This window comes from Albidovulum aestuarii, assembly GCF_029961185.1.
Lineage (GTDB): Bacteria > Pseudomonadota > Alphaproteobacteria > Rhodobacterales > Rhodobacteraceae > Albidovulum > Albidovulum aestuarii.
In genome coordinates, this window is record NZ_JASBQQ010000002.1 from 278,907 (window position 1) to 332,063 (window position 53,157).

Sequence of the window (53,157 nt, forward strand, 5' to 3'; positions counted from 1 at the left end):
GGCATGGGGCGGGCAGATGAACATGTTCTGCGCCAGCCGTTCGACGATGCGGATATGATCTTCGGGTACGACCATCCAGCCGATCCGCCAGCCGGTCATCGAGAAATACTTGGAAAATGAATTGATGACATAGACGTCATCGGAGATTTCCAGAGCTGAGACCGCGCGACCCTCATAATGCAGGCCGTGATAGATCTCGTCGGAGACGAAGCTGATCCCTTTGGCCTGCGCCGCGCCGATCAGGGCCGCCAGCGCGTCACGGTCAAGCATCGTGCCCGATGGATTTGCGGGCGAGGCGACGATCAAACCGGCGGTATCGGCCGGAATGTCACCGGGCCGTGGCTGATAGCGGTCCGCAGCGCGTGTCGGAATGCCGACGGGCGTCAGGGAAAGTGCGCGCAGGATCTGGCGGTAGGAGGGATAGCCCGGCTCACCCAAAGCCACACGATCGCCCGCGTCGAAAAGGGCGGTGAAGGCAAGAAGGAAGGCCGCGGACGAGCCCGCCGTGACCACGATCCTGCCGGGATCGAGCGTGACCCCGTACCAGTTCTGGTAGAGTCGGGCGATGCCCCTGCGCAATTCTGGTAGGCCCAGCGCCACGGTATAGCCCAGCGCATCGCATTCCATTGCCTGCGCGAGTGCCTTTCGGGCCCCGGCCGGTGCGGGTGTCGAGGGTTGGCCAACCTCCATGTGGATGATGTGGCGGCCCGAGGCCTCGGCCGCCCGCGCGGCTTCCATAACGTCCATCACAATGAAGGGATCGACCACCCCACGGCTTGAACTGCGCATCTTTCCCTCTCTATCCTGCGGGCGACGTGGGGTTCTTCCCAGTCCGGCGATGCGAGGTCAATGGCTGTTCCGGCGGCCAGGCTTGTGGCAGGCCGGTTTCTGTGATCTTCGCCCCGCAACCATTCCCGCGCGCCTTCGCGCCGCCAGACAGGACAGATATATGAAACTCGCCCCCCTCGCCCTTGCCGCACTGCTGGCCACGCCTGCCGCCGCCTTTGACATCTCGGCGATGTCAGAGGCAGAGCGCGAGGCGTTCCGGGCCGAGATCCGCGCCTATCTTCTGGACAATCCCGAAGTGCTGACCGAAGCAATCGAGGTCTTGCAAACCCGTCAGGCTGAAGAGGCCGCCATGCAGGACCTGAACCTCGTCAAGGCGAATGCCGATGACATCTTCGGGGACGGACACTCCTATGTCGGCGGCAATCCCGACGGCGACATCACGGTCGTCGAGTTCATCGATTACCGCTGCGGTTATTGCCGCAAAGCCCATGCCGAGGTAGCGCAGCTGATCCAGTCGGATGGCGATATCCGCTATATCGTCAAGGAGTTCCCGATCCTCGGTGAACAATCGGTGATCGCGGCGCGATTTGCCATCGCCACGCTTCAGGTCGCCGGCAGCGAGGCCTATGAAAAGGTCAATGCCGGGTTTTACGAAAGCTTCCGCGGTGACGTCAGCATCGAAACGCTGACCGCCTTTGCCGACAGCTTCGATATCGACGCCGAGCCGATCATCGCCCATATGGATGCACCGGAAGTGACGAAAGTGATCGAGGAAAACCATCTTCTGGCGCAGCGTCTGCAAATCTCGGGAACCCCGACTTTCGTCATGGGCGACCAGATGCTGCGTGGCTACGCGCCGCTCAACGAGATGCAGGCGATCGTCGCCGGGGAGCGCAGCTGAGATCTGCGCTGCCCTTCATCCCTTTTTAACCTTGTTGCGCGAGTGTGCCGGTATGGGAGTAGACCGGCCAACAACCCTACCAAGCGTTCCCGACCGGCAGTGGCTGGACCAGATTTTTTCCGCCCGCATTGTCGGACGTGGCGGTGTGGTCAGGCGAAGTATCCGGGATGTCGAATTTCGCATCGGCCGCAAGACGCTTGAACTGGAAGTCAGGCGTCGCGGGTATCATCTGGTGGAATGCGGCGGACAGTTCGTGATCTTTTGCGATCGGGGTGAAATCAGGCTTATTTGCTGAGCTTAGCGGCGGGAAGAATTTTGAAGCAAAATTCTTCCCCTTTTGAAAATCCTTCTTGAAGGATTTCACGCTGGTCGGAAAACCCTTGTCCAAGTGTTTTCCCCGCCGCTCGACATGACACAGATCATGGTCCAGTTTCAGCAAGACTGCTTGAACTGTCGCGCCAAAAAACCGGAGATGGTCATGACAGCACCGCTTGACGGCCTCACGGTCCTAGACCTCACCCATGTGCTCGCGGGCCCCTTCGCCTCAGCGACGCTCGGCGATCTCGGCGCCCATGTGATCAAGGTCGAACGGCCCGGCACAGGCGACGACACCCGCGCCTTTCCCCCTTTCAAGGGCGAGGAAAGCGCCTATTTTGCAGGCCTCAACCATGGCAAGCTGTCGATCGCGCTTGACCTTAAGGACGACGCCGACCGGGCGATCTTCGAGCGTCTGCTCGCACGCGCTGATATCCTCCTTGAGAATTACCGCCCCGGCACGATGGAGAAGCTCGGCTATGGTTGGAATACGCTGGAAAGAAAATACCCGCGCCTGATCTACGGCGCAGTGTCCGGCTTCGGCCATACCGGTCCCGAGGCCGGAAAGCCCGCCTATGACATGGTTGTTCAGGCGCGCGGCGGGGTCATGTCGATTACTGGCGAGGAAGGCGGCCCCCCGGTCAGGGTCGGCGCGTCGATCGGCGATATCGTCGCGGGCATGTATCTGGTTCAGGGCGTGCTGGCCGCCTTGTTGCGACGCGACCGCGATGGCAGAGGCGCGAAGATCGATATTTCGATGCTCGACGCCCAGCTTGCGATCATGGAGCACGCCGTCGCCATCACCTCAGTCACCGACCGACCTCCCGGTCCCACCGGCGCGCGGCATCCGACGATCACGCCTTTCTCCACCTATCGCGCCGCCGACGGGTTCTTTGTCATCGCCGCCGGCAACGACGCTTTGTTCGGAAAGCTCTGCGCTGCGCTCGGGCTCGGCGACCTGCCCGCCGATCCGCGATTTGCAACCAATGCGGCGCGCTGCGAAAATGTCCACCTTCTCAAACGGATGATCGAAGCTGTTACACTGGGTAAACCCCGCGCCCACTGGATCGCTGCGCTGGAGACGGCGGGCGTGCCGACGGGGCTGTTGCAGCACATGGGTGAGGTTTTGACCGATCCCCAACTGCTGGCCCGCCACATGGTGACAGAGGTGCCAGCCCGGCCGGGCGGAAACGCCTTCACGGCGGCGGGCAATCCGATCAAGATGACCGGTCTTGCTGATCCCGCCCCGCGCAGCCCGGCACCGGCCCTTGATGGCGACCGTGCGGCGGTGCTCGCCTGGCTGGAGAAAGGCTGACCCTCAGGCTGGCGCAAGATGGATCGGACGGCGCAGCGGCCAGAGAAACATCGCGAGGAATACGAGGTTTCCGAGGATGTTCAGCGGTGCTCCGGCGGCCAGAGATCCGGTGCTGTCGATCAAGAACCACATAGCGACCGAGCCGAGGATCAGCCGTCGGGAAAGTTCCGGCGCCCGGTCCATCCCCTCACCCGTAAGACCCCAGAGCATCCAACCCCAGCCCGCCATCACGCCGCCGGCAATGGCCGCGATCAGGCGGGTTTCTCCGGCGTCGCCGGTTTCGGCCCCATCGAGCGGCCAGAGCAAGAGGTCGGCAAGAAAGATCACCGCCTGCCCGGTCGTGGGATGGGCACCGAGGGCGGTGAGCAATCCGAAACCGATTACAGTTGCCGAGGCAAAGCGCAGCCAGCGTCGGGTCCGTTCCTGTGTCATGCCGTTCTCCTTTCACCTTTCACCCGATCTGGCATCCCGGACGGCATCGGAACAATTACCCCGGAGGTAAGTGTTTTCGCCGCGAAGCCCGGTTAGACATGCAGCATGAAAGGGGAGAGGGATGCGGGATTTCTCGGATGAAATGCGGCTCTGGCGGAAGAAGCGCCATCTGAGCCAGCTTGACCTCGCGCTGGCCGCTGACGTGTCGGCGCGGCACGTCTCCTTCCTCGAAAGCCGAAGGGCAAAACCGTCGAAAGCGATGGTCCTGAAACTGGCCGAGGCGCTGGGTGTGCCGCGCGCCGAACGCAATACGCTGCTGACAGCCGCAGGCTTTGCGCCGCACTACCCCGATCTGCCGCCCGACCATGCCAGCCTTGCACCGCTCCGCGCCGCGATGGAACGGACAATCGCGCGGCACGATCCCTTTCCGGCCGTCATCATGGACCGTCTCTGGCGGCTGATCGCGCTGAACCGGACGGCGAGCGTGCTATTTGCCCCGCTCGGGCTCGGGCCCGGCGGCAGCCTGCTCGACGCCCTGCCGCAGGCGGCAGCCTTCATCGAGAACTGGGCCGAGGTCGGCTGGCACACGATGCAACGGCTTTGCGCGGAAAGCGCGCGGGCGGGCGGACTTTCGGCCCTCGACCGGGCTGCCGAGGCCCTGTCCCGCGACCCGGTGGTGGCCGGATGGACCCCGCCTGTCCGCATGCCCGCCGTCCTGCCGACGATCTACCGGGCTGGAGGATTGAGGCTGTCGCTCTTTTCCACCTACGCCCAGTTCGGCACCGCTGAAGAGGTGACCCTGGCCGATATGAAGATCGAAATGATGTTTCCCGCAGATGCAGAAACCGAGGCGGTTCTGACAGCGCTCGACGCCGGGTGACCCCGGCGCCCGCGTTCTATTTCATCGCAACGGCCGCGTCGGTGGTGAAGATCATGTCCTCGCCGCCGGCACCCTGATGGCAGGCGATGCAGCCCGCATCCATGCCCTTGCCGACAAGCCCCGCCAACGACACGCCCTTGGGGTTCTTGTCGAGCGACCCGTCGGGCAGATACTTCACCCAGAACCAGTTGCCCGTCTCGTCGTCATAGCCCGCCGCGCGCTGGAACATCACCGTGACGGCACCGAGATGACCGGACGGATCGCCCAGAACCTCGTCGACGCTGACGCCTTCGGGGCCGTAGTTGCGCTTGACGATCAGCGCGCCTTCGTGCCCGTCGACTGTTGCGTGGGTGTAGAAGGTCTCAAGCATCATGCCATGGGGGTCGGTGCCCTCATAGGGAAAGGACATGATCGCATTGTCGCCGACCAGCCGCTCGGCCTCCATCACCTCCCACAGGAGCGCGGCATAAGCCGCATCCGCCTCGCTGCCAAAGGGCGCATCCTGTGCCATTGCACCCGTCGTCGCCATAGCTGCCGCAGCGGCGGTCATCGCGAGATGTTTCATCTCCTACCTCCCATATCCGGTTTCAGCATGGGATCAGCCTAGCGGAAACCGGTGCCGGACCGGTTCAATCCTGATGACAATCGCCCACGCGGTCGTGACGCTTTTTGAACCGGCCTTGCGCGCTTTGGACGGTAGGGTGGGTTGAAACCCACCTTACGATAGGCGCCGCGCGCTGACCGTTCCGGCAATCCGATGATGACGAACCTCATTCCCGCCGCCCTTCTGCTTGCCCTGACCAGCGGTGCGGGTCTGGCCGAGACCTGCATCCGCAACGGCGACGCCACGCGGCTCTTTTTCTCGGCCGAAACCGATACCGCCCGTCGCACCGGCTGGCTTGAACCCGGTGCAGCGCTCTGCGCGGCGGGTGCGGGGCATGAACGGGTCTCGGTCTTCGAGGATGAGGATGCGCTGGAAGGGTGCACGCGTCTCGTGCCCGGCGGCGGAACCGAGTTGCTGCTGCGCTATGCCTCCTTCGACAATTGCCTCTGGCAATCGCATCTCGACTGACGACCCTCGCCGATGACGCAGGCAGACAAGAAAACGGCGCTGGCCGCCTTCCCCTTACCCTTCAAATCGCTAAAGTCCCCCGGACCTCAGGAGCGGACACAGTCATGAGCAGCGATCCCCTTGTCATCTTCACCCCATCCGGCAAGCGCGGCCGGTTCCCGGTGGGCACCCCGATCCTGACCGCAGCGCGGCAGTTGGGGGTCGATCTCGATTCCGTCTGCGGCGGGCGCGGTATCTGTTCGAAATGCCAGATCACGCCGGGTTACGGCGAGTTTTCCAAGCATGGTGTTACGGTCAGCGAAGATGCTCTTTCCGAGTGGAACGAGGTCGAGGCGCGGTATGACCGCATCCGCGGCCTGAAGCAGGGCCGCCGTCTTGGCTGCCAAGCCAAGGTGATGGGCGATGTCGTCATCGACGTGCCGCCGGAAAGCCAGGTGCACCGGCAGGTGATCCGCAAGTCGGCCACCCAGCGCGACATCGTCATGGACCCGGCGACCCATGCCTATTACGTCGAGGTGACGGAACCCGACATGCATTCGCCTTCAGGTGATTTCCAGCGGCTTTGCGACGCGCTGCGCGACCAGTGGCAGATCGAAGGGCTGGAGGCAGAGACGGGGCTTCTGGGCAAGCTGCAACCCGCCCTGCGCAAAGGCGAATGGAAGGTCACGGTGGCGATACACCGCGACCACCGCGACAAGCCCCGCATCATCGATATCTGGCCGGGCTTTTACGAAGGCCGCCTTTACGGACTTGCCATCGACCTCGGCTCCACCACGATCGCCGCGCATCTCTGCGATCTGCGCAATGGCAACGTGCTTGCCTCCTCGGGCCTCATGAACCCGCAGATTCGCTTCGGCGAGGATCTGATGAGCCGGGTGAGCTATGCGATGATGAACCCCGGCGGCGATAGGGAAATGACCGAGGCCGTCCGCACCGCGATCAACGGACTGGCGCAATCCATCGCCACCGAGGCGGAGATCGATCCCGGCCAGATCGTCGAGACGGTCTTTGTCTGCAACCCGGTCATGCACCACCTTCTGATGGGCATTGACCCGGTTGAACTCGGTCAGGCGCCCTTCGCACTGGCCACATCCGACAGCCTTTCGCTGGCCGCGCGCGATCTTGACCTCAATGCGATCCATCCTCAGGCGCGGGTCTATATCCTGCCCTGCATTGCCGGACATGTCGGCGCCGACTGCGCCGCCGTCGCGCTGTCGGAGGAACCAAACAAGTCCGAGGATATGGTTCTGATCGTTGACGTGGGCACCAATGCCGAGATCCTCCTGGGCAACAAGGACCGCGTTCTGGCCTGTTCCTCACCCACTGGCCCTGCCTTCGAAGGCGCTCAGATCAGCGCCGGTCAGCGCGCGGCCCCCGGCGCGATCGAGCGGGTGGAGATCGACCCCGAGACCAAGGAACCCCGGTTCCGCGTTATCGGCTGCGACCTCTGGTCCGATGACGAAGGCTTCGCGGCCGCTACCGCCCAGACCGGCATCACCGGTATCTGCGGGTCGGGAATCATCGAGGTTGTGGCCGAGATGCGGATGGCGGGCATTCTCGATGCGAGCGGGCTGATCGGATCGGCAGAGCAGGTCGGCACCAACCGCTGCACCGCGACGGGCCGGACCCATGCCTATGTGCTCTATGATGGCACAACGGGCGGCGGACCGCTGATCACGGTAACGCAGGGCGATATCCGGGCGATTCAGCTGGCAAAGTCGGCGCTTTATGCCGGCGCGCGCCTCTTGATGGACGAACTGGAAATCGACAAGGTCGATCGCGTCGTGCTGGCGGGCGCGTTCGGCGCCCATATCTCACCGAAACATGCCATGGTTCTTGGCATGATCCCGGATGTGCCTTTGGACAAGGTGTTCTCGGCGGGCAATGCCGCGGGCACCGGCGCGCGCATAGCGCTCTGCAATATCGGCGCGCGGGCGACGATCGAGGATGAGGTCAACCGCATCTACAAGGTCGAAACGGCGATCGAACCGCGCTTTCAGGAGCATTTCGTCGCCGCCAACGCGATCCCTCATGCGACGGCGTCCTTCCCTGAACTGTCAGCCGTCGTCACGCTGCCCGACGTCAGTTTCAACACTGCAGGATCGGGTGCCGAAGGCGGCCGACGGCGGCGGCGGGGATAGGCCGGAAGCCAACTTTCCCGTGGGTCGGACATACTGAACCTGCTCACGGGAAGTGCATAAACATCTTGAAGAGTCCGGCGCTACCCTACCGGCAGCACCTGCCGTTTGACCATCGTGCGCAGCGCGAAGGAGGAGCGGGTGGACCGGATGCCGGGCACCCGCATCAGTTTCTCCTCCAGAAACCGGTCGAAATCGGCAAGGTCGGCTGCGACGACCCGCATCAGGATATCGCGCGAGCCGGTCATCAGGTGGCATTCCATAACGCGGTCAAAGCCCCGTACCGCCCGCTCGAAGGCGTCGATGGCGTCTTTCGCCTGCCGCTCAAGCTCCACCCAGATAAAGATCGACACCGGCAGGCCGACACGGCCCTGATCGATCCGGACCGAATACCCCTCGATCACGCCATCGGCCTCGAGCCGCGACAGGCGACGGGCGCAGGGGGTCTGCGACAAGCCAATCTCTGCGGCGAGATCGGTGACGGAAAGACGCCCGTCGCGCTGAAGCGCGGTAAGCATGCGCCGGTCGGTGGTATCCATGGTGACTACACCTATGTTTTTTTATTTTTTTAGAGAATATCACTCAAATTGCCAATCTCAACGTCAAAGATTGGCGAAAGCCCGCTGTCAAAGGGTGCTATTTTCACTCCAAAGCATTCACGGAGCCTATGATGCAGATCACCCAAGTCGCCACGAAAGAGCATGAAGAGGTTTATCGGGTCGAGGACCGGGACTCCGGGCTGCGCGGTTTCATTGCCATTCATTCGACCACGCTTGGCCCGGCTGCGGGCGGGCTCAGGATGCGGGTCTATCGCAGCGAGGACGAGGCGCTAAACGACGTTCTGCGCCTGAGCCGGGGCATGACCTTCAAGAATGCCGCCGCCGGTCTGCCGCTTGGCGGTGGCAAGGCGGTGATCATTGGCGACCCATCAAAGGGCAAGACGCCGGATCTGCTGCGGGCCATGGGGCGCGCGGTCGAGACACTGGCCGGTCGATACTGGACGGCCGAGGATATGGGAATGACGACCGCGGATATGGCGGTTCTGGCCGAGGAAACCGCCTATGTCGCGGGTCTGGCCGGTGGGGCCTATGCAAGTGGCGACCCCTCACCGGTGACTGCGCGGGGCGTTTTCAACGCCGTGCGGCGTGCGGCGAAACACCGGCTTGGCAAAGACAGTCTTGATGGGCTGACCGTTGCCGTACAGGGCCTTGGCAACGTGGGGCGCCATCTCTGCGCCCTGATGCATGGCGACGGCGCACGGCTGATCGTGACCGATATCGACGCAACCCGCGTCGCAGGCGCTGTCGCGGAATGGTCGGCCGAAGCCGTTGCCGAAGACGCGATATACCACGCAGGGGCCGATATCTTCGCCCCCTGCGCCATCGGCGGCATCCTGAATGCCGAAACCATTCCGGCGCTTCGCGTCGCCGTCGTCGCCGGCGGCGCCAACAACCAGCTGGCCACCGATGCGGATGCGGGTCGCCTCGCGGCAAGCGATATCCTTTACGCGCCTGATTTCGTCGCCAATGGCGGCGGCATCATCAATGTCGCGGCTGAAATCCTGAAAATCTCCGACCGCGAAAGCTGGGTCGCGGCCCGGCTTACGGCGCTCGACCGGACAATGGAGGCGATACTGTCCGCCGCAAAGGCGGAGGGGGTGAGCCCGCATCACGTCGCCGAGCGGATCGTGGCCGAGCATATGGCCCGTGCGGCGGCCTGACCCCTTGACGCCCGGCGCGGCCCGGCAGATTTTCGGGCCGTGCCGCGAAGGAGCATTCCGATGAAACTCTCGATTCCCGATATGAGCTGCGGTCACTGCAAGGCGTCGGTGGAACGCACGATCATCGACCTCGACAGCCATGCCGATGTGGTTGTTGACCTGACCGCCCGCACCGCCGAGGTCCGGACCACCGCCCCGGCCGAGGCCGTCCTGACCGTGCTGAAGGCCGAGGGCTATCCGGCGACGATCCTGCGCTGAGGGCCCGGCGATTGCGCCACGGGGGCTATTTGTGCATACTCTGCCCCGCTTGGTGGCGCCAAGACCGGGAAAACCGGCGGCGCAGGTGGGATGGGACGAAGGAATGAGGACAGCACTGATTGCAGCGGCGCTCTGCGCTTTTGCCCCGATGACAGCAACAGCGGGGCCGATCGACAGCGCCTGCCTGAAATCCAACCGGTCAACCAGCCCGATTATCTGTGACTGCATCCAGCGCGTCGCCAATATGACGCTGACCAGTTCCGACCAGCAACTGGCAGCAAAACTCCTGCGAGATCCCGAAAAGGTCCAGGACATCGCGTATTCGAACCGCGCCAGCCACCGTGAATTCTGGGTCCGCTACACGAACTTTGGCGCGGCGGCAGAGCAGGTCTGCGCGAACTGAGCGGTCAGGCCGACCGTGCCAGCGATGTGACAAGCCCATCGGCGGCCAGTTCGATCAGGTCCAAAGCCTGGTCGAAATCGCGTGTATAGTAGGGATCAGGCACCTCATCCGTGCCGCAGGCCGGCGCATTGTCGAGCATGAGGTGAAGCGGCGTGGCATTGCCCCCAGGCCGCAGAGCCGAAAGATCGGCGAGATTTACGCGGTCCATCGCCAGGATAAGGTCGAAATCATCAAAATCCGTCCGACGCACCTGCCGCGCCCTGAGCGGCGCAAGATCATAACCGCGCGCTGCGGCGGCCGCGATCATCGGCGGATAGGGCGGATCGCCGATATGCCAGCCGCCGGTTCCGGCGCTGTCCACACTGACCGCCAGCCCCGCCGCACTGGCCTTGGCGGCAAAAACCGCCTCGGCCGCCGGTGAGCGGCAGATATTGCCGAGACAGACAAAGAGAATGCGCTTCATGCTGGGCCTCCGCTCCCGGCCATGGCAGAAGGAGTGCACGATGTCAAAACCCGACCATATAGTCATCCTGACCGGCGCCGGCATCTCGGCCGAAAGCGGGCTTGGAACCTTCCGCGATGTCGGCGGGATCTGGTCGCGTTATGACTGGCGCGATCTGGCCACGCCCGAAGGTTTCGCCCGAGACCCGGATTTCGTCCTCGATTTCTACAACTGGCGGCGCGAAAAGGTGCGCGCGGTCCAACCCAACCCGGCGCATCTGGCGCTTGCACGGCTCGCCCGGGACTGGCAGGGGCCCGTCACGCTCGTCACGCAGAATGTCGACAACCTGCACGAACAGGCCGGAAGCCCCGAGGTGATCCACATGCACGGCACGCATCTGACCGCGCTCTGCGCCGCCTGCGGCCATCGCTGGCCTGCACCTGAGGTCATGCGGGCCACCGATCCCTGCCCCGAATGCGCACGCCCCCGGGCCCGGCCCGATGTGGTCTGGTTCGGGGAAACGCCCTATCATCTCGACCGGATCGGCGAGGCTCTGACCTGCGCCGGTCTTTTCGTCTCCATCGGCACATCCGGCACAGTCTACCCCGCCGCCGGATTCGCCGCGGCGGCCCGTGCCGCCGGGGCGCGGACGCTGGAGCTAAACCTCGAACCCTCGCAGAACGCGACGGTTTTCGACGAGGCGCGGCATGGCCGGGCGAGCGAGATCGTGCCTGAATGGGTGGCGGAAATGCTTACGGAAAGCTGATCACTTTCTGTCCGCAAATACTCTCGGGGGTGAATGCGCCCGGAACGGGCGCAGAGGGGGCAGACGCCCCCCTGCCCGCCCGCGTCAGGATGCGCCCGCCGCCTCACGCATCGCGGTGAGAAGAGCCGCGACCTCGGCTTCGGTGTTATAATGGCTGACCGACACGCGAATGCAGTCGTCATATCCGAGGGGGGCGAGGATATTGCCGCAATAATGGTCATTGCGACGGATATGGACGCGGATGCCCCGCTCCGCCAGAAACCTCACCAGATCGCCCGACGCCATATTCGCAAGGCGCAATGACACGACGCCTTCGCGTCCCGAAACCGCATCGCCGCCGATCAGCGTGACGCCCGGCAAAGCAACAAGCCCGGCAAGATTTCCGGTGCCGTGGATCATCGCCGTCATCAGGCGCGCCTCATGCCCGGCAATCGCCTTGCCCGCCGCCTCGATCCGGCTCCGCCGGTCGCCACTTGCAGTGAAATGACCGCCAAGCCAGTCGAGATAGGCCACGACATCGGAAAAGGTCGCGTAGCTGCCAGCATCGCGGGTCCCAAGTTCCCACGCATCTGCCGGGCCGCCGACAATCTGTTCCTTGACCAAAGCGGTCAGCCGGTCCGAGGCCCAGCCGACACCGTAGCCATGACGGGAAAAGACCTTGTAGGGCGATACAGCATAGCCATCTGCCAGAACCGCGCCGGTATCGACAGCGCCGTGACTTGCATGCTGGATGCCGTCGACGATGATGAAGCAATCCGGCGCAACCTCCCGGATCGCTGCGGCAATGCCCGCGACATCGACCGACATGCCCGTGACCGGCGAGGTATGAACGATGGTCGCGACCCTGAGGTCAGGCGTGAGATGGGCACGATAGGCCGCCGGCCCCACCGTCCCGGTCGCATCGTCATGCACGACGCGGATATGGGGTCTGCCCGTCACCTCAGACCAGCGCGCCATGGCGCTGGCCGAAGCCGGGTGTTCGAGGGTGGAGCCGAGCATCACACCGCCCTTTTCGGCCCCGAGAGAAGCGGTGCGGATCAGCCGGAACAACACCTCGGTCCCGCTTTCGCCGACAAAGACCCGGCCACGATTGGCATTGAAGAACAAAGCCATATCGGCCTTGCCCTTCGTAATCGCAGCCATCAATGCCGCCGAGGCCGGATTGTCGCGGCCCTGATTGTCAGGATAGCCCGCATAGGCCGCTGAAGTCTCAATCACCGATTTCAGCCGCAGCGCGCCGCCGGCATTCTCGAAAAAGATGCGTGGACCTTCGAAGGGACAAGCCTCGACATGGGCGAAACGCGCCCGCACTTCTTCCATCAATCCCGGCTTATCGGCGATCATCCCTGCTCTCCCGCTTTTCGGCCAATTGGGCGCGTCCGGGCGGGGAGGTCAAGCCCGACCGGTCGCGTTCAGCGGAAAGCCGGGCCGTGGGACCAGATCGTGAGCGACCAGCGTTCGCCCGCCGTAACCGGCGTAACGCGGTGCAGGACAAAGCTCGGGAAGACGGTCGCCGTGCCACGCCCTGTCCCGGCGGCATGGATATTGGCGTCGGGCATAAGTTCCAGCACGCCGCCGGAATAGGCATCCTGCTCGGAGAGTTGAACCACCATCGTCAGCTTTCGCCGTGCGGCGACGGCCCCCATGCCGATATCGGAATGCCAGTCGAAATGCCCCTCGCGCTCAGCCCCGTAACGCGCGACCTGCGCGCTTTCGGCGAATTCGGTCAGCGCGAAATCGAACGCCTCGCGATTGGCGCGGGCGACAATCTGAATGATGCGGTCCATGACCCATTCCGCCCCCTCACGCTCATCGAGCCATGCCAGATCGGCGCGGCGGATATTGTGATCGGAGGTGTTGCGGACGAGCCCGGCATCATCCAGCGGCGCGGCGCTTGCAAGCGCGATGATCCGGTCGCATTCCGCGGGATCGAAAGCGTCGGGCAGAGAATAGGGGGTAAACATGGGCGGGTCGCCTGAGTCAGGATTCGGAGTTGCCCCCCGATGGCGCGGTACAGCACAAAAGTCCATGTTCTGCGCGACGGCAATGTCGCTTTTGGCATTCGGACCCGGGGCAAATCCGCGCGGGACCGCGTCAAAGCCGCCCGCCACCCCGTTTCTGCGACATCATCGCCGCCACCTCGGCGTCCGGCACCGCCTCGGAAGCATAGGTGAATGTGCCCGCCTCCATAACCTCCCTACCTGCCCGTATCAGCGCGCCGAGCGCGGCACGGGCAAAAGAGCCACCGGTGCTGATGCGCCCGACCCCGGCCCCGGAGAGATCGGCGACTGTATGGTTCGGCCCCGACAGGCCCATCACGACATTGACCGGCCTGTCCACCTCTCGGCACACCGTTCGGATCGCTTCCAGATCAGGCAGCCCCGGCGCATAGAGCACATCCGCCCCCGCCTCGGCGAAGGCCTGCAGGCGGGCAATCGTGTCGTTCAGGTCGGGCCGTCCGTAAAGGAAATTCTCAGCCCGGGCTGTCAACAGGAACGACCGCCCGCGCGTGGCCTCTGACGCCGCACGGATCCGGTCGACCGCCAGCCCGAAGGGGTGGATCGGATCATCCGGATCTCCGGTCGCATCCTCGATCGCACCGCCGACAAGGCCCCGCTCGGCCGCCATGATCACGGTTTCGGCCACCGTCTCGGGCGCGGGCCCGAAACCGTCCTCAAGATCGGCGCTGACCGGCAGGTCGGTGGCGGCCGCGATGGCAGCGGCATTGGCCAGCACCTCATCGCGGGTAAGTGCGGCAAACGAATCCCGTTTTCCGACCGAAAACGCATACCCCGCGCTTGTCGTTGCAATCGCCTCATATCCCAATATGGTCAGGATCATCGCGGACCCCGCATCCCAAGCGTTGGGCATCACGAACGCCCCTGCCCGTTCATGCATTGCCCGGAACCTATCGAACTTACTTTTACGGCCCGGCATTCTGCCCCTCCTCGTCCATCAAACCAAGAACATAATAGGAACATCTTTATCACACGGCAATCGCGTCCCGCCGATGACGCGAGGTTCCTCAAGACGGCCATAGTTTCGCCGTTTACAGATTGGATACAACTTCACAACAAACTGGCCGAGAGACGCGCAGATGTCGACCAAATGGACTATGATCACCGGTGCCTCCGAGGGGCTGGGCGTGGAATTCGCGCGCCTTGCGGCGGCCGAAGGGCGTGACCTGATCCTCGTCGCGCGTCAGGCCCAAAAGCTGGAACGTATGGCTGATGAGTTGCGCGCCAGGCACAATGTCGCCATCGAGGTGCTGCCGATCGACCTTTCGGACCCGAAGGCGGTTGAGGCCCTGTGGCGCCGGGCCGAGATGCGCCGCCATATCGACATCCTCGTGAACAACGCCGGGCTTGGTTATAACGGCCCTTTCACCGGCGTCGATTTCACCCGTGAGATGTCCTCAATCATGGTCAATGTGACGGCCCTCACAATACTGACCAAACGCGCGGTTGCGCACATGACCCGACAGGGCGGCGGACGCATCCTGAATGTGGGCTCCGCAGCCGGATTCATGCCGGGGCCGAACATGGCGGTCTACCACGCGACCAAGGCCTATGTGCTGTCGCTGACCGAGGCCGTGTCCGAAGAGCTGCGCGGCAGCCCGGTCACGGTGACGGCGCTTTGCCCCGGCGCAACGGTCACCAATTTCGCCAAGGATGCGCAGATGGAGGGAATCAAGCTCTTCAAGGCGTTGCCGCCTGCTTCAGCCAAACGCGTTGCGAAAGCGGGCTGGAAGGCGATGAAAAAGGGCAAGCGGATTCGCGTGACCGGCCTTCAGAACAAATTTTTCGCCTTTGCGCCACGGTTCGCGCCGCGCTTTCTCGTGCCCCGGATCGCTGCATTGTTCCTGAAATAGAACCGCCGGACCCGCGTTAGCGCCACCACGTTTGCATGGGCCGCGCGAAGCGCCTAGAAGCCGGGATCAGGATTTGATCCATGGGTTTCAGCATTCCGGCGGAGGTAGACATGTCGCGGCAAAAACAGGCAGAACAGATGCGGTCGGGCAAGGGTTTCATCGCGGCCCTGGACCAGAGCGGCGGCTCCACCCCGAAGGCCCTGAAACTCTACGGCATTGGCGAAAGCGCCTATTCGAATGACGCCGAGATGTTCGGGCTCATCCACCAGATGCGCGCCCGCATCGCCACGTCGCCCGCCTTCACCGGCGAGCGCGTGATCGGCGCGATCCTGTTCGAAAAGACCATGGACAGCGAGATCGGCGGCAAGCCCTCGGCGACCTTTCTTTGGGAAGATCGCGGCGTGGTTCCATTCCTGAAGATCGACAAAGGACTTGAGGAGGCCAAGGACGGCGTGAAGCTGATGAAGCCCATTGACGGCCTCAACGCTCTCCTGAGCCGCGCGGTCAAGGCAGGTATCTTCGGAACCAAGGAACGCTCGGTCATCGACGCGGCCAACCCGGCGGGTATTGCGGCCATTGTGGCGCAGCAATTCGATCTGGGTCGTCAGGTGCTGGCCCATGGCCTCGTGCCGATCATCGAACCCGAGGTCACGATCTCCATCGCCGACAAGGCCGAGGCCGAGGACATCCTGCTGGCGGAACTGAAAAAGCATCTCGACGCGCTGCCCGCCGACCAGCAGGTGATGCTGAAACTAACCCTGCCGACCAAGGCCAATCTTTACAAGCCGCTGGTCGATCATCCGCGCGTGATGCGGGTCGTGGCTTTGTCGGGCGGTTACAGCCGCGATGAGGCGAACGCGCTTCTGGCCCAGAATACAGGCATGATCGCCAGCTTCAGCCGCGCCCTGACCGAGGGGCTTTCGGCGCAGCAATCGGACGCGGAATTCAACGCGGTTCTGGATACCACGATCCAGTCGATCCGAGACGCCTCGGTCGCAGGTTGATCGGGCAAAAACCCGCAAAAACCTTGGGAAAATCGCGAAGGGGGATTCCCTTCGCGAATCACCTGTGCAATGATTCGCGAACCCGCCCGCAAGAGGCGGTGAAACGAGGCAGAGCATGAATGCACCCCGCAAACGCCCGGCCCTTGCCATGGCGCTGTATCTGATGACGGCGTCCGCGCTTGGCTTCTACTTCACCTTTGCCGCAGTGCAGGGTGACTTCGGCGTGTTCCGGCGGGTGCAGGCGACGGCCGAACGGGACGCTCTTATCGCCGAGCGCGACCGGCTGAAATCCGAGGTCGCGCGAATGGCAAACCTGACCCGCCGCCTGTCCGACACCTATCTCGATCTAGACCTTTTAGATGAACGCGCCCGGGACGTCCTTGGCCTCGTGCGCGCCGACGAGATCGTCATTCACTAAGGCATCCAGGCAGAGCACGCCTTTCATCACTTTCTGTCGAAAAATACTCCGGGGGTCCGGGGGTGGAACCCCCGGCGGGTCGGATCGCCACGGCGGTCCGATATTGCGGCTGCCGCGCACAAATATTTCTCGCGATTCAATCGCTGTTGCGCTATAAGATAGTTTAACGTTGAACTACTTTCTCGCCATTGGGAGGTTCTCGGCATGGCCGCAAGAAAAAGCGCCGCGAAATCAAATACATCGAAAGAAGAATTGCTCACCTATTACCGTGAGATGCTGCTCATCCGCCGATTCGAGGAAAAGGCGGGCCAGCTTTACGGCATGGGCCTGATCGGCGGTTTCTGCCACCTCTATATCGGGCAGGAGGCGGTTGTCGTCGGGTTAGAGGCAGCGGCCGAAGAGGGCGACAAGCGCATCACCTCCTACCGCGACCACGGCCATATGCTGGCCTGCGGCATGGACCCCAAGGGCGTCATGGCCGAACTGACGGGCCGTGAGGGCGGCCTTTCAAAAGGCAAGGGTGGCTCCATGCACATGTTCTCGAAAGAGAAGCATTTCTATGGCGGCCACGGCATCGTCGGCGCCCAGGTGCCCTTGGGTGCCGGTCTCGCCTTTGCTGACAAGTACAAAGACAACAAACGCGTGACCTTCGCCTATTTCGGTGATGGTGCCGCGAACCAGGGCCAGGTTTATGAGACCTTCAACATGGCGGCCCTGTGGAAGCTGCCGGTGATCTTCGTGATCGAGAATAACCAGTATGCGATGGGCACGGCGCAGAAGCGCTCCACCTCGACGCCCGAACTTCACACCCGCGGCCTCGCCTTCGGTATCCCGGGTGAGACGGTCGACGGTATGGACGTTCTGGCGGTGAAGGCCGCGAGCGAGAAGGCCACTGAACACTGCCGCGCAGGCAAGGGCCCCTACATCCTCGAGATCATGACCTACCGCTATCGCGGCCATTCGATGTCGGACCCGGCCAAGTACCGGACCCGCGAGGAAGTCCAGAAGATGCGCGATGAACGCGACCCGATCGAACATGTGCGCGAACTGCTTTTGCAGGGCAAACATGCGACCGATGACGACCTGAAGGCCATCGACAAGGAGATCAAGGCCGTCGTCAACGAGGCCGCCGAGTTTTCCAAGACCAGCCCGGAACCGTCGCTCGACGAGCTCTGGACCGACATCTACGCGTAAGGGGGACACGCATATGGCTACCGAAATTCTCATGCCCGCGCTTTCCCCGACGATGGAGGAAGGTAAGCTTGCGAAATGGCTGGTGAAGGAGGGCGATACAGTGTCGTCCGGCCAGATCCTGGCCGAGATTGAAACCGACAAGGCGACGATGGAATTTGAGGCGGTCGATGAAGGTGTCGTCGGCCGCATCCTCGTCGCCGAGGGCACCGAAGGCGTGAAGGTTAATACGCCCATCGCGGTGCTGGTTGAGGAAGGCGAAAGCGCAGATGCAGCACCGGCCGCTGCCGCCGCTCCGGCGGCTGAGGCCCCTGCCCCCGCTCCCGCCGTTGCGGCGCCCGCAGCAGCCGCACCCGCAACGCCGAAAGCGGACACCTCGCCCGACTGGCCGGCAGGCACAGCGATGAAAACCATGACCGTGCGCGAGGCTCTGCGCGAGGCCATGGCCGAAGAGATGCGCCGCGATCAGGACGTCTATCTGATGGGCGAGGAAGTCGGCGAATATCAGGGCGCCTACAAGATCAGCCAGGGGCTCTTGGACGAGTTCAGCGACAAGCGCGTGATCGACACGCCGATCACCGAACACGGCTTTGCCGGGATCGCGGTCGGTTCCGCCTTTGGCGGCCTGAAGCCCATCGTCGAGTTCATGACCTTCAACTTCGCGATGCAGGCGATCGACCACATCATCAACTCGGCCGCAAAGACGCTCTACATGTCGGGTGGCCAGATGGGGTGTCCGATTGTCTTCCGGGGCCCGAACGGCGCGGCGGCCCGCGTGGCTGCCCAGCACAGCCAGGACTACGCCGCATGGTACGCACAGATCCCCGGCCTGAAAGTCGTGCAGCCCTATTCGGCGGCTGACGCCAAGGGCCTCTTGAAATCGGCGATCCGCGATCCGAACCCGGTCATCTTCCTTGAGAATGAGATCCTCTATGGCCGCTCCTTCGAGGTGCCGGATATGGACGATTTTACAATCCCCTTCGGCAAGGCCAAGATCTGGCGCGAAGGCACGGATGTGACGCTGGTATCGTTCGGCATCGGTATGACCCACACGCTGGACGCGGCCGACAAGCTCGCCGCCGAGGGGATCAGCGCCGAGGTGATCGATCTTCGGACGCTGCGCCCCATCGACTACGACTCGGTCATCGCCTCCGTCATGAAGACCAACCGCTGTGTAACGGTCGAGGAAGGCTGGCCCGTCGCGTCAATCGGCAACCACCTCTCTGCAGTGATCATGGAACGCGCGTTCGACTACCTCGACGCGCCCGTAATCAACTGCACGGGCAAGGACGTGCCGATGCCCTACGCGGCGAACCTCGAAAAACACGCGCTGATCACCTCGGACGAGGTCGTGGCGGCGGTCAAGCAAGTCACCTACCGGTAAGGAGACCGAGACATGGCAACCGAAATTCTGATGCCCGCTCTGTCACCGACGATGGAGGAAGGCACGCTCGCGAAATGGCTGGTGAAGGAGGGCGATACCGTGTCCTCCGGCGACATCCTGGCCGAGATCGAGACCGACAAGGCGACGATGGAGTTCGAGGCGGTCGATGAGGGGATCGTTGGCCGCATCCTCGTCGCCGAAGGGACGGCGGGTGTGAAGGTAAACACCCCCATCGCCGTTCTGGTTGAGGAAGGTGAAAGCGCCGATGCGGCCCCCGCCCCGGCAGCGGCACCTGCTGCGGCCGCCCCCGCCCCGGCTGCGGCCGCGCCGACGGCTGCAGCACCGGCACCAGCCCCCGCCGCACCGAAACCGGACGGCAAGCGTGTGATCGCCTCGCCGCTCGCACGCCGGTTGGCAAAGGAAAAGGGCATCGACATCGCGACCCTGACCGGCTCCGGCCCGCATGGGCGGATCGTCAAGGCCGATGTCGAGGGTGCGAGCGCGGCGCCGAAGGCCGCGGCCCCTGCGGCGGCACCGGCAGCCGCCCCTGCGGCTCCGGCGGCAGCTCCTGCCGGGCCGTCGGCCGATATGGTTGCGCGGATGTACGAGGGCCGGGAATATGAGGAAATCCCGCTCGACGGCATGCGCAAGACCATCGCGGCCCGGCTGACCGAGGCCAAGCAGACGATCCCGCATTTCTACCTGCGTCGTGAGGTGCAGCTTGATGCACTGATGAAGTTCCGCGGTCAGCTCAACGCCCAGCTCGAAGGGCGCGGCGTAAAACTGTCGGTCAACGACTTCATCATCAAAGCCTGCGCGCTGGCGCTGCAGGATGTGCCCGATGCCAATGCGGTCTGGGCGGGCGACCGGATGCTGAAACTGAAACCTTCAGACGTGGCCGTCGCGGTCGCCATCGAGGGCGGCCTCTTCACGCCGGTTCTGAAGGATGCGCACCAGAAGACAATCTCAGCACTTTCGGCGGAAATGAAGGACCTCGCGACCCGGGCGCGGAACCGCAAGCTCGCCCCCCACGAATATCAGGGTGGCAGCTTCGCGATTTCCAACCTTGGCATGATGGGGATCGAAAATTTCGACGCGGTCATCAACCCGCCGCATGGCGCGATCCTTGCCGTCGGCGCGGGCATCAAGAAGCCGGTCGTGAAGGCGGATGGAGAGATTGGCGTCGCAACCGTGATGTCGATGACGCTTTCGGTCGATCATCGGGTCATCGACGGCGCGCTCGGCGCCGAGCTTCTGAAAGCCATCGTCGGCTATCTCGAAAGCCCGATGTCGATGCTGGCCTGATCTGACGGGCGGGAGGTCACACTCCCGCCCCTCGCACCATGGGCGGCCAATCCAGATGACCCGGATTCTCGTTCTTCATACCGGTGGCACCGTCGGCATGGCGCATGGCCCTAATGGCCTCGCGCCTCAGCCGGGGCTTGTGGAGGAAGCGCTTATCCGCCTCGCACCACCCAAGCTCGATCTGACGATTCATAGTTTTGACCCATTGATCGACAGCGCCGAAATGGGACCTGCGATCTGGAACCGGCTGATCGACCGGATCACGGAATGGTCGGGGGACGGCATCATCATCACCCACGGCACCGATACGATGGCCTTCACCGGTGCTGCCCTGTCTGGGGCACTGCCGGGATTGCCGATCCCCGTCGTTCTGACCGGTTCGATGAAGCCCCTCGGGGTGCCGGGGGACGCCGAGTCCAACCTCATTCTGGCACTCGATGCCGTCAGCGGAGCGGCCCCGGGCGTCTGGCTTGCCTTCGCCGGGCGCATTCTGACGGGCGCGTCCGTGGTAAAGCACCATTCTTCCGCGCCCGATTCCTTTCGCGAGACGCAAGCTGCGGTGCCGATGCGTGGTTCCTTCGCACCAAGACACTTTCCTGATCGCAAGCTCGCCATCCTGACTCTCGCCCCGGGCTTCGGGGCTGCGGTCGATGCATTGGGCGCAGCCCTTGAACACCTCGATGGGGCCATCCTCAGGGTCTTCGGTGCCGGTACCATGATGCAGGACCCGAAGCTGCTGTCGGTGCTCGCTGCCGCAACCGGACGTGGCTGCCGGATCGTTGCCGTAAGTCAATGCGAACGCGGAGGGCTTACCCCCGGCGCCTATGCCGCCGGAGAAGCATTGTGGGCGTCAGGAGTTGAAAACGGCGGCACGAAGACAGCCGAACGCGCGCTCGCCGATCTCTGGCTCGACCTCTGACGCCAAAGCGGGGTCAGACGCCGTCGTCGATGATCTGATCCATCGTCAGCGCGGGCTGCTCGCAGCCAGCCTCACCCACGACACGCGCGGGTACGCCCGCGACGGTGGTGCACTTCGGCACTTCGTGCAGCACGACAGACCCCGCCGCGATGCGAGAGCAGTCGCCCACCTTGATATTGCCGAGGATCTTTGCGCCCGCTCCGATCAGCACACCATTGCCAATCTTCGGATGACGGTCGCCATCTTCCTTGCCGGTGCCGCCAAGCGTCACCGAGTGCAGCATCGAAACGTTGTCACCAACCACAGCCGTCTCGCCAATAACGATGGAATGCGCGTGGTCGATCATAATCCCCTTGCCCACGACGGCGCCGGGATGAATGTCGACACCAAAGACTTCACTCACGCGCATCTGCACAAAATAGGCCAGATCGCGCCGTCCGGTCTGCCACAACCAGTGGCCGATCCGGTAGCACTGAACTGCCTGAAATCCCTTGAAAAAAAGCACCGGCTGCAGGAACCGGTGGCAGGCCGGGTCGCGGTCATAGACCGCGACGATATCGGCACGCGCTGACTGCCCGATTTCGGGATCAGCGGCATAGGCCTCGTCGGCAATCTCGCGCAGGATCTGCTCGCTCATCTCGCCGGAGGCAAGCTTCAGGGAGAAGCGGTAGGCGAGCGCGCGCTCCAGCGAGGGGTGATGCAGAAGGCTGGAATGTATGAGCCCGCCCAAAAGCGGCTCATCGCGAACCGCCGCACGGGCCTCTTCGCAAATATGCGACCAGACCGGATCGACCTGAGCAACCTTACGTTTCGTTTCCGCCATGACGGTGCCCTCCGCTTGCAGACCCTTTATAGCAGATAGAGATAGGGCGCAAAACCGGAAGAGGAAAGGCAATGGATCATCAAGTTTTGCGATGCTTCCAATCAAGCAGTGTTTCAATCACCGCTGCCATCGCTTCCAGATAGCGCAGATCCGACAGAAACGGCTCAGTGACTTTGGCAGCTTTGCCCATGACAGCCCCGGCAAGACTGCCATTCCCCCAAGAAGGATGCGACCGACCCGTATGCTTGCGATACAGGTCCGCCGCATGGGCGCATTCCAGAACCCGGCGTATCTCAGAAACACGGCACGCAGGCGGCAGATCGACAACCGCCCTTGCCACCGCAACTACATCGCCATGGATGACCTGCCGCATGTCCTCACAGATCCGGCAAGGCGAGTTCTATGTAGTGGACGGCGATGCGGACTTCTCCTCCCGAAAAATCTCCACCCTCGGCATCAAGCTGCATCGCCTCGGGCACATAAAATGTCGTGGGCTGCCCCAGCAAACCGCGTGCCCAGGACCCGGCAGACAAGCCAAGGCCCGAGCCATAGCGCCCAACGGCCCCGGGATTGCCCAACGCCCACCCCGTCAGAGTTCCGGTAATGTCGGTGATCACCCGTGCAGTGGCCCCTAACACAACGGCATTCGACGGGATAATGATCGCACTCGTCGAAACCGTTCCAGCGGTTATTACGTGGTCGATTTCCGCCACTTTCATGGCAAGGCCCGCGTTATTGGGCGACAACGTCGCCATCCCCGCCCGCCACGCGGCACCGTCAAATAGCGCCGAGCCACCCTCATCGAGGATCGTTGCCGACCAGCCACGTTTTGGGTCAACGAACTCCCAGCCACCGTTCGTGCCGATGGCAATCTTGCCGTCCTGCCCGGACCACTCATTGACTGCGCCAACCGGCACACCAAAGCAGGCCCCGTCGATGACGACCGCCGGTGGCAGGGCCATGCTCTTGGAGATCAGCACAAGTTGCACAAGCCCATCGAGCCGAGTCATCGCCTCGTTCACGGTCACATGTTTCTGCGCTTGCGCCGGTTGCAAAAGTGGCAGGCCAAGCTGGTTGGTATTAGACATCGACAGTAATCCTCCTGAAGGGCCCGGGCCCGAACGCATCCGACAATTGGGCCACATGAATTTCGAACGGTGCGGTCACGGCGTCGGCGGCCTGCATCGCCGCCGTGTAGGTCCAGTTTGGTTGCGCCACGAAGACCTCACGCCGGATCAAGCTGCTTTCGACGATCCGCACGAGATACCGCTCAAGCGCCTCGCCCAGCGGCACGTCGAACCCTGACCAACTATCCCCGTCAAGGCGTGTACGGCGGACCCAGCTTACGCCCAGATCGCCCATCAGATCGCGCGCAGCCCGCAGATGCGCGGGCGACAGCGGTCTGAGGCCGATCCCGGAAAACGCCTCCACCCGATGAATGTAGGATGGGTCGTCATAGGCGCGCGTCGATGGGCCGATCCGGTAGTTTCGCGCCAGATCGCGTGCAGCCAAGGCCATATCGATCTGCTTCGGCGCACCGTTCATCAGCACGACATAGGACCCGATGGGCCATGTCACAGGTGCGACCGCATCGGTCCCCGCCTGTCCCCTGAGCCGCATTGAAAGGTCATAGATGTCTGGACCGACCAGCACCGCATCGGCAAATTGGAACACTTCCCAATTGCCCGGCGAGCCATCTCCGATCGCCATTACGTTGGCCCCGTTCAAAAGCTGGTCGCGACTGACCGAACTCAGATCACCCCCCGACACCCTGACACGCAGAGGCAGCCCACGGTCCCAAAGCCCGGGCGCGGCCGCATCCAGAACCGTTTCCGTCTCTCCGATTACCGCACGGGTCGAAATCAAACGGTTCAGCACATATCCCGCATCGCTGTCGGACGAATAGACCGCCGCCGAGCCCGGCCAAGGCACCGCGGTGACGGCCAGATGCGGCGCATGGGGTATTTCCTGCCCGGTGAGCAGGGGCAGATCCATGAAGAGCGGAAAGACCGGGACCGGCGCGGCGAATGAACGCGGCGTTGCGCGCTCCTCGGCCTCGTCGGACGGCTCGTAGACCGCCGGCTCCACCCTCACGGCTTCCAGTGAAATGGCACCCGCCTGCTCAACCCGGTCGATTCGGTAACGCCCCGCCCCGCCGAGGTTGACAACATCACCTACCCCGAGATGGCCCAGCGACGGCGGCAGCGCAAACCGCGCGCCATCCCGCGCCACCCGCGCCTCGGCCAGCCAGCGCTCGACGATCCGCTGCCCCTCCGACCGGGTCAGCGCCAGCACAAGTTCCGTTTGCGCGATGCCCAGCGCCCCTTCATCCGGATAGATCGCCTCGACGGAACGCGCCTCATAATCGCCCTCTGACTCGACATAGTTCAGCCGCACACGGCCCGCGATTTCGGCCTCGGTCGCGCGCACGGTCTCGATCCAACCGTCTGTTTCCTCGCTTACGGCAAGCTCGTCCGCACCGATGGACGCCCTGACCACGCCGTTCCGCATCCGGAAACGCATCAGGCCATCCCGCTCCAGCGCCTCGAACCCATAAGCCAGCATCAGTGGTTGTAATGCCGACCGCCCCGTCGTCACATCCGCCACCGAATAACCCCGGACAAGGCCGTAAAGCCCGTCTACATCGATATCGGTCAGCTCAGAACGGGCACAGATTTCAGCCACCACACTCGACAAGGGCTGGGCCGAAACCCGGCCATTCATCCAATGGCCACGGGCATAGTTCTCGCCATCCGTCCAGAGATCGGTATTCGCCGGAAAATAGGGAAACGGCCGGACATCCCATGCCCAGACATGCGCCCGGTCCATGTCGATCATCGGCCCGCCATATTTGGTCGAGACCGGGTTTCGTACTGGGTCGCGCCAATAATCGATGACCGCGCGCAGATACTGCATCTGGATCAGGTCGTCGCGCCGGCCATTGGAATAAGCCGGCAGGCTCGACTCCGAGGATTTCGGGTCGAGAAACTTGTTCGGCTCGTTCGTGCCCTTGTCGATGGCCGCGCATCCGAACTCATCGGCCCAAGCCGCATCAAACTGCGGACCCCGAAGCGAGTCCGGACTGAAGGCAGAATAGACCTCCGCCACCGCCCCGTTCGGCCAGACGAGCCTCTTGCGGGTTGCCTCCCAGACCGGCCGCCGGTCGGGTGGCGAACAGGCCAGAATGCCGCTCTCGCCAAAGACCATCACTTCGCGAACCTGATCCACGGTCTCGCCCAGCAAAGCGGCCCGCCGCGCCCGGCCGTTGTCCAATGGCCGCGGCCCCTCGAGCTGCGCCCGCACCCATTCCGCCCCGGCGCGGGTCTTACCCGCGCCGCGCCCGCCCATGATGACCCAGCTTTTCCAGGCGCCTTCCGGCGGCAACTGATGCGGCAGCGCCCAGAACTCGAAAAGCCAGGGCAGCGCCATTAGCGCCTCGTCGCTCAAGCCCTCAAGAAACTCATCCACCATCTCCGGCGTCGCGGAGGCGAGCCAGGCGGCGGCTGATCTCATCGCGGGCCGCGTCGAGGTCGAGCGCGTAGTCGTAAGCGACTCCGTCTTCAAGTTTGTCGAGTTTCGCAACTTTCGCCCTTTCCTCGAACACCATCAAAAGCGCCTGCCGCAGATCCTTGTAGGACCGCGTGGCCTCTTTCAGGTCGTCGAACTGGTCCTGTTTGATCCGGTCCATCGCCGCGTTGATCTCGCCGACGACCAAACCCAGTAGCCCCATGGCCTGATCGACCAGAGGTTCAACCTTCGGCCCTTCGGCCGTATTCCCTGTTGTCATTAAGTCCAGACCGCCTCTCATGCAGGTCCCGCACGAGCGAAATGAAAAAGCGGCCCTGGGGTCGCCCCCGGCCGCTTGCCCACTTCTTCTAGCATGCCCGAAGGTATACCCGGGACCGCTCGGATAGTCAAGAAAAACTGTATTATCAGATAGTTAACATAAAGTGCGCACGACTATCCAAAGTCGAAGTTCAAGAGTAAGGTGGGTTTAAACCCACCTTACCGATCTGAACTGGGTTCAGTTCCCCGACCCCTGCTCCGCTTCAATCGCCCGCCACTTGGCGACATTCGCGTTGTGTTCATCGAGCGTCTCGGCAAAGGCATGGCCGCCCGTACCGTCGGCAACGAAGAACAGGAACGGTGTGTCGTCCGGGTTCAACGCGGCGGCAATGCTCTCGCGCCCCGGATTGGCGATGGGGGTGGGTGGCAGCCCGTCGATCACATAGGTGTTGTAGGGCGTGCGACCGCGCAGCTCGCTCTGACGCAGCCCGCGCCCCAGCACACCCTGCCCTTTGGTGATCCCGTAGATCACCGTCGGGTCGGTCTGCAGCTTCATCCCCTGATCCAGCCGGTTCAGGAAGACGCTCGCCACCCGGCCCCGCTCCTCGGGAACCCCGGTCTCCTTCTCGACGATGGAGGCCATGATCAACGCCACCTCTGGACTGTCGTAGGGCAGGCCATCTGCCCGCTCAGCCCAGAGATCGGCCAGAACCGCATCCTGCCGCCGTTGCATCTCGGCCAGCAGTTCAGCGCGCGAAGCCCCCCGCACAACCTCATAGCTGTCCGGAGCGAGTTTTCCTTCGGCGGGCAATTCACCCGGCTCACCTGACAGGAACTCCGCCCGTTTCAACGCTTCCACGATCTGCCAGCTTGTCGCGCCCTCCGCCAGCGTGATGCGGAACCGCACCGCCGGGTCTTCGGCCCGTTCGACATAGGCGTCGGGCGCGGCCTCCTCTGCCGGATCGAACTTTGCCACTTCCTCGTAACGGTTCGTAACCGGATCAAGCTCTCGCACCACGACATCGGCCCCGTTGACACCGATGCGGAAATTCACTTCCGTCCCGCAGGTCGACTGTCCGCTGCCGGTCAGCGCCTCTACGATCCCGGCCATCGACGCCTTGGGCGGGATCAGGAACGAACCCGCCTTCAGACTGCCCGCCTTGTTTTCATAATCGGCACCGACCCGAAAGATATAGGCGGAAGTCACCGCCCCCTGCCCGGCCAGATCGGCGGCGACACCGCGCAGGTTCGCGCCGCTTTCTACCCGGTAACAGATCGCCTCGGCCAGGGGCCCCGGCCCTTTATACTGCTGCTGCCCCCAGGCGACCAAAGCCGCCGCCGCCACCAGCAACACAATGGCGATGGTCAGAAAGTTCGAGGCGATATTGCGCCACATCAGCCCGTCACCCGGCCAACGACGAGCGAAGCATTGGTGCCACCAAAGCCGAAGGAGTTTGACAGCGCCACATTGATCTCACGCTTCACCGCCTTGTTCGGGGCAAGATCCAGCTTCGGTTCCACCGCCGGATTGTCGAGGTTGATCGTCGGCGGCGCCACCTGATCGCGAATGGCGAGAATGCAGAAGATCGCCTCTACCGCGCCCGCCGCCCCCAGAAGGTGACCGATGGCGGACTTGGTCGAAGACATCGTCGCCTTCGCCGCTGCATTGCCCATCAGCCGTTCGACCGCGCCAAGCTCGATCGTGTCGGCCATGGTCGAGGTGCCATGGGCGTTGATGTAATCGATCTGGTCGGGGGTCACGCCTGCCCGCTTCAGCGCCGCCGACATGGAACGGAAGCCCCCGTCGCCGTCCTCCGATGGCGCCGTGATGTGATAGGCATCGCCCGACAGGCCATAACCCAGCACCTCGGCATAGATCTTCGCGCCGCGCGCCTTGGCGTGTTCGTATTCCTCCAGCACGACCACACCCGCGCCCTCGCCCATCACAAACCCGTCGCGATCGGCGTCATAGGGGCGAGAGGCCTTGGTCGGGTCGTCGGCGCGCTTCGTGGACAGGGCCTTGCAGGCGTTGAAGCCGGCAATCCCAATCTCGCTGATCGGGTTCTCGGCGCCACCTGCCAGCATCACATCGGCATCGCCCCACTGAATCAGCCGCGCCGCATCGCCGATGGCATGGGCACCGGTCGAACAGGCGGTCACGACCGCATGGTTCGGCCCCTTGAAGCCATAGCGGATTCCCACCTGCCCCGAAATGAGGTTGATGAGTGAACCCGGAATGAAGAAGGGCGAAACCCGCTTCGGGCCGCGCTCCTTGATCAGCACGGCGGTCTCGGCAATCGACGACAGCCCGCCGATCCCCGACCCGATCATGACCCCGGTGCGCAACCGGCTTTCCTCGTCCTCGGGCATCCAACCGGCATCCTTCACCGCCATATCCGCGGCGGCTATGCCGTAAAGGATGAAGTCATCGACCTTGCGGCGCTCTTTCGGCTCCATCCAGTCATCGGGATTGAACGTACCATCGCTGCCGTCACCGAAGGGGATCTCACAGGCATAGGTGGTCACCACATTCGCGGTATCGAACCGCGTGATCGGCCCAGCGCCCGATTGCCCGGCAATCAGCCGCTTCCACGTCTCCTCGACGCCACAGGCCAACGGTGTGACCATACCCAGTCCGGTGACAACAACCCGCCTCATCGCGTTCCCCAACTCAGTTTGTATCCGGAGTTAGATATACGGCTCTGGCCGGGGCGGGCAAGGCCCGTTCCAGAAAGGGCAGCGGGCCGTTGCCGGTCAGATGAACTCGGCCACATGCGCGGTGTCGGGCCGCGCCTCACGCAGGGCATCCTTGAGATTCACGGTTTTATTGAACAGCGCCCGGCTTATCATCGCACCGGACACCTCGCCCAGAAGCCTCAGCCGAGACACGTCATCGACCGTCCTGACGATGCCGCTCGCGATGACCGGGATCTTCGTCCGTTCCGCAATGCGAGAGACAACGCCCAGCGCAGCATCGGCATCGCCGATGTCGTAATCGATATCGGTCACGACCACGGCGGCAAAAGGTGTTCCCTTGAATGCATCAATGAAGGCTTCGGGCGCGTATGAGCTTTCCGTCTTCCAGCCATGGGTCAGGACATGACCTTTCCAGACGTCGATCGACAGGACGATCTGATCAGGGTGATGGAACGCGATCTCCTTCACCAGATGCGGATTCTGAGCGGCGAGTGTCGACACCACGATCCGTCCCGCCCCGAGATTGATCCATTCCTCAATTCTGTCGCGCGTGCGGAATCCGCCGCCAAGCTGCACTGGCAGACCGGCATCCCGGATGATTTTCAGAATCAGATCGCGGTTCTTGGTGCTGCCCGCCATCGCATCCAGATCGGTGACATGCATCCACTCTGCGCCCGCATGTGCGAATTCCTTCGCCTTTTCAACAGGATCAACATGCCAGATGGACGGCTCTTCAAGCCTGCCGCGATGCAGACTCACGCAGCGGCCGTTTTGAATCTCGATCGTTGGATAGATGATCATCTAGCGCCTCCATGTTGATATTGCACAGAAAAATCCTCCGTGCAGACTGGGCGGTCGCCTCATATCCGGGGCGCTGCCCTTCCTTCGATGTTAGGTCTGTTTGCGCTAAACCCAAAGGCGATTCCGACGTTTTTGAAAAAATCGCGCCACGTAGCCTCTATCGGCGCCAGCCAAGGACGGCCTGCAACATGACCACGAGGGCCGCCGCGACACAGATCCAGCCGAAGAACCAGAACCGGCCCGCCAGCGCATCTTCCGCATAAGAGGCCGCGAACCGCGCCGCGCCGATCTTCGCCGCAGCAAATGCCGCCACCGCCCCGATGGCGCCTAACGCCAGCCGCCAGCCGGGCGGAACCCGCGCGAGCATCAGGACCAGCGCCATACCGGCGCCAACCGTCCCCCCGACCCAGCCGATCTTGACGGCCCAGAACGGATGCGCACCCAGCCGTTCGGACAGGCCCATCCCGGCACATGCGAAGACGATGAAAAATGCGCCTGCCAGCGCGAGCACCTGTCGTCCCATTCCCTAACCCTCCTGCAATCCTCGATGTGATCCAGAATCGCAAAACCGGGGCCAAGCGCAACGCTCCCCACGCAGACGTGAAGCGATGTCAGCCGCGCGTGTCACGGCGCAAGAGCATAACCGGATCGCCCAGATCCACACTCTCTCGCATGGGCTGGTAACCAAGCGCCCGGGCAATCGCGAACGAGGCATCATGCCCGATCTCGATCATCGCATGGCTCACTCCGCCAAACTCCTGCGCATCGAACCAGCGATGCGCCGCCATCACCGCTTCGCGGCCATATCCCCGGCCATGGGCAGAGGCGGTAAGCACCCATCCCGCCTCTGGCGCGGCATCGAAATCGTCACCGATCCCCCGCATCCCGATGAAAAATCCGGTCTGACCGAGAAACGCCCCGTCATCACGCCGGATGATCGCCCATTGCCCAAACCCCTCGACCACCCAGTTCCCGGCAATCTTCAGAAAAACGCCCCAGCTTTCTGACAAGGGTCGCGGCTTGCCGCCGATGAAGCGCACCACCTCCTGCTCCTGCCAGATCGCGGCAAAGGCGGGAAAATCCGCTTTCACCATTTCCCTTAGGATCAGCCGTTCGGTTTCAATCACCGGAATCATGGACGCCTCCCTGCCTTTCATCTGTCAGGTGCGATCCGCGACTGTCAGAACGACCTGGCACCATAAGAGTTGATGGCTTCGCGCACCCGTCTCGGCGACTGTCCTAATCGCATGGTCAGGGCCATGCGAACACTGCGGTCACCAAACGAAAACGGCGCCCGCAAGGGCGCCGTTCCGTATTCCATCCGGATCCGCTCAGGCGGCTTCGGAGATGAACTTGACCGCGTCGCCGAAGGTCTGGATGGTTTCGGCCGCGTCATCGGGGATCTCGATCCCGAATTCTTCTTCGAACGCCATCACCAGCTCGACCGTGTCGAGGCTGTCCGCGCCCAGATCGTCAATGAACGAGGCGCTTTCCGTCACCTTGTCCTCTTCGACGCCAAGATGCTCGACGACAATTTTCTTCACGCGATCTGCGATGTCGCTCATGTCAAATCCTCATTTCCGCGGGTCTTCCCGCCTTCTGGTCTCTTGCTCTTCGCGAGCGGCTCACATGCCCCGCATAAAGCCAAGGCAACCGGAAAAGCCCTTGTCCGTTCCGGAATGTCGACGCCGCCTATAGCACAGTCTAATCCCGAGGCAAACGCTTTCGCAATGTCCCTTTTGCCGGGCGTCAAACCATGTCCATGCCGCCGTTTACGTGCAACGTGGCCCCGGTGACATAGGCAGCCTCGGCGCTGGCAAGGAAGAGCACCGCCGCCGCGATCTCTTCCGGCGTGCCCATGCGACCTGCCGGAATACCAGCCGATATGCGGGCTTTCTGCTCGTCGTTCAGCTTGTCGGTCATCGCGGTGGCGATGAAGCCGGGCGCAACGCAATTGACCGTGATGCCGCGGCTGGCCACTTCCTGCGCCAATGCCTTCGACATGCCGGTCACACCGGCCTTGGCCGCGCAATAGTTGCCCTGACCCGGATTGCCCGCCGTGGCGACAACCGAGGTGATATTCACGATCCGGCCCCAGCGCACCTTCATCATGGGCCGCATGACGCCCCGGCACAGCCGAAAGGTGGAGGTCAGGTTCACATCCAGAACCGATTGCCAGTCTTCATCCGACATCCGCATGAAAAGGTTGTCGCGGGTGATGCCCGCATTGTTGACCAGGATATCGAGCCCCCCCATGGCTTCGATCGCCTGTTTCGGCAGCGCCTCCACGGCCTCGGCATCGGACAGGTTGCAGGGCAGCACATGCGCCCGGTCGCCCAGTTCCGCCGCCAGTTCCTGCAACGGCGCCTCTCGCGTGCCCGAAAGGCCCACCGTTGCCCCCGCGCCATGCAGCGCCTTGGCAACCGCACCACCGATTCCGCCCGAAGCACCCGTCACCAGCGCCGTCTTTCCCGTCAGATCAAACATCGATCAGCCCCTCACTTTCTGTCCCACAATACTCCGGGTGGGGTCCGGGGAGGGCAGCGCCCTCCCCGGCCGCCTTACCCTTTTGCCGCAACCACATCCTCGGGTGTGCCGACCGCGCGCGTCTCCGCCTCCTTGGCGATACGCCGGATCATGCCGGAAAGCGCCTTGCCCGCGCCAATCTCCCAGAACTCGGTCACACCTTTTGCCGCCATGAATCCCACACTCTCGCGCCAGCGGACCGAACCCGTGACCTGTTCCACCAGCAGGCTGCGGATCGTCGCGGGATCGGTCACATCATGGGCGGTGACATTGGCCACCAGCGGCACTTTCGGCTCATCGATATGCACATGGCTCAGCGCCTCAGCCATCGCAGCCGCAGCGGGACCCATCAATTCACAATGGAAGGGGGCAGAGACCGGCAACAGGATCGCGCGTTTCGCGCCCTTCGCCTTGGCGATCTCCACCGCCCGCTCTACCGCGTCCTTGTGGCCCGAAACCACGACCTGCGCCGGGTCGTTATCGTTCGCAGCCTGACAGACCTCGCCCATCGCGGCCTCCTCGGCCACTGCCTTAGCGGTTTCAAAATCAAGCCCCAGCAGGGCCGCCATCGCGCCAACGCCGACCGGTACCGCCTCCTGCATCGCCTTGCCCCGCAGCCGCAGAAGCCGAGCAGTATCGGACAGGCTGAGCGCGCCTGCCGCACAAAGCGCCGAATACTCACCCAGCGAATGCCCCGCGACGAATGCGGCGCTGTCCACGCCGATCCCCTCGGCCTCCAGCGCCCGCAGCGCGGCGATCGAGGTCGCCATCAGCGCGGGTTGGGCATTCTGCGTCAGCGTCAACTCTTCCTGACTGCCTTCCCAGATGAGCTTGGAGAGGGCCTCACCTAGCGCCTCATCGACCTCATCGAAGACCGCTTTCGACGCCGGATAGGCCTCGGCCAGCGCCCGGCCCATGCCGGTTACCTGCGCGCCCTGCCCCGGAAATACGAATGCCCGTGCCATTATGACCCCCTGTGTTGTTTTGCCCCGAATACCCTGCCGAGTGACGTCGCGCAATGCGCCGGTAACGGCGATTAGGGTGGCTGACGCCCTCAGGGCGATCGGATATCATGGGTTTACACGTATGAGGACCGTTATGCGCATCCAGCCACGCGCCGAACAGCGTCACGGTTACGAGTTGCCCGCGCGCCTCCTCCACTGGCTGGCCGCGCTCGCGATCTTCGCCGCACTTGGACTGGGCCTCTGGATGACCCGGCTTCCGGCGGAAACCGAAGCCGAGGTGACCACCGTCTTCCGCGCCTACTCGGCTCACAAAACTATCGGCATCGCAGCTTTGGCACTCGGCATGGCGCGCATTCTCTGGGCCATCCTCCGCCCCGGCCCCGGCCCGCTTCACCCCGAACGCGTGGTGGAAACCTTTCTCGCGCGGCTGACCCACCGCCTCCTCTGGATCGGCCTTCTGGCCCTGCCCGCCACGGGGCTCCTCTACCATTCCGCCGCGCCGGGTTTCGCCCCGATACTGTGGCCCTTCGGTCAGGCGCTGCCCTTCGTTCCCGCCGACGAGGCACTGGCGCTCGCCTTCCGAAATCTGCACGAGGCAGCAGGCTGGCTGGTCATGGCCGCCCTTGCCCTTCACATCGCGGGCACAATGAAACACGTTGCGATCGACCAAGACGCCACACTTGCGCGCATGACTACCGGCACCGGCCCCTCCGTCCCACCCACCCGCAGGGCAATCCTGACCGCCGTGTTGGCCCTTGCGCTCTGGGCCGCGGCGCTGACCGCTTCATGGCTCACGGCTCCCCAGCCGGAACCGGACCCGTTCGACGTCCTGGACGGATTGGAAACCTTCGATGACCTCGACAGGCCGGAATAAAAGCGGTCGGGTCAGGCCTCGAGCTCGGCATCCCAATAGAGGAAATCGACCCAGCTGTCATGCAGGTGGTTTGGCGGAAACCGTCGCCCGGCCCGCTGCATATCCTCCACATCCGGCCGGAACGGTGGACGGCGCAGCGACATACCCGAATGCTTCAGAGGTTTGTTGGCTTTCTTCAGGTTGCAGGGCGAACAGGCCGCGACCACGTTTTCCCAGCTTGTCACGCCGCCCCGCGACCGTGGCAGAACGTGATCGAAGGTCAGATCACCCCTCGACCCGCAATACTGGCAACAGAATTCGTCCCGCAGAAAAAGATTGAAGCGCGTGAAGGCCACGCGCTTCTGAGGTCTTACGTAATCCTTCAGCACCACGACCGAGGGTATTCGGATCGCCGCACGCTGCGACCGCACCACTTCATCATATTCGGCCAGTATCATCACCCGGTCGAGAAACACCGCCTTGATCGCATCCTGCCAGGGCCAGAGCGACAGTGGATAATAGGACAGCGGCCGGAAATCAGCGTTCAGCACCAGCGCCGGGCAATGTTTCAGCGCCGAGGGTTCGCGGACAAAACCGGTGCGGAATTCGGTGTCAGTCGGATGGTCGAGCATTCTTACGTCGTCCTCACCTCGCATGCCTCTCAGGCACCGGGGCGGGAGCACCCGCCCCTGCTTATCCACAACTATATCTGGCGTTTCGCGTCTGACAAGCCCCGCGATATGCCATTGTTGCCACAATCACTTTACTGCGCGAGGATGAAGGGATCATGACAATGCCCAAACCCGACGGAACGCTTGAATCGGCTCTCTACGCAACGGATCTTGCGGCGGCCGAAGCCTTTTATGGCGGCATCCTCGGCCTTCCAGTCTTGGGCCGACAAGAGGGACGGCATGTTTTCTTCGCCGTTGGCCGTTCAGTCCTGCTTATCTTCAATCCAGACGCGACGGACCACCCGACCGACCCCAAGGCCCGGTTTCCCGTCCCCGGCCACGGCGCCCGCGGCGCAGGGCACTACTGCTTTTCCATCGCGGCTGAGGAGCTTGACGCAACGCGGACGCATGTCGAAGCACATGGCATCGCGATTGAAGCGGATTTTCAATGGCCGAATGACACTAGGTCGATCTACGTCCGTGATCCCGCAGGAAACTCAGTCGAATTTGCCGAACCAAAGCTGTGGTTCGACGATCTCTAGGGATCAACGACGGCGATCGTCGCGGTGGATGCGAACAGGCAGCTGCTTCCGCTCCCGTCGGGGAAGAGACATTGCGAAACCAAGGGCAATGAGTGCGAGTGCGGTCATTGCGATGATTTCCATGGTTCTCTCCTTGAGGGATTCGCTGGTCACAACCTAATGCCGCCGGTGGCGGTTTCAAGCCCCCGGCAGCTTGTCCTTGAGAAAGGCCAAGGCAACCGACAGACCGTCCGGCGCGATACCGTGGCCAGTTCCCTTCATGACATGGCCATAGGTCTCGAACCCCGCCGCTGTCAGCGCCTCGCCAGCCAGTCCCATATCCTGAAATGGCACCATCGGGTCCTGATCGCCATGGACCAGCAGAACCGGCGGCTTCGACACCGCCTCGGCAGCGAGTTTCTCCGGCTGCAAAAGTCGGCCGGAAAAGGCGACGATGGCGGCCACCGGTTCAGCCCGGCGCGGCAGGATATGCAGCGCCATCATCGTGCCTTGCGAAAAGCCGACCACCGCCAGCCGGTCGATACTCAGCGCCTCATCCGCCAGCCGCGCGTCGATGAAAGCGTTGATGTCGACGATGGACCGGGCCATCCCCGCTGTCGCCTCCGCCTCGGACGACCCGTCGAGCCACGGGATCGGGAACCACTGGTAGCCCATCGGGTTGTTGCGGCAGGGCTCGGGCGCGTCGGGTGACAGGAAAACCGTGTCCGGCAGATGCGGGGCCAGCGGATCGGCAAGACCCAGAAGGTCGGCGCCATCGGCCCCATAGCCGTGCAGGAAGATCACCATAGACTTGGCCCGCCCCGACCGTGCGGCCCTGCGGCCGAACTTCAACTCACGCGTCACCTGATCCCCTCCCGGCTTTTCATCACCCGGTAGTAGGCCCAGAGCGCGCGGGCCGCAATGGCCCTCCAGGGCGACCATGCCTCAGCCATCCGGCGCAATTCCCGTTCATTCGGACGCTCAGGCAGACCGAACAGCAACCGCGCCGCTTCCTGCAACGCCAGGTCGCCCGGAGCGAAGACATCTGCCCGGCCAAGCGAGATGATCGCATAGACCTCAGCCGTCCAGCGCCCGATACCGGGCAGAGCTGTCAGCGTCGCGACCAGGTCTTCATCCGGCAGAGAGCGCAGTGCAACATAATCAAGCCGCGCTTCGGCCAGCGCCTTGCCATAGCGGATCTTCTGGCGACTGAAGCCGCAGGCGCGCAGATCATCTTCACTGGCGCCCCGCATCGCTGTTTCACTCGCCAGCCCTGCCGCCTCCAGCCTGGACCAGATCGCATCGGCTGATGCGGTGGAAACCTGTTGACCGATGATCGCGTCTAGCAGGGCTCCGAACCCGTCAGGGCGGCGGCGCAGCGGCAGGGGGCCGGTTTCGTCCAGAAGTCGCGCGAAATCCGGGTGCCGTGTGGCCAGCCATGCCGCCCCCTCGGCCACGCAGTCCCCGGTTTCAATGATGCGACCGACCATCAGACCGGCAGATCGCCCGGCGGATTGCGCAGAAGCCGCGCCATCGCGTCCAGCGCCTTAGAGAACTCCGCCTCGGGCAGCGCGCCATTCAACGCGATGCGCACCGCGTTCGGCGTATGGCTCTCGATCAGCGCAAATTCATCGGCCGACCGCACAATCACGCCCGCCGCCTCAGCCTCGCGCGCGAAGGTCGAGGCGCGCCAGCCCTGCGGCATCGGCAGCCAGACGAAGGCCAACCCCTTCTGCCAGCGCAGGTCAAAGGCGCCGAGCACATTCAGCGTCATCTCCAGACGCCGGGCAAAGACCGCCTGCACCCTGTCGCGCAGCCGCGCGCCCTCGCCCGAGGCAAGAAGGTGGTAGACGATATCGGTCACCGGGCGGGCAAGCCCGAAATAGGAATGCTGCGCGGCAAGCCGCCCGGCCTCGCCCAGACCCGTGGGGCAGACGATCGCACCAAATCGCAGACCGGCGGCCAGCGACTTCGACACTGAGGTCACATGCCAGGTTCGCTCTGGCGCGAGGGCGCGCAGGGACGGATCGGTCGCGACCTGCACCGAGTAACAATCATCCTCCACGATCTGGATGTCGTGCCGCCGCGCGACCTCGGCAATCTCCGTCCGACGCCGGGCAGGCATCTTCACCGTCGTCGGATTCTGCGCATCCGTCGTGATGCATACGATCCGCGCGTCATGGCGGCGACAAGCGGCATCCAGTGCCTCAGGGATCATGCCGGCCCCGTCAATGGCGACCGGGACAATCTCTGCACGATTGAGCCGCGCGGCATGGCGGAACCCGGGATAAGAGAGTTCCTCGCAGAAGACCTGCGGACGGGTTCCCTTCAGGCAGCACTGCAATGCCAGATTGATCCCGTTCTGCCCACCATGTGTCAATACAATGTCATCAGCCGAGATCGGCCCGAGGATGCGGTCGGCGAGCCAGTTGGCAAGCTCCTCGCGCAACGGCCTGTCACGCCTGAGCCCGGGATAGCCGAGATAATCGACACAACCGCTCTCGCCAAGACCGGCGAAAGCCGCAGCAATGGCCTGCCCCTGCCCGACATCGGGAAGCTGCGGCGTCCGCAGATCGACCGGCGCCTTCGCGTCCGGATCACTTCTGTGGATCAGGCGCGGCTCCATCATAAGCGGTTGGGAAGCCCCGAATTTCGGGCGGTTAGAGGCGACGAAGGTACCCCGGCCGACGGCGGCTTCCAGCAAACCTTCCTGAGTCGCGATCTGATAGGCACGCGCCACGGTGCCCGGCGTCATGCCCAGACGCCAGGCCAGATCACGCACCGGCGGCAGCTTAGTACCCTCAGGCAGTTCCCCGTCACGGACCGCCTCACGAAGCGAACGCGTAAGGGCAAGGTATTTCGGCCCGTCGTAATGTGTCAGGTCGGGCTGCCACATTGTACCCATGACAAGTTTCCTCTGGATGGCCCGTCGATACTATTGTACGCCTCTATGTACTGAAAGTTGAATATTGTATCAATACAAAAGGTGCAACATGACCATGATGACCAAAGCCGCCCCGCGTCCCCTCGCCGCCCCGATGGGCCGCAAGGTGCTGACCACGCTTCCGGCTGCACTGGTAAAGGTCGTGACGCAATGGCAGACGCGCCGCCGCAGCCGCATCGCGCTGTCGCACTTGAGCGATTTCCACCTGCGGGACATCGGCCTCGACTCCATGATCCGTGATCAGGAGATCGGCCGCCCGTTCTGGAAATAAGTCCCGGTTCCGCTCATCCCCGCGGAACCTCTTCCTCGGCCGGGCTCTGCCCGGCCGTTTTTTATCAACGAGGGCAAGAAGATGCGCGAATTCACGATGTATCAGGTCGATGCCTTTGCCGCGTCGGTCTTTACCGGTAATCCCGCAGCCGTCCTGATCCTGGACACCTGGTTACCCGAGGCCGAAATGCAGGCCATCGCCGCCGAAAACAATCTGGCGGAGACCGCCTTTGTCACCCCGAAAGACGGTGGTTATGCAATCCGGTGGTTCACGCCAACACAAGAGGCTGCCTTCTGCGGCCACGCCACGCTCGCCTCGGCCCATATCCTCACCCGCGAACTCAAACTCACCGACCCGATCAGGTTTTCAACCCGCGAGGTCGGCGACCTGATGGTGATGCCCTTGGGCAACGACACCTACCAGATGGACCTGCCCGCACTGGCGCCCTCCCCGCTTCACCCGATACCTGCGGTATTTGAAACGCTCTTCCCGAAGGGATGGGTTTCTGCCGTAAGAAACTTCGAGAATATCTTTGTTGAACTCCATTCGCCTGACGAGGTAACGACCTGCACCCCCGACCTCGCGGCCATCGAAACGCTGCGGCCCTTCGGTCTGTGTATCACCGCACCCGGCGGGCAACGTCACGACGGCACAGAAGTGAATTTCGTTTCCCGTTATTTCGCGCCGGCGGGCGGCATACCCGAAGACCCGGTCACCGGATCGACACATGCAACGCTCGTCCCCTACTGGGCGGAAAAGCTCCACACCCCGAAACTCAGGGCGTTTCAGGCCTCACCGCGCGGCGGCACACTGGAATGTAGACTTGTCGGCGACAGGGTGATTCTTACCGGCTGCGCAGCCTTGTTCATGCGCGCAACGATTTACCTGCCCGACTGAAACGGCCGCTCAGACCGCGACCGCCTCGATCGCGATCGAACGGCGTTTCAACTCGCTATACATCGCCGACACCACGCGCGGCTGGTTGACCGCACGCCGCAGCGCCTCGTCGATCAGGCTTTCGCGCACCTTGTTCTGAACGCGCCAGACCAGGCGGCGTTTCACGCCGTCATCGTAGACGATTTCGACCGCGCCGGACGGTGAATGGCGCATGCCAAGGAAATCAAAGCCCCCGAGGGAGCTGTGGTAAGACATTCGTATGGGCATTTTTCTGCTCTGTTTTCTGCCTCAATGGCGCGACATTGCGGTCATGCCAGCCATCGCGTCAATCGGGTTGAACACAAATCCGCGTGATCGAGTCCCTAGCGCAACAGCGTAAAAAACAGCGTGACAGAACGAAAAAGGCGCGGACCAATGGTCCGCGCCTTCGAGTTTTCCCTCCGGCGACAGCCGGAAGCAGATCAGCGCTTCGAGAACTGGAAGCTGCGGCGGGCTTTCGCCTTGCCGTATTTCTTCCGCTCGACCACGCGGCTGTCGCGGGTCAGGAAGCCTGCTGCCTTCAGCGCACCGCGCAAGCTGGGTTCATAAAGCTGAAGCGCCTTCGAGATGCCGTGCTTGACCGCACCGGCCTGACCCGAAAGACCGCCACCGGCAACCGTGGCCATCACGTCGAACTGTCCTTCGACATTGGCGACCTGGAACGGCTGGCGCAGGATCATCTGCAGCACCGGACGGGCGAAGTACTTCGTATAGTCGATGAACTCGCCCTTGTTGTTGCGGATCAGGAACTTGCCGGAACCCGGCTTGATCCAGACGCGGGCAACCGCGTCCTTCCGCTTGCCCGTCGCATAGGACCGGCCCAGCGCATCGCGCTGCGGTTCACGGGGCGCTTCGATTTCGGCGACAGCCTCGGTGCCAGAGACGGCCGACTTCAGATCGTCGAGAGATTTGATTTCGTCAGCCATCTTACGCGCTCCGGGTGTTCTTCGGGTTCATCGACTTGACGTCGAGAACTTCGGGGGACTGCGCTTCATGCGGATGCTCGGCACCGGCATAGACGCGCAGGTTCGACATCTGCTGCTTGCCCAGCTTGTTGCGGCTGATCATGCGCTCGACGGCCTTGATCACGACGCGCTCGGGATGGGCGCCGTCCAGCACCTGCTCGGCGGTGCGGAACTTGATGCCGCCCGGATGGCCGGTATGCCAGTAGTACCGCTTGTCAGCGCGCTTGTTGCCGGTCATCTGCACCTTGTCGGCGTTGATGACGATGACGTTGTCGCCCATGTCCATATGCGGGGTGAAGGTCGCCTTGTGCTTGCCGCGCAGGCGCATGGCGACGATCGTGGCGAGGCGGCCCAGAACAACGCCCTCGGCGTCGATCAGGATCCACTTCTTCTCGATCTCCGCCGGAGTTGCGGTATAGGTCTTCATTGTCAGCCCTTCGAGTTCGGGTTCCTGGGCAGCCCGGAAGCCACCCGAAATTCGGATGCGGGCTTGTCTCCGATCCGCACGCGCTGGTCAAGTGGGTGAGATCATAATTATCTGTGTAATTTCAATGTGTTAAAAAATAGGTATTCAAATACCCCAAAAATCCGCAACAAAGTCACCCCACAACGCATCAGACCAAAGGCTGATGACTGACAGGACGGTCCATGATTTGCTAAACTCGTTTGAATTTCAGACCAACCCGGGATTTGTACGGACGATCATATGGCGCCGCCAGGCACGAAAAAGGACCAGACCCCTCCGGTAAAACGCCGGTGTCACCGTTGCCACGGCTCAGGCCGCGCACCCTGCCAGATTTGCGGCGGTGCGGGACAGGTCGTGATGGGAACCACGCCGCTGGGCAAACCGAAATTCGACCGCTGCAGCGGCTGTTTCGGAACCCGGACGACGCGCTGCACCTCGTGCCAGGGGGACGGGTTCATCTGACCTCATTCAGCGGCGCGTTTCGGCGGGATCGAATAGGTCATGTTCGCCCGCGCCACCGGCGCGTCCATACCCTCGGACCGGATCAGCACATCACCTACCGCCAGCACGCGCCCCATCTTCAACAGTCGCGCCGTCCCGATCAGGTCGCGCCCGGCCTCTGGCTTGCGCAGGAAATCGACCGCCCCGTTCGTGGTGACCGCCAATTCTACCGGCCCGATGCGTGCAAGAATGGCCAGATAGACCGCCACGTCGGCCAAGGCGAAGATATTGGGACCCGAGACGGTGCCGCCGGGCCTCAGATGCCGCTCCCCGACCTTCAGCCGCATGACGATCCCGTCCTCGGTCAGACGCTCGATCGCGAAGTCACCCTTTACCTGCGGAAACTCGCGCTCCAGAAACGCCGCCAGATCCGCCTCGTTCATCACCGCTTGCATCTTCCCTCCCCTGCCGTCGCGGCCTAGAGTTCCCCGAACCGTAAGGAATGACAAGATGAGCGACCCGATCCTTTTACGCGACGATGCCGACGGTATCGCCACGCTGACCCTGAACAGCCCCGGTAGCCTGAATGCCTTGTCCGATGCCATGCTGGCCGCGCTGAAGGACGCCTTCGCGCGTCTCGCCCAGGATCCGGGCATCCGCGTGGTGGTCCTGAAAGGCGCGGGCAAGGCGTTCTGTGCCGGACATGACCTGAAGGAGATGCAGGCGGGCCGCGCCGCCCCCGACAAGGGCCGCGCCTATTTCGCCGATCTCTTCGCCCGCTGCGCCGAGGTCATGCAGATGATCCCCGCCCTGCCCCAGCCGGTCATCGCCGAAGCCCATGGCATCGCCACCGCCGCCGGATGCCAGCTCGTGGCTTCCTGCGACATGGCCGTCGCCGCCGAGGGCACGAAATTCGGCGTCAACGGCGTCAATATCGGGCTATTCTGCTCCACTCCCATGGTCGCTCTCTCGCGCAACGTACCTCGCAAGGTCGCGTTCGAGATGCTGACGACCGGCCAGTTCATCGACGCCGCCCGCGCCGCCGAGGTCGGGCTGGTGAACAAGGTGGTTCCCTCCCAGACACTTGCCGCCGAGACCCGGGCCCTCGCCGAAACCGTCGTGGCCAAGCTCACCGCCGCCGTCAAGATCGGCAAGCGCGCCTTTTATGATCAGATCGAGATGACGCGGGCCGAGGCCTACGACCACGCCGCCGCCGTGATGGTTGAAAACATGCTCTGGCGTGACACCGAGGAAGGTATCTCGGCCTTCATCGAAAAACGAAAACCCGACTGGGCCTGACCCTCCCACTTTCTGTCCGAAAATACTCCGGGGGTCCGGGGGCTGGCCCCCGGTCCGAATTCAGATTCCGCGCGTCCTGAGCCAGAACGCGATCCCCAATGCCACCAGCGCGGCCAGAAGCGTCACCCACAGCAGCAGGGTCACGCCCCCCGCCCCGATCAAGAGCGCACCGAGGAACGGCGCTGCCGCCCCGGCCGTGAGCGGCGCCATGGCCAGAGACCCGCTCACCGCGCCGAAGTTTTCCTGCCCCAAGGCCTCGGCGGTCAGAAGCGGGCGCAGGATCGACTGGATGCCGATCGACGTGCCCTGAAGCACGGCATAGATCACCAGAAGCCAGACCTGCCCGGTGCCCGCCAGAAGTGCCACACTGGCAAGGCTCATCCCCAGCGCGATGCCGCGCGCAACCGGGCCGGATCTGGCGCGAGCGCCCGCCAGCATCACAACGATGCGGCCCGCCACCTGCATCGGCCCCACGGTGGAGGCGATGAGTACGGCAAGCCCGTGTGGCGCCCCCCGGTCGGTCAGGATCGGCAGCGCGAAGGTAAAAAGCATCGTGTGATTGCCCATCAGAAGTCCGAAGAACGCCGCCAGCGCCCAGAAATCCGGCCGCTTCAGCACAGCCCGGACCGCGCCGGGCGGTGTCGCCACCATCGGTCCGCCGCGCCGTTCGCCGCGCCTGAGGAAGCGTACACCAAGGATATTCGTGGGCAGCGTCACCGCAAGCTGAACCGCCGCGAAGACAAGAACCGCCCCGCGCCAGCCCAAAGCCTCACCTGTCAGCGCGCCCAGCGGGAAGGCGACGGTGGAGGCAAAACCCGCGACCAGCGTCACCCGGATGATGCCCGTCCGCGCCTCGCGCCCCAGCCGACGCGTCAGGAAGGAAAAGCAGGTCTCGTAAAGGCTTGCGGCCTGCGCGAACCCGATGACGATCCAGAGCGCATACCAGAGCCAGAGCACCTCGACCCGCGACAGGGCCGCCAGACACAGCGCCCCCAAAGCCGCCGCCCCACCCAGAAGCGCCCCGCCATAGCCCTTGTCCACCAGCCGCCCCGTAAACGGCGCCAGCCCAGCTTGCGTCAGAAGCGCTAGCGTCGGCCCGAGCGCCAGTTCCGCCCGGCTCCAGCCGGAACCGTCCTCCAGCGACAGGATGATCGCGCCGAAGATATAGACCAGCGACGCGAAGCCCGCCGTCTGACCCACCGCAAGCAGCCAGACGCCGATGCTGTCATCGCGGCTCATACGCTCAGAGCCCGTAGAGGTCGCCGAACTTGGCGTCGAGATAGTCCAGAAGCGGCCCTTCATTGGGGACAAACCCACAGGCCCGTTCGATCACCTCGGCCGGGCGGTAAAGCCCGCCGAAGCGCTGCACCTTTGCCGTCAGCCAGTCTGTCGCGGGCTTCGCATCTCCGCGCGCGAGGTCGGCGTCGACATCCGGCAGGTCGGCCCGCAAGGCCTTCATCAAACACCCGGCATAGACATTGCCGAGCGTGTAGGTCGGGAAATAGCCAAAGAGCCCGACCGACCAATGCACATCCTGCAAGACACCGTTCGCGGGCCGGTCGACCCGAACCCCGAAATCCTCGGCAAAGCGGGCATTCCACGCCGCTTCCAGATCGGCGACCTCAAGCGTTCCCGCCATCACCCGCCGCTCCAGATCGAAGCGCATCATGATGTGCAGGTTGTAATGGACCTCGTCCGCCTCGGTCCGGATATAGCCCGACTGCACGCGGTTCACCGACCGGTAGAACTCCCCGGCGGAACCTACGCCGAAGTCACCGAAGATCTCGCGCATCCGGCCATGGAGCCAGCCGGTGAAGGCGCGCGAGCGGCCGATCTGGTTTTCATAGATCCGGCTCTGGCTTTCATGCACGCCCATCGACACGCCCGCGCCCAATGGCGTGAAAAGATGGGCGGGGTCGATCGCCAGTTCGTAACAGGCATGGCCGACCTCGTGGATCGTCGAATAGAGGCAGTTGAAGGGATCGGCCTCCACCACCCGCGTGGTGATCCGGGCATCGTTGCCCGAGCCTGAGGAGAAGGGATGCACCGCCAGATCGAGCCGCCCCCGGGTCCAGTCATAACCGAAAGCCGTCGCAAGCTCACGCGCCAGCGCCAGTTGCCCTTCCTTTGTGAAATGTCCCGTGACCGGCGCGGGCTGCCCCCCGGCCCCAAGCACCTTTTCGCGAAGCGCCACAAGGCGCGGACGCATCCGGCCGAACATCGCGCCGATTGTCGCGGCCGTCGCACCGGGTTCGTAATCGTCCAAAAGCGCGTCATAGACATCGCCGCCGCCGAACCCGGCCGCTGCCAGCGCCTGCCCCTTCTCGCGCATTAGCGCCACGACCTTCTCGAAGATCGGCAGAAAACGCGCGACATCGTCCTTTGCCCGCGCCTCGGCCCAGATGCCCTGCGCGATGCTCGTCACCCGGGCGATCTCTGCCGCCAGCCTGCCGGGCACGGCGGCATTGCGGTTGTAGGACCGCCCAATCAACTCCAGCGACCGCGCGCCGGAGGCATCCGGCGCCTCTGCCCCGGCCAGCCAGTCACCCACGCGCGGGTCGGTGCGACGGGCATGCAGGACGCCCTCGATCGCCGCCATCTCCTCGCCGCGCTGTTCGGCAGCACCCTCGGGCATCATGGTTTCCTGATCCCAGCCCAGACGGCCCGCGATCTGCGCCAGCGCCTCTGTCTCGCGCTGGAAGGCCATGAGGTCGGCGAAAGCGGTCATTGCGCGCCCCGGATCGTCGCGGTGATCGGATATTGCGCCCGGTGCCGCGCCCGGATCACGGCGACCCAGACCGCGACCGCACCCAACTGGTGGATGAGCCCCAACGACAGGGGGGCGGCATGAACCACGGTGACAATGCCCAGCACGACCTGAGCGGCTAGCGCCACGATAACAAAGGTGAAGGCCCCGCGCGTCGCGGGCTGGGCGGACTTGCGCCCCCTGAGCCAGACGACGATGCCAAAGGCCAGCAGAAGATAGCCCGCCATCCGGTGGACAAACTGCACGAGCCCCGGATTTTCAAAGAAGGCCAGCACCGCAGGCCCACCTTCAGGCAGATAGAAGGCATCAGCCGGGAAGAAGCTTTCGCCCATCAGTGGCCAGGTCGGAAAGGCGCGGCCCGCGTCGATCCCCGCCACCAAGGCACCGAGCAATATCTGCAGGAAGGCGAAATGCATCAGCCCCGTCGACATCGAGAAAAGCTTGGCCTCGCGCGACCTGCGGGCCTGCAACAACTCCGTCTCCCGCCGCGAAAGCGAGAGCATGTACCAGGCAATCAGCCCAAGGATCGCAAAGGCCAGACCAAGATGGATCGCAAGACGGTAGGATGCCACATCGACCATGCGGCCCGTCAGGCCGGACGACACCATCCACCAGCCGATTGCCCCCTGCAGCCCGCCCAGAGCACCGAGACCCGCGAGCCGCCCGGTCCAGCCGGCGGGCATCCGCTTGGTCGCCCAGAAGAATACGAATCCCGCGGCCCAGACCAGCCCGACGAACCGGCCAAGCTGCCTGTGCCCCCATTCCCACCAGAAAATTGTCTTGAACTCCTCAAGCCCCATCTGGTGGTTCTGTAGCTGAAACTCAGGGCTCGCCTGATACTTGGCGAATTCCGCCTGCCAGTCAGCCGCGTTCATCGGCGGCAACGCGCCCGTGACGGGTCGCCATTCGGTGATCGACAACCCGCTGTCGGTCAGCCGTGTCAGACCGCCCACCGCGATCATCGCGACGACCAGCGCGAAGAGAATGGCGAGCCAGATCCGCACCGCACCGCGCGCGCCTCCACGCCCCCGATCGATCATGCCGCCTGTTGGCGTCCCAACGGGTTTCTGCCCCTCACCGACCTCTTCAAAAATGCTGCGTTTACCGGCCATGACGCCCTCCGTTCGACGGGCGGACACTATGCAAGGGCAGGGTCGGCTTCAAGGCCACATGGCACCGATCTCGCCGATGTCGTTGCGCCTCACGCACCCTGCCGGGACCGCGATTCGACTCAAACCCGGTTTCATGCCAATCATTGAACAGTCTTTGATTTTATGGAGTTATCCGCAACCAGGGGGACGGAACATGACGAAACAATTGCGCGCCGCGGCAACGGTATCGGCTGTTCTTGCGCTATCCGTCATCGCGACCCCCGTCTTGGTTCAGGAAAATCCCGCCGAGCGCGTGGATATGATCAGGACCCAGAATGCGCTCAGGCTGGTTCGTGATTTTGGATACGACAGCCGCCATTTCCACTTTCTGATGACGACCGCGATCATATCGTTTGAAGGCGGCTGGATGGCCCGCGACGCGGCGGAGGGCCTGTCCTACGCTGAAAACCTCAGGGAAGTTGCAAAGAGCCAATACCTTCCGAAATACAATCGGCTGCGGGCGCGACTTGAGACCAACAAGAACCTTGATGAAGAGGAAAAGGCAAAGGTCGACGCGGCGGTCGGTCAGATGCTGGACCTTGTCGCGCTGTCGCACTTAGTCGCTGAAGCGTTGGACGCTGGCGACGGCGAGACAGCTAACAAGCTGTTTCATGAAACAGCCTTCCCCAATTTCAAAGACGTCTGGGCGACGAACTACACCCTGGCAACCAATGCGGAACGGCGGCTTCCACGTCGCTGAAACCGTCCGCAAAACTTGTGGTTTTATAAGGACCAATTCGAAGATAACAGCGGCACGTCCGGTCGAAACCGGGATGAAAAGTTTTGTGCCAAAACTTTTCATCCCGCTACGGAAGGATTTTGTCCCAAAATCCTTCCGTAGCCGCACCCGACTTCATTTTCCGGCTTTGCGCACGATCTGTCGCAGTACACCGTGCAGCGTCTGAACATCGGCCCGCGTCAGCGGCATCCGGCTCCAGAGATTGCGAAGGTTCAGCTTCATCCCCTCGGCCTTCGTCGCGGGGAAGAAGAAACCCGCCTCCTCCAGCCGCTCCTCGTAATGATCGCCAAGTTTCTCGACCTCGATCGCGGGGGCAAGCTCGGTGCCTGCTAGTTCCAGCACCTCGGGCGGGGTCGCGTCACCCTGCCGCCGCCATTCATAGGCGCAAAGCAGCACTGCCTGACCGAGATTGAGCGAGGCGAAATCAGGGTTCACAGGGATCGAGATGATGGCGTTGGCGCGAGATATGTCCTCGTTCTCCAGCCCGGCACGTTCGGGCCCGAAGAGGATGCCGACCTTCTGGCCGGACGCACAAAGCGCGCGGGCATGTTCCATCGCGCGTTCCGGCGTCATCACCGGCTTGGTCAGGTCGCGCGAGCGCGCGGTCGTCGCGAATACATAGGAACAGTCGTGGATCGCCTCCGGCAGCGTCTCAAAGACGCCCGCATGATCCAGCACCTTTCCCGCCGCGCCCGAGGCCATTGCGACGGCGCGCGGATTGGGCCAACCGTCGCGCGGGTCGATCAGCCGCATATGCGTGAGTCCGAAATTCAGCATGGCGCGGGCGGCGGCGCCGATATTCTCGCCCATCTGCGGCCGGACAAGAATGAAGGCGGGCTGAAGGTCGGACATGGTCGTTTTCCTGTTGTTCGCGGCCTGATACGATGACGCGCCCCAACCCGCAAGGAGACGGCCATGCCATGGGATGAAGGACTGGCGCAACTGATGCGCGACGATCTCGCCGATGAACCGGTCGCCGAGAAGAAGATGTTCGGCGGGCTCGCCTTTCTTCTCAACGGCCATATGGTCTGCGGCATTCACAAGGGCGGTGCGATGTTCCGGGTGGGTAAGCCGAACGAGGCGGCGGCGCTGGCGATCCCGGGCGCGTCGCCGATGATGTTCACCGGCAAGCCGATGTCGGGCATGATCGACTTTTCCGATGCGGCGACCGCCGACGATGCGCTGCGGGGAAAGGCCATGGCCCTCGCGCTCGGCTTCGTCAAAAGCCTGCCGCCCAAGTAGCCCCGTAGCCAAGCGGGTAAATCTGCGCTAATCGGCAGCGGAACCGCAAGACCCGGAGCCACCCATGGCCGATAACGACCGCCCGCAGATCTACCTCATCACCCCCCCGGATTTCGATCCGGACATTTTCCCCGACCGCCTGGCCGCCGTTCTCGATGCCGAGGAGATCGCCTGTATCCGCCTCGCGCTTGCGGGCGGGGACGAGGACCGGATCGGCCGGGCGGCGGATGCGGTGCGGATGGTCGCGCATGACCGCGATGTGGCCGTCGTGATCGAGACGCATCTGAAACTCGCCGAACGCCACGGGCTCGACGGTGTTCACCTGACCGACGGCGCGCGCAATATCCGTGACGCCCGCAAGGCTTTGGGTGCCGACGCCATTGTCGGCACTTTCTGCGGCACTTCGCGGCATGAGGGGATCAATGCAGGCGAGGCCGGGGCGGACTATGTGGCCTTCGGGCCGGTGGGCGATACCGCGCTCGGCACCGGCGCCCGCGCCGACCGCGACCTCTTCGCCTGGTGGTCCGAGATGATCGAGGTCCCGGTCGTGGCCGAGGGCGGGCTTACCGACAAACTGGTGGCTGATCTTGCCCCGGTCACGGACTTCTTCGGAATTGGCGGAGAAATGTGGTCGGCCGATGACCCCGCAAAGGCCCTGCGGGCACTCTTAGCATCTCTCGGTGTCTGAGATCGATCTCCAGCCAGCGAGAAAACCCGTTCATGAACAAAAGATTATCCCTCGACCATAAGCCTGACTGATCCTGTACGGCCGATCGTGTCGGCCGAACCAAGCTTAATGATTGGTCAAGAAATGACGCCCGGATCGGCACGGTCCTGCCCTGACTTCGCCGAAGTTCCGGTCCAGGGTGAGCATGTTAAACGAGTATGAGGTTGTGGCGATGCGACTTGAACGGCAACACCCCAATTCGATAGTGGATTTCGGTACTTATCTGGGCATATCGGCAGACATTGGCGATATTGACCGGCGTGAGGCTGTCATCAGAGAACTCCGTGATCGATACGACAGTCCGGTGGAACTCGCAAAACAGCCGGATCTGCTCTATCGGCTACATGCAATTCTGAACGCCTAAGGCGACGGCACTTCGTCGTGCTGCTGTAGTGTGTCGGCGTAGTCGGTTCCGAGGATCGCGCGCAGTTCATGACGGACGGCTTCCTCGCAATGGCGCGCCAAATCCTTCCGCGTGGCAAAGCCATCGACGCTGACCGATTCGTGGAACACGACCTCTACAGCGCCCTGCCTTGGTCTGGCCAATACCTTCGCCAAATGCGGCCCGAAGGCCATGTCTCCCCACCAGCCATAGAAGCGCACACTCGCGCCTGGCGGTGCGCGGTAGATCACGGTCACCGGCTGAATCTCCATCACGTGTTCCAGACCGTGGCTGTAGAAGGCTGCAAATAGCGTTGGCTTGAACGGCAAAACACGCAGTCCGTCGGTTGACGTCCCCTCGGGGAAGAAAAGCAGCTTGTGGCCTGCCCGTATCCGCTCCTCGAACAGGGCTTGCTGAACCTTGGCCTGTTTCGGGTCACGGGCGATGAAGGCGGTACCAGTCGCCCGCGCCAGCCATCCGATAAAGGGCCAGCGCGCGACCTCGGCCTTGGAGACAAAATAGACCGACTGACAGGCATTCAGCGCGAAGATGTCGAGCCAGGACGAGTGGTTCGCCACCACAGCGCCAACATGATGCATCGGTTGCCCCTGCACCGAATACCGCATCCCCATGATCGGGAAGGCAGCCCGGCAGACACCGCGTGTGATCCGGGGGGTAAACGGCCGGTTCAGACCGCACAGCGGCCGTTCCACCAGACGGCAGAGCAGCAGCAGTCCCAGACCGCCGAACGTCACCAGCCCCAGAACCCCGCCGCGCAGAAGGATCAGCGCCAGACCCGCCGGGCCAAGAGGCGGGCGGTCCGACGCGATCTCCGACCGCCATGTCGTCACGTACGGGCCTCATGCTTGCGGGTGTAGAACCCTTTATGCCGCGCGCTCATCGCAGCGGTGTCCATCAAGAGGCAGACATCGGTCGTGTTGAAGGCCCGATCGACAAATGCGCCGTCACCGACAAAGCCGCCCAGCCGCAGATAGGCCTTGATCAGGGCAGGCATCGCCAGCATCGCCTGTCGGCGGTCCAGCTGGTCTGCGGGCACCAGATCCATGCGTTGATAATACGCGGGCAGAGCCCGCACCCGCAGCACTTCCGGGGCCAGATGGTGGTGATGAAGCCACGACAGCGGCATTTTCAGCGTCTCGATATCCGTGCCGTGGAAACTGGCGACGCCAAAAAGCACCTCGATCCCGTGTTCCAGCACATAATCGGCCAGTGCGTTCCACAGAAGAAACATCGCCGGACCACCGCGATAGTCGGCATCGACGCAGGACCGTCCCAGTTCCAGAAGCGCACGACCGGATGCCTTCAACGGACCAAGATCGTATTCGCTGTCGCAGTAAAACCGCCCGAATTCGGCCGCGCGATCGCCGCGCAGCAGCCGGTAAACGCCAACCACGTGGTCGAGCTCGGCGATATTCCGGCGAGGATCGACGAGGATGAGATGGTCGTTGACCGGGTCGAACTCGTCCCGTTCGAGCCGGTTGGCGTGATCGACCATCGGTCCGTCGCCGCCCAGTTCCTCGACGAATACGCGGTAACGCAACCGCTGCGCGGAGAGAAAATCGGCTTCGCGCACGGCCAGCCGGACCTGAAGATGCGTGCTATCTGGGGTCATCGCCAGCGTTCGAAATCTGCGTTTCCTGCTCTGTCCGGTTTTTAGGATGGGCAATGCCCATTTGCAACCAAAGGCCCGGTCTGGTGGCGTTGACTAATCTCTTAGGTTGCGTTTAAGTCTTCGAAATCGCCCGAAGGTTAAGTGCCGTCATCCATGACCAGAACCAGTTCGACACGTGTTCCATCGATCACCTTCTTTCCGGCATGTTCGAAATTCACCGTCACTTTCTGGCCGATCCGTGACTGGACCTGGCCCAGCCCCCAGTCGGCACAGGTCGGATGGCGCACGAACATCCCCGGCTCAAGTATCTCGTTCAAGACCCGTAACTCCTCGTAAAGGACAGTATTCCATGCCGCTTGCACCACCCGACGATCTGACGGCGCTTCTCGGATCGCGCATCTGTCATGACCTTATCAGCCCCCTTGGCGCGATCGGCAATGGGGTTGAGTTGCTGATGATGACCGGCGCGGCGCAGGGACCGGAAATGGCGCTGATCTCGGAAAGCGTCACGAATGCCAGCGCCCGTATCCGGTTTTTCCGGATCGCTTACGGGCTCGCCAGTCCGGGGCAGCCGGTCGCCCGCAGCGAAATCCGCTCGATTCTCGACGACATGACGCGCGGCGGGCGGCTTTGCATCGACTGGCAGGTTGCAGGCGATGCGCCACGTCCAGAGGTCAAGCTGGCATTTCTTGCGTTGCAATGTATTGAGACCGCCCTGCCCCATGGCGGACGCGTCATCGTCACGAATGCGCCTGTGTGGAGGATTGAGGCGAAGGCCGAAAAGCTGAAGGTCGACCCGAACCTCTGGGCCCGGCTTGACGGTTCCTCCCCCGGCACGGATATCTCGGCATCTCATGTGCAATTCGCACTTCTGCCTGATGAGATCCGCCGGTCGGGCCGCAAACTGTCGGTCGAAATCGATAGCGGGCATATCGCGATCAGTTACTGAGCGCAGCCGATGCAGGTCATCACCACCGGATCGACATCCAGCCGACCGGTGCCGATGAAGCTGCCGCAGTTTGCGCACCAGCCGAACTCACCGTCCTCCATCCGCCGGAGCGCCGCGTTCAGGGCCACCCGGCGCTGGCCCCGCCGGGCCTCGATCGCGGCCGCCATGGCCTGACCCTGCATCGCATCCATGCGGCTGAGCCGGCCAACAGATTGCTGGTCCAGTTCCACAGGCCTGCGGTCGTCGCTGGTTGCATCCGTCGCGGTGTCGAGTTGCGCAAGCTCGGCCTTGATCATCGGCCGGTAACGTGTGGCAAGGTCGGCGTCCGTCGGTTCGCTCACGCCCGGACCGTTCCGTCGCCGGTCACGAGGTACTTGAAACTCGTCAACTGCTCCGCGCCCACCGGCCCGCGCGCATGCATCTTGCCTGTGGCGATGCCGATTTCTGCCCCCATGCCGAACTCGCCGCCATCGGCGAACTGGGTGGAGGCATTGCGCATCAGGATCGCACTGTCGAGACGCTGGAAGAACCGACCCGCAGTGGCATTGTTCTCAGTCAGGATCGCCTCGGTATGGTTCGAGCCATAGGTCCGAATATGGGCGATGGCGCCATCGACATCCTCCACGACTTTCGCCGCGATGATCATGTCGAGGAATTCGCGCCCGAAATCATCCGCTTGCGCAGGTTTTGAGCCCCGAAGTCCCTCTGCCCTGACCTCGACCCCCGCCGCGATCAGGTCATCGACAATCTGCTGACCCAGCGTGGCCGCGATGTCCTTGTGGACCAGCAGGCATTCCGCCGCGCCGCAGATGCCGGTGCGTCGCGTCTTGGCATTCAGGACAACCGCACGGGCCTTTTCGGGGTCCGCATCCTTGTCGACATAGACATGGCAGATGCCTTCGAGATGGGCAAAGACCGGCACCCGGGCCTCCTTCTGGACAAGCCCCACGAGCCCCTTGCCGCCCCTCGGCACGATCACGTCGATATGCTCCACCGCCTTCAGCATCTCGGCCACCGCCGCCCGGTCGCGGGTCGGCACAAGCTGGATCGCCGCTTCCGGCAGCGCCGCCGCCTTGAGC

At 63.3% G+C, this 53,157-nt stretch carries 64 protein-coding genes (2 of these 64 running past the window's edge); 25 read left to right on the top strand and 39 right to left on the bottom strand.

Annotation, left to right across the window (positions count from 1 at the left end; translation table 11 throughout):
* Positions 1-789: the 5' portion of a pyridoxal phosphate-dependent aminotransferase gene (locus QKW60_RS06085; RefSeq protein WP_282367261.1), read on the bottom strand. It extends 354 nt beyond the left edge of the window; only the first 789 of its 1,143 coding nucleotides appear in the window; it begins with the start codon at positions 787-789; its stop codon lies off the left edge, out of view.
* A 160-nt stretch (positions 790-949) separates the two neighbouring features.
* Between QKW60_RS06085 and QKW60_RS06090 the strand changes: the two genes are divergently transcribed.
* Positions 950-1,690, top strand: a complete 741-nt coding sequence (locus QKW60_RS06090) for a DsbA family protein (RefSeq protein ID WP_282367263.1) — start codon at positions 950-952, stop codon at positions 1,688-1,690.
* A 76-nt stretch (positions 1,691-1,766) separates the two neighbouring features.
* Here the strand turns inward: QKW60_RS06090 and QKW60_RS06095 are convergent, their stop codons facing one another.
* Positions 1,767-2,078: a hypothetical protein gene (locus QKW60_RS06095; protein ID WP_282367264.1), complete on the bottom strand. Its 312-nt coding sequence runs from the start codon at positions 2,076-2,078 to the stop codon at positions 1,767-1,769.
* 90 nt (positions 2,079-2,168) lie between these two features.
* Here QKW60_RS06095 and QKW60_RS06100 point away from each other — a divergent pair, with 90 nt between their 5' ends.
* Positions 2,169-3,320, top strand: coding sequence for a CaiB/BaiF CoA transferase family protein (locus QKW60_RS06100; protein WP_282367266.1), 1,152 nt, complete (start codon positions 2,169-2,171; stop codon positions 3,318-3,320).
* A 3-nt stretch (positions 3,321-3,323) separates the two neighbouring features.
* On the opposite strand, the gene QKW60_RS06105 is transcribed toward QKW60_RS06100, so the two are convergent.
* The gene (locus tag QKW60_RS06105; RefSeq protein WP_282367268.1) at positions 3,324-3,752 is read right to left on the bottom strand and encodes a hypothetical protein; all 429 of its coding nucleotides are present in this window, start codon (positions 3,750-3,752) and stop codon (positions 3,324-3,326) included.
* 121 nt (positions 3,753-3,873) lie between these two features.
* Between QKW60_RS06105 and QKW60_RS06110 the strand changes: the two genes are divergently transcribed.
* Positions 3,874-4,632, top strand: a complete 759-nt coding sequence (locus tag QKW60_RS06110; protein ID WP_282367270.1) for a helix-turn-helix domain-containing protein — start codon at positions 3,874-3,876, stop codon at positions 4,630-4,632.
* A gap of 16 nt (positions 4,633-4,648) precedes the next feature.
* On the opposite strand, the gene QKW60_RS06115 is transcribed toward QKW60_RS06110, so the two are convergent.
* A complete protein-coding gene (locus tag QKW60_RS06115) occupies positions 4,649-5,197 on the bottom strand; it encodes a cytochrome P460 family protein (protein WP_282367272.1) in 549 nt (182 codons plus the stop codon).
* A 195-nt stretch (positions 5,198-5,392) separates the two neighbouring features.
* On the opposite strand from QKW60_RS06115, the gene QKW60_RS06120 reads away from it, so the two are divergent.
* Positions 5,393-5,704, top strand: a complete 312-nt coding sequence (locus tag QKW60_RS06120; RefSeq protein ID WP_282367274.1) for a hypothetical protein — start codon at positions 5,393-5,395, stop codon at positions 5,702-5,704.
* A 104-nt stretch (positions 5,705-5,808) separates the two neighbouring features.
* On the top strand, positions 5,809-7,845 hold the full coding sequence (locus QKW60_RS06125; RefSeq protein WP_282367275.1) for an ASKHA domain-containing protein: 2,037 nt from the start codon (positions 5,809-5,811) through the stop codon (positions 7,843-7,845).
* Positions 7,846-7,925: 80 nt separating this feature from the next.
* Here QKW60_RS06125 and QKW60_RS06130 read toward each other — a convergent pair whose 3' ends face one another.
* A complete protein-coding gene (locus tag QKW60_RS06130) occupies positions 7,926-8,381 on the bottom strand; it encodes an Lrp/AsnC family transcriptional regulator (protein ID WP_282367276.1) in 456 nt (151 codons plus the stop codon).
* 131 nt (positions 8,382-8,512) lie between these two features.
* Between QKW60_RS06130 and QKW60_RS06135 the strand changes: the two genes are divergently transcribed.
* From QKW60_RS06135 to QKW60_RS06145, 3 genes are all read left to right on the top strand, one after another.
* The gene (locus QKW60_RS06135; protein WP_282367278.1) at positions 8,513-9,562 is read left to right on the top strand and encodes a Glu/Leu/Phe/Val family dehydrogenase; all 1,050 of its coding nucleotides are present in this window, start codon (positions 8,513-8,515) and stop codon (positions 9,560-9,562) included.
* 60 nt (positions 9,563-9,622) lie between these two features.
* The gene (locus tag QKW60_RS06140) at positions 9,623-9,820 is read left to right on the top strand and encodes a heavy-metal-associated domain-containing protein (RefSeq protein WP_282367280.1); all 198 of its coding nucleotides are present in this window, start codon (positions 9,623-9,625) and stop codon (positions 9,818-9,820) included.
* Positions 9,821-9,923: 103 nt separating this feature from the next.
* Positions 9,924-10,223: a hypothetical protein gene (locus QKW60_RS06145; RefSeq protein WP_282367281.1), complete on the top strand. Its 300-nt coding sequence runs from the start codon at positions 9,924-9,926 to the stop codon at positions 10,221-10,223.
* 4 nt (positions 10,224-10,227) lie between these two features.
* On the opposite strand, the gene QKW60_RS06150 is transcribed toward QKW60_RS06145, so the two are convergent.
* A complete protein-coding gene (locus QKW60_RS06150; RefSeq protein ID WP_282367283.1) occupies positions 10,228-10,686 on the bottom strand; it encodes a low molecular weight protein-tyrosine-phosphatase in 459 nt (152 codons plus the stop codon).
* A 40-nt stretch (positions 10,687-10,726) separates the two neighbouring features.
* Here QKW60_RS06150 and QKW60_RS06155 point away from each other — a divergent pair, with 40 nt between their 5' ends.
* Positions 10,727-11,431: an NAD-dependent deacylase gene (locus QKW60_RS06155; protein WP_282367285.1), complete on the top strand. Its 705-nt coding sequence runs from the start codon at positions 10,727-10,729 to the stop codon at positions 11,429-11,431.
* 84 nt (positions 11,432-11,515) lie between these two features.
* Here QKW60_RS06155 and QKW60_RS06160 read toward each other — a convergent pair whose 3' ends face one another.
* The 3 genes from QKW60_RS06160 to QKW60_RS06170 all read right to left on the bottom strand — a co-directional run bounded on the left by QKW60_RS06160 (position 11,516) and on the right by QKW60_RS06170 (position 14,368).
* Complete coding sequence (locus tag QKW60_RS06160; RefSeq protein ID WP_282367287.1) at positions 11,516-12,775, bottom strand: aminotransferase class V-fold PLP-dependent enzyme; 1,260 nt, start codon at positions 12,773-12,775, stop codon at positions 11,516-11,518.
* Positions 12,776-12,843: 68 nt separating this feature from the next.
* On the bottom strand, positions 12,844-13,395 hold the full coding sequence (locus tag QKW60_RS06165) for a prolyl hydroxylase family protein (RefSeq protein WP_282367289.1): 552 nt from the start codon (positions 13,393-13,395) through the stop codon (positions 12,844-12,846).
* A gap of 130 nt (positions 13,396-13,525) precedes the next feature.
* Complete coding sequence (locus tag QKW60_RS06170) at positions 13,526-14,368, bottom strand: isocitrate lyase/PEP mutase family protein (RefSeq protein WP_282367291.1); 843 nt, start codon at positions 14,366-14,368, stop codon at positions 13,526-13,528.
* A 160-nt stretch (positions 14,369-14,528) separates the two neighbouring features.
* Here QKW60_RS06170 and QKW60_RS06175 point away from each other — a divergent pair, with 160 nt between their 5' ends.
* The 7 genes from QKW60_RS06175 to QKW60_RS06205 all read left to right on the top strand — a co-directional run bounded on the left by QKW60_RS06175 (position 14,529) and on the right by QKW60_RS06205 (position 21,523).
* Positions 14,529-15,302 carry an SDR family NAD(P)-dependent oxidoreductase gene (locus QKW60_RS06175; RefSeq protein ID WP_282367293.1) on the top strand — a complete coding sequence of 258 codons (774 nt, stop codon included), beginning with the start codon at positions 14,529-14,531 and terminating at the stop codon, positions 15,300-15,302.
* 110 nt (positions 15,303-15,412) lie between these two features.
* Positions 15,413-16,306, top strand: coding sequence for a fructose bisphosphate aldolase (locus QKW60_RS06180; protein ID WP_282367295.1), 894 nt, complete (start codon positions 15,413-15,415; stop codon positions 16,304-16,306).
* 115 nt (positions 16,307-16,421) lie between these two features.
* Positions 16,422-16,724, top strand: coding sequence for an FtsB family cell division protein (locus QKW60_RS06185; protein WP_282367297.1), 303 nt, complete (start codon positions 16,422-16,424; stop codon positions 16,722-16,724).
* Positions 16,725-16,928: 204 nt separating this feature from the next.
* The gene (pdhA, locus tag QKW60_RS06190) at positions 16,929-17,918 is read left to right on the top strand and encodes a pyruvate dehydrogenase (acetyl-transferring) E1 component subunit alpha (RefSeq protein WP_282367299.1); all 990 of its coding nucleotides are present in this window, start codon (positions 16,929-16,931) and stop codon (positions 17,916-17,918) included.
* 13 nt (positions 17,919-17,931) lie between these two features.
* A complete protein-coding gene (locus QKW60_RS06195; protein ID WP_282367301.1) occupies positions 17,932-19,299 on the top strand; it encodes a pyruvate dehydrogenase complex E1 component subunit beta in 1,368 nt (455 codons plus the stop codon).
* 12 nt (positions 19,300-19,311) lie between these two features.
* A complete protein-coding gene (locus QKW60_RS06200) occupies positions 19,312-20,604 on the top strand; it encodes a pyruvate dehydrogenase complex dihydrolipoamide acetyltransferase (RefSeq protein WP_282367305.1) in 1,293 nt (430 codons plus the stop codon).
* A gap of 55 nt (positions 20,605-20,659) precedes the next feature.
* Positions 20,660-21,523, top strand: a complete 864-nt coding sequence (locus tag QKW60_RS06205; RefSeq protein ID WP_282367306.1) for an asparaginase domain-containing protein — start codon at positions 20,660-20,662, stop codon at positions 21,521-21,523.
* A gap of 13 nt (positions 21,524-21,536) precedes the next feature.
* Here QKW60_RS06205 and cysE read toward each other — a convergent pair whose 3' ends face one another.
* The 13 genes from cysE to fabD form a co-directional block, all read right to left on the bottom strand.
* The gene (gene cysE / locus QKW60_RS06210) at positions 21,537-22,346 is read right to left on the bottom strand and encodes a serine O-acetyltransferase (RefSeq protein WP_282367308.1); all 810 of its coding nucleotides are present in this window, start codon (positions 22,344-22,346) and stop codon (positions 21,537-21,539) included.
* A gap of 79 nt (positions 22,347-22,425) precedes the next feature.
* Positions 22,426-22,719, bottom strand: coding sequence for a DUF7742 family protein (locus QKW60_RS06215; protein ID WP_282367310.1), 294 nt, complete (start codon positions 22,717-22,719; stop codon positions 22,426-22,428).
* A 4-nt stretch (positions 22,720-22,723) separates the two neighbouring features.
* Entirely contained in the window at positions 22,724-23,434 is a 711-nt protein-coding gene (locus QKW60_RS06220; protein ID WP_282367312.1) for a DUF2793 domain-containing protein, read from the bottom strand.
* The gene (locus QKW60_RS06225) at positions 23,427-25,859 is read right to left on the bottom strand and encodes a phage tail protein (RefSeq protein WP_282367315.1); all 2,433 of its coding nucleotides are present in this window, start codon (positions 25,857-25,859) and stop codon (positions 23,427-23,429) included. The genes QKW60_RS06220 and QKW60_RS06225 overlap by 8 nt, the downstream gene beginning before the upstream one ends.
* Positions 25,807-26,133, bottom strand: a complete 327-nt coding sequence (locus QKW60_RS06230; protein ID WP_282367317.1) for a hypothetical protein — start codon at positions 26,131-26,133, stop codon at positions 25,807-25,809. The genes QKW60_RS06225 and QKW60_RS06230 overlap by 53 nt, the downstream gene beginning before the upstream one ends.
* Positions 26,134-26,370: 237 nt before the next feature.
* Positions 26,371-27,528: an endolytic transglycosylase MltG gene (mltG, locus tag QKW60_RS06235; RefSeq protein WP_282367318.1), complete on the bottom strand. Its 1,158-nt coding sequence runs from the start codon at positions 27,526-27,528 to the stop codon at positions 26,371-26,373.
* Complete coding sequence (gene fabF, locus QKW60_RS06240) at positions 27,528-28,790, bottom strand: beta-ketoacyl-ACP synthase II (protein ID WP_282367320.1); 1,263 nt, start codon at positions 28,788-28,790, stop codon at positions 27,528-27,530. Before fabF ends, mltG begins: the two co-directional genes overlap by 1 nt.
* A gap of 96 nt (positions 28,791-28,886) precedes the next feature.
* A complete protein-coding gene (locus QKW60_RS06245; RefSeq protein ID WP_282367321.1) occupies positions 28,887-29,630 on the bottom strand; it encodes a 1-(5-phosphoribosyl)-5-[(5-phosphoribosylamino)methylideneamino]imidazole-4-carboxamide isomerase in 744 nt (247 codons plus the stop codon).
* A 157-nt stretch (positions 29,631-29,787) separates the two neighbouring features.
* Positions 29,788-30,153 carry a hypothetical protein gene (locus tag QKW60_RS06250; RefSeq protein WP_282367322.1) on the bottom strand — a complete coding sequence of 122 codons (366 nt, stop codon included), beginning with the start codon at positions 30,151-30,153 and terminating at the stop codon, positions 29,788-29,790.
* A gap of 88 nt (positions 30,154-30,241) precedes the next feature.
* Positions 30,242-30,766 carry a GNAT family N-acetyltransferase gene (locus QKW60_RS06255; protein ID WP_282367323.1) on the bottom strand — a complete coding sequence of 175 codons (525 nt, stop codon included), beginning with the start codon at positions 30,764-30,766 and terminating at the stop codon, positions 30,242-30,244.
* A gap of 195 nt (positions 30,767-30,961) precedes the next feature.
* A complete protein-coding gene (locus tag QKW60_RS06260) occupies positions 30,962-31,195 on the bottom strand; it encodes an acyl carrier protein (RefSeq protein WP_103256210.1) in 234 nt (77 codons plus the stop codon).
* Positions 31,196-31,379: 184 nt separating this feature from the next.
* On the bottom strand, positions 31,380-32,117 hold the full coding sequence (fabG, locus tag QKW60_RS06265; protein ID WP_282367329.1) for a 3-oxoacyl-ACP reductase FabG: 738 nt from the start codon (positions 32,115-32,117) through the stop codon (positions 31,380-31,382).
* Positions 32,118-32,191: 74 nt separating this feature from the next.
* Positions 32,192-33,121, bottom strand: coding sequence for an ACP S-malonyltransferase (fabD, locus tag QKW60_RS06270; protein ID WP_282367330.1), 930 nt, complete (start codon positions 33,119-33,121; stop codon positions 32,192-32,194).
* 133 nt (positions 33,122-33,254) lie between these two features.
* Between fabD and QKW60_RS06275 the strand changes: the two genes are divergently transcribed.
* Positions 33,255-33,995, top strand: coding sequence for a cytochrome b (locus tag QKW60_RS06275; protein ID WP_282367331.1), 741 nt, complete (start codon positions 33,255-33,257; stop codon positions 33,993-33,995).
* Between the two features lie 11 nt (positions 33,996-34,006).
* Here QKW60_RS06275 and QKW60_RS06280 read toward each other — a convergent pair whose 3' ends face one another.
* A complete protein-coding gene (locus tag QKW60_RS06280; RefSeq protein WP_282367332.1) occupies positions 34,007-34,606 on the bottom strand; it encodes an HNH endonuclease in 600 nt (199 codons plus the stop codon).
* A gap of 155 nt (positions 34,607-34,761) precedes the next feature.
* On the opposite strand from QKW60_RS06280, the gene QKW60_RS06285 reads away from it, so the two are divergent.
* Positions 34,762-35,187, top strand: a complete 426-nt coding sequence (locus QKW60_RS06285; RefSeq protein WP_282367333.1) for a VOC family protein — start codon at positions 34,762-34,764, stop codon at positions 35,185-35,187.
* Between the two features lie 177 nt (positions 35,188-35,364).
* Here the strand turns inward: QKW60_RS06285 and QKW60_RS06290 are convergent, their stop codons facing one another.
* From QKW60_RS06290 to QKW60_RS06300, 3 genes are read right to left on the bottom strand one after another with little or no spacing between them, the layout of a single operon-like run.
* Positions 35,365-36,030, bottom strand: a complete 666-nt coding sequence (locus tag QKW60_RS06290) for an alpha/beta hydrolase (RefSeq protein WP_282367334.1) — start codon at positions 36,028-36,030, stop codon at positions 35,365-35,367.
* Positions 36,027-36,659 (bottom strand): DNA-3-methyladenine glycosylase family protein, encoded by a 633-nt coding sequence (locus tag QKW60_RS06295; RefSeq protein ID WP_282367774.1) that lies wholly within the window; start codon positions 36,657-36,659, stop codon positions 36,027-36,029. The genes QKW60_RS06290 and QKW60_RS06295 overlap by 4 nt, the downstream gene beginning before the upstream one ends.
* Entirely contained in the window at positions 36,656-38,071 is a 1,416-nt protein-coding gene (locus QKW60_RS06300) for an aminotransferase-like domain-containing protein (RefSeq protein ID WP_282367335.1), read from the bottom strand. Before QKW60_RS06300 ends, QKW60_RS06295 begins: the two co-directional genes overlap by 4 nt.
* An 88-nt stretch (positions 38,072-38,159) precedes the next feature.
* On the opposite strand from QKW60_RS06300, the gene QKW60_RS06305 reads away from it, so the two are divergent.
* Both QKW60_RS06305 and QKW60_RS06310 read left to right on the top strand, forming a co-directional pair.
* Entirely contained in the window at positions 38,160-38,381 is a 222-nt protein-coding gene (locus QKW60_RS06305) for a DUF1127 domain-containing protein (protein ID WP_282367336.1), read from the top strand.
* An 81-nt stretch (positions 38,382-38,462) separates the two neighbouring features.
* Positions 38,463-39,278 (top strand): PhzF family phenazine biosynthesis protein, encoded by an 816-nt coding sequence (locus QKW60_RS06310; protein ID WP_282367337.1) that lies wholly within the window; start codon positions 38,463-38,465, stop codon positions 39,276-39,278.
* A gap of 9 nt (positions 39,279-39,287) precedes the next feature.
* Here QKW60_RS06310 and QKW60_RS06315 read toward each other — a convergent pair whose 3' ends face one another.
* The 4 genes from QKW60_RS06315 to QKW60_RS06330 all read right to left on the bottom strand — a co-directional run bounded on the left by QKW60_RS06315 (position 39,288) and on the right by QKW60_RS06330 (position 41,644).
* Positions 39,288-39,533 (bottom strand): hypothetical protein, encoded by a 246-nt coding sequence (locus tag QKW60_RS06315; protein WP_282367338.1) that lies wholly within the window; start codon positions 39,531-39,533, stop codon positions 39,288-39,290.
* A 206-nt stretch (positions 39,534-39,739) separates the two neighbouring features.
* Positions 39,740-40,243: a 30S ribosomal protein S9 gene (rpsI, locus tag QKW60_RS06320; protein ID WP_263738318.1), complete on the bottom strand. Its 504-nt coding sequence runs from the start codon at positions 40,241-40,243 to the stop codon at positions 39,740-39,742.
* 1 nt (position 40,244) lies between these two features.
* Entirely contained in the window at positions 40,245-40,709 is a 465-nt protein-coding gene (gene rplM, locus QKW60_RS06325; protein ID WP_263738319.1) for a 50S ribosomal protein L13, read from the bottom strand.
* 503 nt (positions 40,710-41,212) lie between these two features.
* Positions 41,213-41,644: a PaaI family thioesterase gene (locus QKW60_RS06330; RefSeq protein WP_282367340.1), complete on the bottom strand. Its 432-nt coding sequence runs from the start codon at positions 41,642-41,644 to the stop codon at positions 41,213-41,215.
* A gap of 55 nt (positions 41,645-41,699) precedes the next feature.
* Here QKW60_RS06330 and QKW60_RS06335 point away from each other — a divergent pair, with 55 nt between their 5' ends.
* The gene (locus QKW60_RS06335) at positions 41,700-42,488 is read left to right on the top strand and encodes an enoyl-CoA hydratase (protein ID WP_282367342.1); all 789 of its coding nucleotides are present in this window, start codon (positions 41,700-41,702) and stop codon (positions 42,486-42,488) included.
* 60 nt (positions 42,489-42,548) lie between these two features.
* Here the strand turns inward: QKW60_RS06335 and QKW60_RS06340 are convergent, their stop codons facing one another.
* The 3 genes from QKW60_RS06340 to ctaA are packed head-to-tail and all read right to left on the bottom strand — an operon-like array spanning position 42,549 to position 46,367.
* A complete protein-coding gene (locus QKW60_RS06340) occupies positions 42,549-43,727 on the bottom strand; it encodes an MFS transporter (RefSeq protein ID WP_282367344.1) in 1,179 nt (392 codons plus the stop codon).
* 4 nt (positions 43,728-43,731) lie between these two features.
* A complete protein-coding gene (locus QKW60_RS06345; RefSeq protein WP_282367346.1) occupies positions 43,732-45,216 on the bottom strand; it encodes a carboxypeptidase M32 in 1,485 nt (494 codons plus the stop codon).
* A complete protein-coding gene (ctaA, locus tag QKW60_RS06350; protein ID WP_282367348.1) occupies positions 45,213-46,367 on the bottom strand; it encodes a heme A synthase in 1,155 nt (384 codons plus the stop codon). The genes QKW60_RS06345 and ctaA overlap by 4 nt, the downstream gene beginning before the upstream one ends.
* 58 nt (positions 46,368-46,425) lie before the next feature.
* On the opposite strand from ctaA, the gene QKW60_RS06355 reads away from it, so the two are divergent.
* Entirely contained in the window at positions 46,426-47,106 is a 681-nt protein-coding gene (locus QKW60_RS06355) for a hypothetical protein (protein WP_282367349.1), read from the top strand.
* A gap of 153 nt (positions 47,107-47,259) precedes the next feature.
* Here QKW60_RS06355 and QKW60_RS06360 read toward each other — a convergent pair whose 3' ends face one another.
* A complete protein-coding gene (locus tag QKW60_RS06360) occupies positions 47,260-47,997 on the bottom strand; it encodes an RNA methyltransferase (RefSeq protein ID WP_282367351.1) in 738 nt (245 codons plus the stop codon).
* Positions 47,998-48,060: 63 nt separating this feature from the next.
* Between QKW60_RS06360 and QKW60_RS06365 the strand changes: the two genes are divergently transcribed.
* Together QKW60_RS06365 and QKW60_RS06370 are read left to right on the top strand one after the other, a co-directional pair.
* A complete protein-coding gene (locus tag QKW60_RS06365) occupies positions 48,061-48,387 on the top strand; it encodes a TfoX/Sxy family protein (RefSeq protein WP_282367353.1) in 327 nt (108 codons plus the stop codon).
* A gap of 64 nt (positions 48,388-48,451) precedes the next feature.
* Positions 48,452-49,075 (top strand): thiamine phosphate synthase, encoded by a 624-nt coding sequence (locus tag QKW60_RS06370; protein WP_282367355.1) that lies wholly within the window; start codon positions 48,452-48,454, stop codon positions 49,073-49,075.
* A 399-nt stretch (positions 49,076-49,474) separates the two neighbouring features.
* On the opposite strand, the gene olsA is transcribed toward QKW60_RS06370, so the two are convergent.
* The 3 genes from olsA to QKW60_RS06385 form a co-directional block, all read right to left on the bottom strand.
* Entirely contained in the window at positions 49,475-50,347 is an 873-nt protein-coding gene (gene olsA, locus QKW60_RS06375; RefSeq protein ID WP_282367357.1) for a lyso-ornithine lipid O-acyltransferase, read from the bottom strand.
* Positions 50,344-51,129: an L-ornithine N(alpha)-acyltransferase gene (olsB, locus tag QKW60_RS06380; protein WP_282367359.1), complete on the bottom strand. Its 786-nt coding sequence runs from the start codon at positions 51,127-51,129 to the stop codon at positions 50,344-50,346. Before olsB ends, olsA begins: the two co-directional genes overlap by 4 nt.
* Before the next feature lie 137 nt (positions 51,130-51,266).
* Positions 51,267-51,446, bottom strand: a complete 180-nt coding sequence (locus QKW60_RS06385; protein ID WP_282367361.1) for a DUF3553 domain-containing protein — start codon at positions 51,444-51,446, stop codon at positions 51,267-51,269.
* A 32-nt stretch (positions 51,447-51,478) separates the two neighbouring features.
* On the opposite strand from QKW60_RS06385, the gene QKW60_RS06390 reads away from it, so the two are divergent.
* Positions 51,479-52,078 carry a histidine phosphotransferase family protein gene (locus QKW60_RS06390; RefSeq protein WP_282367363.1) on the top strand — a complete coding sequence of 200 codons (600 nt, stop codon included), beginning with the start codon at positions 51,479-51,481 and terminating at the stop codon, positions 52,076-52,078.
* Here QKW60_RS06390 and QKW60_RS06395 read toward each other — a convergent pair.
* Both QKW60_RS06395 and QKW60_RS06400 read right to left on the bottom strand, forming a co-directional pair.
* A complete protein-coding gene (locus QKW60_RS06395) occupies positions 52,072-52,419 on the bottom strand; it encodes a TraR/DksA family transcriptional regulator (protein WP_282367364.1) in 348 nt (115 codons plus the stop codon). The genes QKW60_RS06390 and QKW60_RS06395 overlap by 7 nt on opposite strands.
* A protein-coding gene (locus tag QKW60_RS06400) for a glutamate-5-semialdehyde dehydrogenase (RefSeq protein WP_282367365.1) crosses the window boundary here: on the bottom strand, positions 52,416-53,157 show its 3' portion. 512 nt of this gene lie beyond the right edge of the window; 742 of the gene's 1,254 nt are visible here — the last part of the coding sequence; the start codon falls outside the window, past its right edge; it ends in the stop codon at positions 52,416-52,418. The genes QKW60_RS06395 and QKW60_RS06400 overlap by 4 nt, the downstream gene beginning before the upstream one ends.

What these genes read in the sequence shown, in the direction of transcription:
- QKW60_RS06090 (WP_282367263.1), top strand. Translation starts at nt 950, where the DNA reads ATGAAACTCGCCCCCCTCGCCCTTGCCGCACTGCTGGCCACGCCTGCC.
- QKW60_RS06100 (WP_282367266.1), top strand. Translation starts at nt 2,169, where the DNA reads ATGACAGCACCGCTTGACGGCCTCACGGTCCTAGACCTCACCCATGTG.
- QKW60_RS06105 (WP_282367268.1), bottom strand. Translation starts at nt 3,752, where the DNA reads ATGACACAGGAACGGACCCGACGCTGGCTGCGCTTTGCCTCGGCAACT.
- QKW60_RS06110 (WP_282367270.1), top strand. Translation starts at nt 3,874, where the DNA reads ATGCGGGATTTCTCGGATGAAATGCGGCTCTGGCGGAAGAAGCGCCAT.
- QKW60_RS06115 (WP_282367272.1), bottom strand. Translation starts at nt 5,197, where the DNA reads ATGAAACATCTCGCGATGACCGCCGCTGCGGCAGCTATGGCGACGACG.
- QKW60_RS06120 (WP_282367274.1), top strand. Translation starts at nt 5,393, where the DNA reads ATGACGAACCTCATTCCCGCCGCCCTTCTGCTTGCCCTGACCAGCGGT.
- QKW60_RS06125 (WP_282367275.1), top strand. Translation starts at nt 5,809, where the DNA reads ATGAGCAGCGATCCCCTTGTCATCTTCACCCCATCCGGCAAGCGCGGC.
- QKW60_RS06130 (WP_282367276.1), bottom strand. Translation starts at nt 8,381, where the DNA reads ATGGATACCACCGACCGGCGCATGCTTACCGCGCTTCAGCGCGACGGG.
- QKW60_RS06135 (WP_282367278.1), top strand. Translation starts at nt 8,513, where the DNA reads ATGCAGATCACCCAAGTCGCCACGAAAGAGCATGAAGAGGTTTATCGG.
- QKW60_RS06140 (WP_282367280.1), top strand. Translation starts at nt 9,623, where the DNA reads ATGAAACTCTCGATTCCCGATATGAGCTGCGGTCACTGCAAGGCGTCG.
- QKW60_RS06145 (WP_282367281.1), top strand. Translation starts at nt 9,924, where the DNA reads ATGAGGACAGCACTGATTGCAGCGGCGCTCTGCGCTTTTGCCCCGATG.
- QKW60_RS06150 (WP_282367283.1), bottom strand. Translation starts at nt 10,686, where the DNA reads ATGAAGCGCATTCTCTTTGTCTGTCTCGGCAATATCTGCCGCTCACCG.
- QKW60_RS06155 (WP_282367285.1), top strand. Translation starts at nt 10,727, where the DNA reads ATGTCAAAACCCGACCATATAGTCATCCTGACCGGCGCCGGCATCTCG.
- QKW60_RS06160 (WP_282367287.1), bottom strand. Translation starts at nt 12,775, where the DNA reads ATGATCGCCGATAAGCCGGGATTGATGGAAGAAGTGCGGGCGCGTTTC.
- QKW60_RS06165 (WP_282367289.1), bottom strand. Translation starts at nt 13,395, where the DNA reads ATGTTTACCCCCTATTCTCTGCCCGACGCTTTCGATCCCGCGGAATGC.
- QKW60_RS06170 (WP_282367291.1), bottom strand. Translation starts at nt 14,368, where the DNA reads ATGCCGGGCCGTAAAAGTAAGTTCGATAGGTTCCGGGCAATGCATGAA.
- QKW60_RS06175 (WP_282367293.1), top strand. Translation starts at nt 14,529, where the DNA reads ATGTCGACCAAATGGACTATGATCACCGGTGCCTCCGAGGGGCTGGGC.
- QKW60_RS06180 (WP_282367295.1), top strand. Translation starts at nt 15,413, where the DNA reads ATGTCGCGGCAAAAACAGGCAGAACAGATGCGGTCGGGCAAGGGTTTC.
- QKW60_RS06185 (WP_282367297.1), top strand. Translation starts at nt 16,422, where the DNA reads ATGAATGCACCCCGCAAACGCCCGGCCCTTGCCATGGCGCTGTATCTG.
- pdhA (WP_282367299.1), top strand. Translation starts at nt 16,929, where the DNA reads ATGGCCGCAAGAAAAAGCGCCGCGAAATCAAATACATCGAAAGAAGAA.
- QKW60_RS06195 (WP_282367301.1), top strand. Translation starts at nt 17,932, where the DNA reads ATGGCTACCGAAATTCTCATGCCCGCGCTTTCCCCGACGATGGAGGAA.
- QKW60_RS06200 (WP_282367305.1), top strand. Translation starts at nt 19,312, where the DNA reads ATGGCAACCGAAATTCTGATGCCCGCTCTGTCACCGACGATGGAGGAA.
- QKW60_RS06205 (WP_282367306.1), top strand. Translation starts at nt 20,660, where the DNA reads ATGACCCGGATTCTCGTTCTTCATACCGGTGGCACCGTCGGCATGGCG.
- cysE (WP_282367308.1), bottom strand. Translation starts at nt 22,346, where the DNA reads ATGGCGGAAACGAAACGTAAGGTTGCTCAGGTCGATCCGGTCTGGTCG.
- QKW60_RS06215 (WP_282367310.1), bottom strand. Translation starts at nt 22,719, where the DNA reads ATGCGGCAGGTCATCCATGGCGATGTAGTTGCGGTGGCAAGGGCGGTT.
- QKW60_RS06220 (WP_282367312.1), bottom strand. Translation starts at nt 23,434, where the DNA reads ATGTCTAATACCAACCAGCTTGGCCTGCCACTTTTGCAACCGGCGCAA.
- QKW60_RS06225 (WP_282367315.1), bottom strand. Translation starts at nt 25,859, where the DNA reads ATGAGATCAGCCGCCGCCTGGCTCGCCTCCGCGACGCCGGAGATGGTG.
- QKW60_RS06230 (WP_282367317.1), bottom strand. Translation starts at nt 26,133, where the DNA reads ATGACAACAGGGAATACGGCCGAAGGGCCGAAGGTTGAACCTCTGGTC.
- mltG (WP_282367318.1), bottom strand. Translation starts at nt 27,528, where the DNA reads ATGTGGCGCAATATCGCCTCGAACTTTCTGACCATCGCCATTGTGTTG.
- fabF (WP_282367320.1), bottom strand. Translation starts at nt 28,790, where the DNA reads ATGAGGCGGGTTGTTGTCACCGGACTGGGTATGGTCACACCGTTGGCC.
- QKW60_RS06245 (WP_282367321.1), bottom strand. Translation starts at nt 29,630, where the DNA reads ATGATCATCTATCCAACGATCGAGATTCAAAACGGCCGCTGCGTGAGT.
- QKW60_RS06250 (WP_282367322.1), bottom strand. Translation starts at nt 30,153, where the DNA reads ATGGGACGACAGGTGCTCGCGCTGGCAGGCGCATTTTTCATCGTCTTC.
- QKW60_RS06255 (WP_282367323.1), bottom strand. Translation starts at nt 30,766, where the DNA reads ATGATTCCGGTGATTGAAACCGAACGGCTGATCCTAAGGGAAATGGTG.
- QKW60_RS06260 (WP_103256210.1), bottom strand. Translation starts at nt 31,195, where the DNA reads ATGAGCGACATCGCAGATCGCGTGAAGAAAATTGTCGTCGAGCATCTT.
- fabG (WP_282367329.1), bottom strand. Translation starts at nt 32,117, where the DNA reads ATGTTTGATCTGACGGGAAAGACGGCGCTGGTGACGGGTGCTTCGGGC.
- fabD (WP_282367330.1), bottom strand. Translation starts at nt 33,121, where the DNA reads ATGGCACGGGCATTCGTATTTCCGGGGCAGGGCGCGCAGGTAACCGGC.
- QKW60_RS06275 (WP_282367331.1), top strand. Translation starts at nt 33,255, where the DNA reads ATGCGCATCCAGCCACGCGCCGAACAGCGTCACGGTTACGAGTTGCCC.
- QKW60_RS06280 (WP_282367332.1), bottom strand. Translation starts at nt 34,606, where the DNA reads ATGCTCGACCATCCGACTGACACCGAATTCCGCACCGGTTTTGTCCGC.
- QKW60_RS06285 (WP_282367333.1), top strand. Translation starts at nt 34,762, where the DNA reads ATGACAATGCCCAAACCCGACGGAACGCTTGAATCGGCTCTCTACGCA.
- QKW60_RS06300 (WP_282367335.1), bottom strand. Translation starts at nt 38,071, where the DNA reads ATGGGTACAATGTGGCAGCCCGACCTGACACATTACGACGGGCCGAAA.
- QKW60_RS06305 (WP_282367336.1), top strand. Translation starts at nt 38,160, where the DNA reads ATGACCATGATGACCAAAGCCGCCCCGCGTCCCCTCGCCGCCCCGATG.
- QKW60_RS06310 (WP_282367337.1), top strand. Translation starts at nt 38,463, where the DNA reads ATGCGCGAATTCACGATGTATCAGGTCGATGCCTTTGCCGCGTCGGTC.
- QKW60_RS06315 (WP_282367338.1), bottom strand. Translation starts at nt 39,533, where the DNA reads ATGTCTTACCACAGCTCCCTCGGGGGCTTTGATTTCCTTGGCATGCGC.
- rpsI (WP_263738318.1), bottom strand. Translation starts at nt 40,243, where the DNA reads ATGGCTGACGAAATCAAATCTCTCGACGATCTGAAGTCGGCCGTCTCT.
- rplM (WP_263738319.1), bottom strand. Translation starts at nt 40,709, where the DNA reads ATGAAGACCTATACCGCAACTCCGGCGGAGATCGAGAAGAAGTGGATC.
- QKW60_RS06330 (WP_282367340.1), bottom strand. Translation starts at nt 41,644, where the DNA reads ATGCAAGCGGTGATGAACGAGGCGGATCTGGCGGCGTTTCTGGAGCGC.
- QKW60_RS06335 (WP_282367342.1), top strand. Translation starts at nt 41,700, where the DNA reads ATGAGCGACCCGATCCTTTTACGCGACGATGCCGACGGTATCGCCACG.
- QKW60_RS06340 (WP_282367344.1), bottom strand. Translation starts at nt 43,727, where the DNA reads ATGAGCCGCGATGACAGCATCGGCGTCTGGCTGCTTGCGGTGGGTCAG.
- QKW60_RS06345 (WP_282367346.1), bottom strand. Translation starts at nt 45,216, where the DNA reads ATGACCGCTTTCGCCGACCTCATGGCCTTCCAGCGCGAGACAGAGGCG.
- ctaA (WP_282367348.1), bottom strand. Translation starts at nt 46,367, where the DNA reads ATGGCCGGTAAACGCAGCATTTTTGAAGAGGTCGGTGAGGGGCAGAAA.
- QKW60_RS06355 (WP_282367349.1), top strand. Translation starts at nt 46,426, where the DNA reads ATGGCACCGATCTCGCCGATGTCGTTGCGCCTCACGCACCCTGCCGGG.
- QKW60_RS06360 (WP_282367351.1), bottom strand. Translation starts at nt 47,997, where the DNA reads ATGTCCGACCTTCAGCCCGCCTTCATTCTTGTCCGGCCGCAGATGGGC.
- QKW60_RS06365 (WP_282367353.1), top strand. Translation starts at nt 48,061, where the DNA reads ATGCCATGGGATGAAGGACTGGCGCAACTGATGCGCGACGATCTCGCC.
- QKW60_RS06370 (WP_282367355.1), top strand. Translation starts at nt 48,452, where the DNA reads ATGGCCGATAACGACCGCCCGCAGATCTACCTCATCACCCCCCCGGAT.
- olsB (WP_282367359.1), bottom strand. Translation starts at nt 51,129, where the DNA reads ATGACCCCAGATAGCACGCATCTTCAGGTCCGGCTGGCCGTGCGCGAA.
- QKW60_RS06390 (WP_282367363.1), top strand. Translation starts at nt 51,479, where the DNA reads ATGCCGCTTGCACCACCCGACGATCTGACGGCGCTTCTCGGATCGCGC.